The sequence below is a fragment of the Lentzea xinjiangensis genome, from assembly GCF_900110955.1.
In the GTDB taxonomy this organism is placed as follows: domain Bacteria; phylum Actinomycetota; class Actinomycetes; order Mycobacteriales; family Pseudonocardiaceae; genus Lentzea; species Lentzea xinjiangensis.
This window is the reverse complement of record NZ_FOFR01000010.1, coordinates 224,561-281,420: the sequence shown is the minus strand read 5'-3', so window position 1 is coordinate 281,420 and position 56,860 is coordinate 224,561. Positions and strand designations below refer to the sequence as shown.

Genomic DNA, 56,860 nt, shown 5'->3' with positions numbered 1-56,860 from the left:
CATCAACAGCGTGACCAGCAGCGCGGCGGGCTTGCGCGCGATCCGCCGCGGGCGGTCCTCACCCGGTACTCGCATCTCCAACGGTCCCAGCACGCGGAACAGCACCTTCGCACCTCCGGCTACCCCTGCCATCACGACCGGAACTGTCACAGGGCGACCATGAGGATTTGATGACAGAGCCCGTCAGGCCTTGCAGGTGGCCCCGCGGATCGGCTTGGGCGGGGTTTCCAGCACGCGCGCCCCGTCGGTGGCCTGGACGAGGAAGCAGTACCTGCCCGTGCTCTCCACAGGAACGCGCATCGAGCGGTTGTGGGCCATGAGCACCCGCGGCTGCTGCTTCTCGGCCGCCACGACGACGGCGAACGTGAACCCGTCCGGCGCCTGCCAGGCGAGGTCGACGTGGGCCCCGCCGTCGACCGGGTCGGCCAGCGTGAGCGCGACCGGCGTGGTGACCGGGCTCGGCGCGGTCGTGGACGGTCGCGCGGACGCCGCCGAGGGTGGACCGGTCAGCTGGTTGTGGACGAGAACCGGCAAGGCGACGAGCGCGGCGGCGGCAGCGGCGACCCCGGCCACGGTCCGGACGCGGAACCGTCCGCGCTTCGCGGGCTCAGCGGCCGCGGTGCCGCGGTCTTCGGCATCGGGCTCGGGCTCGGCCGGTTCGGGTTCGGGTTCGGGTGCGGTCTGCGGCTCCAGCAGTGCGGCCAGTTGCCGGACCACGACGTCGACCGTCGACGGGCGGTCCGCGGGGTCCTCGGCGAGCAGGCGGTTCACCAGCTTGACCAGTTCCGCGGGGCCGTCCTGCCACTGCGCTCCCCCGCCGGGCGGGAAGCCCGTCAGGGCGAGGTGCAGCACGGTGCCGACCCCGTACAGGTCGGACCGCTCGTCCATCGTGCCGTCGCGCCTGGTCTCCGGCGCGGTGTACTCGGTAGCGGCCGGCGGGAAGGCGCGGCGCAGTGCCACGCCGAAGTCCGCCACCACCGGCGCGCCGGACGGGTGGAACAGCACGTTGTGCGGCGTCAGGCCACCGTGGACGACACCGAGGCGGTGTGCCGCGGCGATGGCCGTGGCGACTGCGTGGCCCACCGCCACCGCGTCGGGTTGCAGGAGCTTCCCGGTGTCCGCCACCAGTCCCGCCAGCGACGCCGAGCACAGCTCCATCTGCAGCGCGGGCTGGCCGTCCCCGAGCCGCACCACCTCGTCGACGGGCAGGATCGGCGCCTCCGCGCACAGCGGGGCCAGTGCCGTCCGTTCGCGTTCGAACGCGTCGAGCACATGCTCGGCCACCGGCGGGTACGCCTTCAGCGCCAGGTAGAGGCCGCCGTAGACGGTGGCCACGGGACCCGTGCCGATCAGGTCGAAGTCGTCTCCGCCGGTCATCGCGCGTCCCAGGAGGGCGTGCCGGCCACGCGGGCCGCCTTGCGGGACGCGGCCGCGGCCTCGATCGGCCGGCCGGCGTGGGTCAGCACCTCGACCAGGCGCAGCCAGGTGCGTTCCCGTTTCGGGTCTTCCGCGGTGAGCGCCTGGAGCAGCGTCACAGAGCCGGCGGTGTGGTCCATCGCCACCAGGGCGTCCACGAGGTGGTCCAGCGCCGCCCAGCGCAACCGCGTCAGCCGCTCGGTCTCGGCCCGGCTGTGGTAGGTGTTCAGCGACGCGAACGGCGTGCCCCGCCACAGGTCGGCCGCGGCGCGGAAGCAGCGTGCCGCCGTCTGCGGGTCGGTGGCCAGCACGGCCCGTCCGTCGTGGACCAGCCGTTCGAACACGATGCTGTCCAGCTCGCCCTCGCCGATGTTGAGCCGGTGCCTGCCGCACATGCTCTCGATGCGCGCCGACGTCTCGCCGAACAGCGGTGTGCGCCTGCACAGGTCGTGCACGTACGGCCACAGCTCCTTGGCAGGAGACGGTGAGGTCCGGTCGGGCCACACGGCTTCGGCGAGGCTGTCCGCGCTCACCCACGTGTTGGGGCGCAACAACAACGCGCTCAGGACGTGCTCCGCGGCCCCGGCCGGGATGTCGGCCCTGCGGCCGTCCACGTGGACGACTTCGAGCGGTCCCAGTACGCGGAACAGCATGTCCGCCACCTCCTTCACCTCTCGATCGGCGACCGTAGGACGGGGGTGTCCAGGAGCGGTTCAGCCAGGCCGCCCACCGGTGCACTCGTTCTGCACCGCTCGGTGTGACCGTCCTCGCCAGGTGTCAACCGAAGCGAGGAGCCATGGAAGAGTCGGGCAACGGCAGCAACCTGAAGCGAGCGGCGCTGTACGGCGTCGCGGGACTGATGACGGCGGCGATCGGCGCGTCGACGGTCAACGTGCTGGCGGCGGACGACCCCAAACCGGAGCAGCGGCAGGCGGCTCAGCCGGCGTCGTCCGCCACCCCCAAGCCGGCGGCGCCCACCCCGCCCCAGGCACCGAAGCCGGTGCCCGTTCCGCAGGCGGAGACCGCACCGGCCGCACCGGAACCGCCGACCACACCGGAACCGCCGGCCGCACCGGTCAGCGCACGTCCGGTCGCACAGCCCTCCGCGCCGCGCGTGGTGCAGCCCGTTGTGCAGAAACCGGTGCAGGAACCGGTGCTGAAGCGACAGGCCGTAGCCGCCGTCCAGGCCGAGGAGCCGCCCGCACCGCCGGTGGCCCACGCCCAGGTGCAGGCGAGCGGGGGAGGCAAGGCGGAGGTCTCCCTGCACGTGCCGTCCCCGAAGCCGGTCAAGAAGCCCTCGCCGACGGACGAGGCCCTGAAGAAGGCGAAGTCCGAGGCGACTGAGGCGAAGAAGAAGGTCAAGCACGCCGAGAAGCAGCTGACCGAGGCGAAGAAGGACTACGACAAGAAGAAGGACGAGATCAAGAAGGTCCAGAAGCAGAAGCACGAGGAGAAGAAGGCGAAGAAGCCCAAGCCGCCGGTGGAGCCCGTGCTGACGGTGAAGACCTCACCGGACATGGAGAAGCGGCTGAAGGTGCACAGCAGCAAGCACAAGTCCGGCAAGAAGGTGACCATCACCGTGTCGTCGTCAGCGCACAGCGGGTGAGCGGCATGCCCACCAAGCGACTGTCATTCGACGAGTACGGAACCTCCACGGCGGAGGACGAGTTCACCGAGGACACCACCCCGTCGTACGACTCCTACTACGTCGTTGTGCCGGGAGACGTGTGGCAGTCCGAAATGGACTCGGCTCCGGACGACATCGACGACGACGAGGAGGACGAGGACTGGGACGTGGACCTCGACGAGGACCACGACTACCAGCCGCCTCGGCGTGAGCCGATGAGCAGTGCCAAAGCGGGCAACATCGGCGGGATCTCCGCGGCCCTGGTGGCGGGGGCGATCCCGGCTGCGTTCGTCGACCTGCTGCCGGCTGCCCTGGCAGGTGGCCTCGCGGCCGGCCTCTTCGGCGGGCTCATGGGTCGTTCCCTCGGAATCGAGCTGCACCAGCGCAGGAAGCGCCGGCTGGTGTGACGGTTCCACCGGATAGCAGTCTCGAAGGAGGTTGTCGGCCGTGTCGTCAAACGGGGGCAGGTTGGGCAAAGCGGCGCTCTACGCGGCGTCGGGTGGTTTTCTGACGCTGGCGTTCGGCGCACTCGGTGGTGGTCATGAGGCAGAGGCCGCGCCGAAGCCGCCCAGCGCGAAGAGCACGCGCGCCGCTCCGCCGAAAGCCGCGCCCAAGCCGAAGTCCGCACCGAAGAAGGCCGCGCCCAAACCGAAGGCAGCGCTCAAAAAGGCGACACCCAAGCCCAAAGCAGCGCTCAAGAAGGCCGCGCCCAAGCCCAAGGCAACGCCCAGGAAAGCCGCGCCCGAACCGAAAGCCGTCCCGAAGAAGGCGGCACCGCAGAAGGCGGCACCGCAGAAGGTGGCGCCGAAGCCCAAGGCCGAGCTGGAGCCCAAGGCAACGCCCAGAACCACCGCCGCGCCGAAGCCGGTCGCGAAGCCGACGCCGGAACCGGTCGCGAAGTTGAAGGCGCAGAAGCCGAAGCCGGTGGTGAAGGCCGCGCCCAAACCGAGGGCCGTGCCGAAGCCGGCACCACCGCGCGCCTCGAAGCAATCACCCGCGAAGCCGGCGAAGGCGATGTCCACCGGCCAGGGTGTGAGGTCGTCGGCTGCGAAGCCGCGTGAGGTCAGGCCGGACAAGCCTGCGCCGCGCAAGCCGGCGGCCGGTGTCCCGTTGGCTCAACGGCTGCCCGGGTCCGCTCGACAGCCCGGCGCCAAGCCCGCGCCCGCGACGGCCGGCGAGCGTCGTGCGGCGCAGGAACGCGAGCAGGCCCGGTCGCGGTTGCTGCGGGCGAATCCGGACGCCGCCCCCCGTCCGGGTCCGCGGCAGTCCGCGGCCGCGCCTGCGACCATCGCCGAACGGCTGGCGAGTCAGAAGGGGGCCGTGCGGAACAAGGCGCGGCAGACCAGGGCGCGGCAGACCAGGGCGTTGGCGAACCAGCCGACCTCGATTTCACCGCGGGCGTGGGAGACCCGGCAGCAGCGGGCGGCCGAGGCCCAGCAGTTGGCGCGGCAGCGACAGGCGACCTCCCTCCCGAAGAAGGGACGAGGAACCGCGGCCACGCCCGCGGCCAACGCCCAGCGGGCGGCCGACGCCACCTTGCAGGCGCTGCGACGGCAGAACCCCGCGCCGCAGGCCAAGCAGAACCCGCACATCGGCCTGCGAGCCTTGGAGGTGCGGCAGGAGATCGAGCGGGCGGCGGCCCCGGCCAGGGCCGAGGCCGATCGGCTGGCGAAGCTGCGCGACGCCGGTGCCACCGGTTCGCCGCGGGCGTGGGAGACGACGCGGCGCCGCGCGCAGGAAGCGGAGACGGAGGCCAGGCGCTTGGAACGCCTCCGCGACCTCGCTGCCAAGACCGCGCCGCGCCCGGCACCCGCTCCTCCTCCCCCACCACCCCCGCCGTCGTCCCTGGCCCAGTGGGAGGACGCGATCGAGGCAGGGGTGGCAGAACACCTGGCCGGCGCCAGGCAGTGGGCCGAGGACGAGGTCAACCGGGAGAAGAACGACCCGAACAAGGCCGCCGACCCGGCGACTCTCGCGCGGCGGGGTGCGGCCGGCGCCCTCAGGGCGGCGCACGACGGGGCGCAGGCCCTCCTCGGCGCCTGGGACACGCTCGACCGGTCGGCCGAGGGTGACCTGCAGGCCCAGCGGGAGCTGGAGCAGGGCGCCGCCGACGTGGCCAACGGCGTCGCGGGAACCGTCAACGACGTCGTCACCGATCCCCAGGGGTCGGCGGACAGAGCCGTCGAGGGCGTGCAGCAGGCGGTGGAGGACTTCAAGGAGGCTCCGGCAGCCAGCACGGGCGCCGCCATCGCCGAACTCCTGAACCCGGGCAAGGTCACCAAGCCGTTCCGCGCGGCCGGCGGCGATGCCGACGCGCCGAGCCCCTCGCGGAGCGGTGGGAACTCTTCCAGGTCCGGCACCGGCCAAGCCGGCGGCACACCTGGTGGCGGCACACCGAACACCGGCCGGCCGCGCGAGGACGCGGCACGACCACGAGGCAGTGGCAACAACACCGCTCCACCCACCACCCCACGCGCCGCCGACCGCAACGCTCCCCCTGCCTCCCGTCCCACCGACCGGCCGTCGCGAGATGCGGACGACGACGTCACCGCACCCAGGTCCCGGCCCGGCGCGGTCGGCGACCCCGCGAAACCCCGGACACAACCGGAACGACGTACTACAGAACCGGAACGACGTACTACGCAACCGGACCGGCGAGCTTCCGAACCAGACCGCCGGACTCCCAAGCCGGAGCGCCGGGCTCCCGAACCAGACAGCCGGACTCCCAAGCCGGAGCGCCGGGCTCCCGAACCAGACCGCCGGGCTCCCGAACCGGAGCGCAGGTCCCCCGACCGCGAAAGGCCCGAAACACCGCGGACGTCGCCGGACCGGGACAAGCCGGACGCCCCCGACACCACCCCGCGCGAACCGGACACCACCGGAACGAAGGCGCCGGGCAAGCCGGAAGCCCCACGACGACCGGGCGGACCGCCCGACCGCGAAGCACCCAGCACCCAGGAAGGCGAGCCGCGGTTCGAGGACCCGGCCAACCCGGACAGCCTGCCCGACCCCGAAGCACCGGACCTCCCGCGCAAGGCGCCCGGCGGCGACAACCCGATCACCCCGGAGAAACCGGCACGGCAGGAGGCCACGCCCAAGCAGTCCGACGAATCCGGCCGCGCACCAGAGCGCCAAAGCCCGGAGATGCAGACCGGCCGCGCCGACGACCGCGCGTCCGAACGCGACGGTGAGACCGAGGCGGCACCTGACAGGCAGCGCGTCGACCTGCCCGGCGCCCCCGAGTACCGCCGCGCCTGGACGTCGATCGACAACTTCCGCAGCTACATGCTCAACGTGGCCGATCCCGAAGTCCGGGCGCGCTTCGAGTCGGAGTTCGCCGACCGCATCCGCGAGCTCCAGTCCGGCCAGGCCGAGAAGTACAAGAAGCTGTGGAAGGAACTCTTCCCGCACAAGGCGGACGAGCGCACACCCCCGCAGGCCGGAAACCGGGCCGAGGAGGTGATCCGGGGGTTCACAGCGGACGCCGACGAGCTCATGAACGACCTCTCGGACTTCGCGGCCAGAACCGGCCGTCCGGCGCTGGCCGACGGCAACCTGGCGCGCACCCTCGATCGGGAAGGCGCAGCGGCCTGGGAGAAGTCGTTCCGGGAGACCCAGGCCAAGATCGACGAAGTCCTCTCCGGGTTCACCTACCACGGCCGGGAGATCGGGTACATCGGCAGCATGCGGACCGGATTGCGCGGTCCCCACAAGGGAAAGACCCGCTTCGACCCGTACGACTTCGACGTCGACCTCTACGTCGTGGTCGACAAGAAAACCTTCGAGAAAGTCCGCGCCGAGCACCCGCACCTGGACAGCGACGACAGCAAGATCATGCCCGACGACACGGAACCGGAAGACCTCGTCCGCCTCGGCAAGCAGATAGGCAGGGCACTCAAGGAGAAGTTCCCGCACGTCCGCGGGATCGAGGACTCCACGATCGCCCTCCGCGCCGAGGAGCCCTGGTAACATCGCCCTGATTTCCGTGCGACCAAGGCACTTCACTCTTTGACGACCATCACGGGAAGAGTTCGATGAAGCGACAGAAGATATCCTTCAACGCCCGAGTGGACACCGACGAGGCCTTGGACCAGGTCGCCACCCGCGTCGGACAGGCGTTGAACTGCACGTTCGCCGAAGGAGAATTCCAACGGTGGTACGCGGAGGTCGCACACGTCTTCGGCCTCAAGATCTCGATCTCCGGCGTTGTCGGAATCGGAGGCAAGAAGGTGGCCAAAATCGTCGGTGGAGTCGCCGAGGAGGGCTTCCTCTACGCACCGGACGGCAGCGACGACGTCGAGTACGACCGGGTGGACATCAGTGCCTACGTGGTCGATCTGCTCACGATCCGCACCGGGCTCGAGTGGTACCGGCCCTCCCCTGAGGACCTGGCCGCAGAACGCGAAGCAGCCCGCGGGTTCGACGACATGCTCGGCGGGGTCAGCTCCTCGAGGTCGAACACCGGCGAAGAGAAGAAGCTGGACGACCGGTAGCGAAATCAGGCCGAGGCCAGGCGGTACCGGTCCCGTCCGGCAGCTCACGGACGCGGTCGGTCGCCTCCGGAGCGATGCCACCGTGGCCGAAGTTCCCGGCCGCTTTCCGTCCGTGCAGCACTACTTCCTCGCCCTGCGAACCTTGCCGAGCAACGCCCGACGCGCCACCGGTCCGAGGTCCTCGACCACCTCGAGCAGCACCGCCAGGCTGTCCAGGGTGTCAAGGGCCAGGTTCGCGCCGGCGGGGTCGATGCCGTCGAACAGTTCGAGGCCGACGAATCCCGCGCACACGGCGCGTGCGAGTCCGGCGGTGTCCACGAGCTCGGCCAGTGGAGAGCCGGCGAGCAGCCGGTCCAGTGCCTGCTCGACCGGTGTGATCCACAGGCTCAGCGCTGCCGCGGTCGTCCGGGCGAGGCGGGGATCGGCCTGGGCGCCCGCCAGCATCTGGGCGAGCACCTTGACGTTGCCCGCCGAGCGTTCCTCGGTGTGCACGTTCCTGCCCGCCTCCAGCAGCTGGCGCAGAGTGGTGATCTCGCTCAGCTGCTCGAGGAACGGCGCCACCCTCGCCTCGGTGGCGGCCAGGCACGCCGCTTCGAGCAGCTCGTGCACGCTGCCGAAGTGGTAGAAGACGAGAGCCTGGTTGACGCCCGCGGTGGCCGCGATCGTCCGCGCCGAGGTGCCGGCGATGCCGTGCTGCCGGATCGTCTCGATAGCGCCGTCTATCAGCCGTTGCCGGGTGTCAGCCATGGTCGTCACCGTAGGCGCGCGCACAGGTGCGGGCGCGCGAGGGTCAACGCGGTCGCGGTGAGCACGACGCCCGCGAACACCGGTGCCAGGTGGAGGAAGTCGGTGTAGTGGATGACGCCGTGCACGAGAACGGCGGGCAGGAAGCCGAACACCGCGGCCGCCGCGAGTGACCACCACACCCACGACTCGCCGCGACGCCACCCCCAGGCGCTCAGCAGGACGATCGCGACCGCTGCTGCCATCAGCGCACCACCGAAACCCGCGCGGTCGTGTGCGATGAACGAGACCAGGCGAGGGCTCAGCGCGTCCGCTTCGACGTTCAAGAAGACCAGGTCACTGGGTACGAACACGTCGGTCAGGCCGACGACCGACACCACCGCGCCGCCGATGAACAGGCTGGCTCCGGTGCACAGCATCATCAGCTGACCGACCAGGGCCTTGCGCCGCTCGCCTTCCGGCCCGTCCGGCATGACCGTCCACTGTGGTCGATTCGGGGCGCGCCAGGTGGCGAGCAGGAACATCGGGAACAGCATGACCGTCACGGCGGTGTGGAGTGGCTCGAGGAATCCGAAGCCGAGGAAGTAGAGCAGCGACGGAAACCCGATCCAGCCCGACGCGAGGTATGCCTCCCGTGCCCACCCCCATCCTCGGCGGATGCCGCCCACCGCGAGGCCCGCGTAGAGCACGCCGATGGCGATCATCGTGCCGGCCATGGCGATCCGGTCGTGCCGCAGGAAGGGCACCAAGTGGTGGTTGAGGGCGTGCAGCTCGTCAAGCCCCATGCCGAGGAAGTCGCGGTCGTACCACAGCAACACCGGTCCGAGCGTGATCGCGGCGGCCCCCAGCCCGGCGACGATCATGCCGAGGCTGACCAGCAGCCCCCACCACCACGCGGGCCACCTGCGGGGGTCCAGGCCCACGTGACGGGGTGGCGATGAAGTGGGGGTGGCGGCCTCGAACACCCTCGTGAACCAGCCTGGTCCCGCTTCGACCAGCACCGAGGGGGTGGCCAGCACCACGGCGGACGGGTCGGTCAGCGCTTCAACGGCCGCACTGACCGATGACGATGTCACGCAGACGACGTCGGGTGAGCCGACCGTGCCGATAGCGTCGACGTCCGCGGCCAGTGCGGCAGCCACCTCCGGGGCGTCGGACCCCACGACCAGCGGAACCCGCCTGCCCACGGCAGCTTCGCGGATCGCGGGGACGTCGGCGAGGCTGACCGGTGTCACCCAGATCGATCCCGCGCCCACGAGCGGCAACGCGCGCATCGCGTCCCGTGCCACGGACGGCGGCACGACCGCGCCAAGCCGGCTGCGCACCGGGATGCCGCGGACATCACCGGCCAGGTGGGCAGGTGGATGCCGGTGGCCGAGCATCCGCGCGATCAAGCGGCCGCCACCGGGAAGCGAACCGACCGCACCGATGAAGCGGAGGGCGGTGCGCTGGGATCGGCGGGTGCCGAGCAGGGTGGCGGCGAAACCGCGCAACGGGTGGTACGTCCAGTCAGGCATCCGGCGCCGATCTCGTCAGGCCTCGATGAAGTGTGACCACTGCACCGGCGGTGACGACACGTCTGGTCATGCCTCTCCCCCTGTTTGAGCGAGTGCTCAAACAGGAGAATACGCAGTTTTGAGCACTCGCTCAAACAGGGGCACTCGGGTTGACCTCGCCCGCCCCGCGGGAACGAGGCCGCGTCACGGATCGCGTCGTGGTTCGCGACGCGACCGGCTCCGTCGTGGAAGACCCGCCGTACCAGCAGGAGAGCTGACCCGTTCCGACCGTCCGGCAGTTCTGCCTGAACACCGGGCAGCCACTGGTCCGCGTCGACGACCGGCGGCGTGTCCGCCGCCGCGAGGACCTCGGCCAGCCGCCGGCGTTGCAGCGCGTGCCCGCCGGCGATCGCAGCCGGTCGGTCGACCACGCCCTCCGCTCGTCCGGGCAGGGTGTCCCGATGCAGCAACACGCCCTTGCTGGCGTCGTCGAGCCGCATCAGCAGGCCGGTCTCGTCGATCGTGAAAGCGTTGGGAACGATGAAGGTCAGGTCCGCCACCACGGCGCTCTCCCGCGCCGCCCGATCGGTCGGGCGTTCCAGCCGCACTCGGCCCGCCGTGTTCGGCGACCAGCTCGAGTGCCGGGGGAAGTCCGGAGCGCACCGCCCGGTGCAGTTCACGGGCGCGCTCGCGCAGCTGTTCGACACCGGGCCGGTTCGGCAGAGGGATGACGGGCACCACAACCTCCTGGTTCGGGCCTGTGGTCCGCAATGCAGGCCGCGCGAGGAGGTGATGAGCACTCGCCGGAGTACACGCTCCTGAAATCGGTGGGCTCAGCCCTTTCCGCGGCCCCGGAGGCGTCCCGAACGCCTGCCGCCACCCTATCTGGCGAGCAACAGCCTCACGGGCCGTGCGATTCCGGGTAGCGTTCGAGCACGCGTCCGGGCCGATGGCGCTACGCGTTGTCGATCGCCTTGGCGAGCAACGCGTGCAGCTGCTCCTGTTCCTCGAGCGTCAGACCGGCGAGAGGCGAATGCCTCATCACGGTGGTGAGCAGCCGTTCGCGAACTTCTTCACCCGCCTCGGTCAGGACCAACGTCCGAGTGCGTCCGTCGCGAGGATGCGGACGCCGCTCCGCCAGACCCCGCTGCTCGAGCTTGGCGCTCAGCAGCGTGACGTTCGACGGGTCGCAGTGCAGCAGGCCCGCGATGGCGCGCAGCGACAGCGGATCGGCGTCCGGTTGCAGGAGCCAGAGGACGTTGGCGAGCGGACCGGTCAGGTCGAGCCGGTCCAGCGCCTCCTGCATCCGGCCCGAGATCTGCCCTGCCAGCCACATGGTCTGGTTGAGCAGCGACGCTGCCAGTTCCTGCGACATCCGACCGCCTTGCCTTGACTTTCTCCAGGAGAAACTCAGCCTATACCCGTGGCGGACGCGAAGAAGTCCCAGATCGCCGTCGGTGCGTCGAGGTCGTGGCTGGTCGGCCCCATGATCCTGGCGTAGCGGTGATGCTCAGTCGGGATGACATGACCACCGCCCTCGATCGTGTACTGGACGACAGGGGCCTTGCCGGGCTCGCGGTAGACGGCCTCCCGCACGACGGTGCCAGTCGCCCCGTCACGGTGGGCGAGCGCGCGGGCGACGGGTGCGCCGGTCATCCCGTTGACTCGCACGAAGGTCCGCGCGGTGTCGTCGGCGGACATCACGCGGCCGCGCGGCGAGAAGCCGAAGATGGTGACCTCACCGCCCCGGAACGGTGAGATCGGATCGGCGGTACCCGCCATCGTGAGCACCGGCACCGAGGTGGTCATCGGCGCGCACGAGCTGTCCTCGGCGACGGGGAGGTTGGCCGAGACCGCGGCGATGCCCGCGAGGCGGTCCGGCATCTCGGACGCCAGCCGGAACACCATCTGGCCGCCGTTGGAATACCCGGCCGCGAAGAATCTCGTGTCGTCGACGCCGTGGCGTCCGTGCAGATCCGCCACCAGTGCGCGGACGAATCCGGCGTCGTCCACGTTCTCGCGCCGCGCGGGGGTCGCAGCCACCCGGCGGCAGTCGTTCCAGCCCTGCTCGTACCCGTCGGGATAGGCGACGGCGAACCCGTGGCGATCGGCGAGGACGTCGAAGCCGTACCCGGTGTTGCGGCGGATGGCCGCACCGTCCTCGAAGGACCCGTGCAGGACGACCAGCAGCGGCGCTCCCGGAGCGAGCCGCGCCGGAACGTACGCGGTGTAGGACCGCTCCCGGTCGCCCACGGCCAGGCTCGTCGAGAACACCTGCCCGGACAGGACCGGAACCGCGGGCGCGGGTGTCCACACCAGATAGCCGTAGAGGCCGAGCGCGGTGGTAGCCAGCGTGGCGATGACCACGACGACGGCCAGGGCCGCACGCCGACCGCCGGAAATGACGTTCTTGCCAGACATGCCGTTCCCCCGGTGCTAAGCGGACGCGACGCGCAACAGCAGCGTGACGACCGCGAGCACGGCCAGGACAGCGGCAGGTGCCCACCGGCCGGCGGCGTCGCCCGCCCGGAGGTGGAAGACCACGGCACCGCACATCAGCAGGACGACTCCGGCGGCGGCAACGACCCCCAGCGCGGCCCAGGCCAGCCCGATCAGCAGCCCCGCGGCAGCAGCGGCTTCGACGACACCGATCAGGCGGTACCCCCGCAGCGGGACACCGAGGTGCGCGGCTTCGCCGGCGACCGCCTGCCCGCCCGCGACCTTGCGCGCTCCGCTGAACAACAACACCGCCGCCAGCAGACAGCCGAGTACCAGCACGGCAACGAACACGGCCACCTCACCACGGTCCGGTCATCGATCCGACACCCGACATACTTGAGCATACCCTTGATAAAATCAAGCAGCGGGGTGGCCGGATCTCCGACCCCGGCAGTGGTCGCGTCCGGGTCTACCTGACCCGTGCGGAAACTTCGTCCAGCACGGCCGTCTCGTCCGCGGTGAGCTCGAACTCCGCCGAAGCCAGCAGGGCAGGGAGCTGGTCGGCGGTCCGTGCGCTCGCGATCGGAGCGACGACACCAGGACGCCCGCGCAGCCAGGCGATCGCGACCGTCGACATCTCGACTCCCCTTGCGGACGCGATGTCCTCGACCGCCTTGACCACAGCGAGTCCCGCCTCGGTGAAGTACCGGCCGGCGAGAACACGACGGACGATCTGCCCGAACTCCTGCCTGTTCCTGCGGTTCTTGCCGGTGAGGAACGCGCCGATCAGCTCGAAGTACGGCACCGCCTTGCGATACGGGCCGATCCGGCGGTACTTGCCGGTGAGGAAACCGCTCGCCAGGGCGAAGTACGGCACTGCCACGATCCCCTCCTCGGCCAGCACGGGAGCGATCTCACGCTCGTAGCGGTGACGCGTCACGAGGTTGTAGTCCGGCTGCACGACCGTCGGCGGCTCATACCCCTCACGGCGGGCGATGCCGACCCACTCCCTGATCCTCGGAGCGGTGTAGTTCGACAAGGCCACCACACGGATCTTGCCCGCCTTGTGCAGCGCGTCGAACGCTCCGGCGGTTTCGGCGAGCGGGGTCTTGGGGTCGTCGAAGTGGGCGTAGTAGACGTCGACGTGATCGGTTCCCAACCGGACCAGCGAGGCCTCCAGGGCCGCCGTGACGTTGCCGGCGGCCAGACCCTTGAACGCGGGGTGCCGGCTCACCTTGGTACCGATGACCAGGCTGTCGCGGTTCCCGCGGGCGGCCAGCCAGGAACCGATGATCGTCTCCGACTCACCACCGGAATTGCCCGGCACGTCCGCGGTGTAGCTGTCCGCGGTGTCGATGAAGTCCCCCCCGCCCGCGACGAACGCGTCCAGCACCCGGTGCGAAGCCTTCTCGTCACTGGTCCAGCCGAACGTGTTCCCGCCGAGCACCAGCGGGAACACTTCGATGCCGGAGCGACCGAGTCGTGCCATCGGAGATCCTCCCGTGGGGAACGAGGGAATCCGATGTCCCTCCGCCGGACGCAGGTTATCGGCCCCCGCAAGGGGTCCGCGCCGCATGGCGTTCCGATCGACCGGGGACTTCCGCATCGACGGTGGCTCTTCCCAGACAGTGCGAACCGGCTCAGCCGACCTCGTCGCGGACGGCGGTGTCGAGGTCGGTGGCGCTCAGGCCGAACGTCTCGGCCGTCTTCGTCGCGTCCAGGTGGAAGGGCGCGTACCACTGGTAGTCCATCTCGGCCACCTCCCGGGCCGCCGGCACGACCAGCCCCGCCGCGCGCATCACGAAGCGGGGCATCTGCACCAGCTTGAGCGGCGATTTGCCCGCGGCGACGGCATAACGCCGCGCGAGGTCGCGGATGGTGACGGCCGGCGGTGACGGCACGTGCCAGGCCCGGCCCCACGCACGATCGTCTGCGGCCAGCGCGACAAGGGCTCGAGCCATGTCGCCGTTGACGGTGAAGGAGTGCGGCACGTCGAGGTGGCCGGCGATCCACGCCGGCCTTCCCTTCTCCAGGGCCGGCTTGATGAACAACGGGTAGATGCCGTTGGCGCCCTTGCCGATGAAGTCGGAGCCGCGGACCTCGACCGTGCGGATGCCGGCGGCGAGCGCCTGTTCCCACATGCGCCTGCGCAGCCGGCCTTTGCGCCCGGCAGCGGTCATGGGGGTGTGCTCGTCCATCCGGCCACCGGGCTGCGGGCCGTAGGCGTAGAGGCCGCCGGTCAACGCCAGGATGGCGTCGTTGGCGCGCGCGGCGGCGATGGCCGCCGTCTGCAGAGGCGGCAGCAGTCGTTCCCACGTCGTGTACGACGGCGGGTTGACGCAGTGGTAGATCACCTCCGCGCCGCGGGCCAGCTCGGTCAGGCGGGACGGGTCGGACGCGTCCGCGGCGACCCGGTCGACCAGCGGGTGTTCGGGACCGGAGCCGCTGCGGGTGACGATCCGGACGCTCTCGCCACGCCCGGCGAGCAGGCGGGCGACGTTGGTCCCGATGGAACCCGCGCCGAGAACGACGTGCTTGGCCACGACAGACCCCTCTTCCTCGATCCGGCCGAGCCGGACCTAACACTGTTAGACTTTCTAACGTCGTTAACTCTGCTGCACGCGGACGGATCGGTCAAGGGCGACGACCAGTGTTCGAGGACACCACCGGAAGCGGAATGGCGGAGCATGCCGGCCAGCACGAGACGAGCCCGCGAACGCGCGAACACCCACCAGCGGATCATCGAGGCCGCGCTGCACGTCCTGGAGGACGAAGGCGTCGCGGCCCTCACCATCCGGCGCATCGCCACCGACGTCGAGTACTCCGCTCCCATCGTCTACCGGCACTTCGCCAACAAGGACGCGCTGCTGCTGGAGCTGGTCGCGCACGGCCACCGCCTGCTGCTGGCCGAGTTGCGCCACGCCGCGCAGGAACGCGACGTGGACCGGCGCATGAAGCGCGTCGCGGCGGAGTACGTCCGGTTCGCCGGCGAACACCCGCACCTCCACCAGGTCATGAACGCCCCCGTGGCCGACGAGGACGAACGCCGGCGCGCCGTCGAACCGGCCATCGCCGCTCTCCGCGACCTGCTGACCGCCTGGTCGGCCGCGCACGGCGTGGACCTGGCCGATCCGGACCAGGCGTGCGAGATCATCTGGGGCACGCTGTACGGCATCGCCTCGCTCGGCCACACCGGCACCGACCGCGCCTGCCACCTCGCGGAAGAGGCACTCCGCGCGATTCTGCTCGGCTGGCGGACCGAGGCGCCGCGCGACTCGGGCTGACGTGGCGTGCGGGAGGCGGACACGATCGCGGATCACGGCCATCGGGAATTCCCGGATCGGTTGATGTGAGCGGCGGTGGACCACGCCGCGCGCACCGCCCGGCCCCGAACGCTCTACTGTGGACCAGCATGGAAGCGCTCTTCCCCGCTCACTGGTGGTGGTTGCTGCTCGACCTCGCGATCGCCGCCTTCATCGGCGCGTTCGCGCTGCAGTACCTGAGCGACCCGGTCACGGCGCTGATCGGTCTGGTCATGGCCGCGGTGGTGCTGCTGCGCCGCCGACGCCCCGTCCTCACGATGGCGGTGGTGTCGGCCCTGGCCGTGGTCCAGCTATTGGTGGTGCGAGACCTCACTCCTTACGACATCGCCGTGCTCGTCGCGATGGCCGCGGTGATCACCCACAGCTCGTTGCGCGACGCCTATGTCGCCGGCGCGGTGATGGCGGCGGGTCTGGTGCTGGCGTGGTTCACCGTCGAGACCAAGGTGGACGACCCGGTGGTGCTCGGTCTGGTGGTGGCGTTGTGCGCGGTGGTGTGGCTGGTCAGCCTGGTGCTGCGGCAGCGGAAGGACACGGCCTCGGCCTACGCGGACCGGGCGGCCACGGCCGAGCGCGAGCGTGATCACCTGGTGCGGCTCGCCGCGGCGACGGAGCGGGCCGCGATCGCGCGGGAGTTGCACGACGTCGTGGCGCACAGCCTGGCGGTGATGATCGTCCAGGCCGATGGTGCGACATTCGTGGTGGACAGCGACTCCGCCAAGGCCAAGGAGGCGCTGCGGACGATCGGGGACATCGGGCGGGACGCGCTGGAGGACATGCACCGGATCGTCGCCGTGCTGCGGACCGGCGACGAGGACCCCACCCGGCGGACCGGGCTGGACCAGCTCGAGGTGCTCGCCGAACGGGCGCGGTCGGCCGGTGTCGGCGTGCGGCTGCGGGTCGCCGTGGACGGGATCGGTGCGGCCGAGGAGCTGACGGTCGTCCGGTTGGTGCAGGAAGGCCTCACGAACGTGCTGCGGCATGCCGGGCCGGGCGCGTCGGCGGAGATCGACGTGCGGGCGGACGAGACCGGGGTCGAGTTGTCGATCACCGATGACGGCGCCGGTACCGCCGTCGGCTCGACCAGTGGCGGCAACGGGTTGGTGGGCATGCGGGAGCGCGTGCTGTTGCACAGCGGACAGTTCTCCGCGGGTCCGGTGGCCGGTTCCGGCTGGCGGGTGCACGCGGTGGTGCCGAGGAGGGCCAAGCAGGTATGACGATCCGAATCGTGCTGGTGGACGATCAGGAGCTGGTCCGCGCCGGGTTCGCCATGATGGTGTCCGCGCAGCCGGACATGGAGGTGGTCGGGCAGGCCGGGGACGGGCGGCGGGCGCTGGAGGTGCTGGCGTCGGTCGAAGCCGACGTCGTGGTCATGGACCTGCGGATGCCGGTCATGGACGGGGTGGAGGCCACCAGGGCCCTGCAGGAGCGCGACCAGCCGCCGAAGGTGCTGGCGCTGACCACGTTCGACACCGACGAGGACGCGTTCGCGGCTTTGCAGGCCGGGGCGAGCGCCTTCCTGCTGAAGAACTCACCGCCCGGCGAGCTGTTGTCCGCGATCCGGATCGTCGCGGCCGGGGAGTCCGTGGTGGCGCCGCGCGTCACGCGCCGGCTGCTGGACCGGTTCGCGGGCAACCTCGCGCCGGACAACCGCGGCGAGAAGCGCTACGAGGTGCTCACCGAGCGGGAGCTCGAGGTGTTGCGGCTGGTCGCGGAGGGGTTGTCCAACAAGGAGATCGCCGAACGGCTGTTCGTGTCGGAGTCGACGGTGAAGAGCCACTTCGGGCGGGTGCTGATGAAGCTGGGACTGCGTGACCGCGTGCACGCCGTGGTGTTCGCCTACGAGACCGGGCTGGTGCGTCCGCCGAACTGACGAACCGGAACGCCCTGGACCAGTACCACGGTACTAGACGGGTGTGGTCTGGATCTTGGACCTGGAGCCGATGTGGCGCGGGGTCCGCGGCAGAAGAATTGTCCTCGTTGAACACACTGCACGGAGGAAATTCGATGAGCTCGGACACCCGGAAGAAGACACTGCGGATCGCCGCTTTCGCCGTCGTCGCGATCGTGATCGTGGCCGGCGTGGGGTTCGGCGTGCACTACGCCTGGCAGGTCTCCCGCGGGCCGACCCAGGCGTCCAAAGAGGACTGCGAGCTGGCCCAGCAGCTCTACGACCGCGCCAAGCAGGTACCGTCCGACCCCGCGCAGGCCCAGGCCCTGGAGGTCGAGCTGCGCAAGATCCGGTACGAGCAGTTCGAGAACGACGGCATCAGCACCGAGGTCGGCCGGTTCATCATGTGGCAGGTCAACGAGGTCACCGGCGGCGCGCCGAACCCCAGCCGCGCGGACTACGACGACATGGTCTCGAACGCCCAAGGCCATTGCCGCGGCGAACTCGTGCTGAACATCCCCCGCTACGACTACTGAAACCGGGAAGCGACATGGTTTTCGCGGTAGAAGCGCGCGCCCTCGTGAAGGTCTACGGCAAGGGTGACGCGGGCGTGCGGGCGCTGGACGGGGTGAGCGTGGGGTTCGAACGCGGTGGTTTCACCGCGATCATGGGCCCGTCCGGCTCCGGCAAGTCGTCGCTGCTGCACTGCCTGGCCGGTCTCGACGCGGTCACGTCAGGGCAAGTGCTGGTGGGGGGCGTGGACATCACGGCGTTGTCCGACCGCGAGCTGACCGGGGTTCGGCGTGATCGGATCGGGTTCGTGTTCCAGGCGTTCAACCTGCTCCCCCAGCTCACCGCCGCCCGCAACATCACCCTGCCGCTCGACCTGGCCGGTCGCCGGGCCGACCGGGAGCTGATGGCGGGCGTGGTCGAGGTGCTGGGGCTCGCCGACCGCCTGGACCACCGGCCGGCCGAGCTGTCGGGCGGTCAGCAGCAACGGGTCGCGCTGGCGCGGGCGCTGGTCGCACGGCCGGAGGTGGTGTTCGCCGACGAACCGACCGGCAACCTCGACTCCCGCTCCGGCCTGGAGGTGCTGCGGTTCCTGCGCACCTCCGTGCGCTCCTTCGGGCAGACCGTCGTCATGGTCACCCACGACCCGGAGGCCGCCGCGTGCGCGGACCGGGCGGTGCTGGTGGCGGACGGGCGGATCGTCGCGGACCTGCCGAACCCGTCGGCGGACCAGCTTCGTTCGTTGCGGCCTCCGGCGGGCGCGCGATGAGCGCGGCGGTGATCCGGACGCAGCTCAGCGGCATCGGGCGGCGGCCGGGACGGTTGGTGCTGACCGGGTTGTCGGTGCTGGTGGCGTGCTTCCTGGTGTTCGGTGCGTTCTTGGCACGTGACATCGCGGTGCGGGCGACGGCGGACGCGTTGAGCACGACCCCGATGGCGACCGACGTCGTGCTGTCGGTTCGCGGTGGCACGCTGTTCAGCGCCGAGCAGTTGGCGCGGGTGCGGGCGACGCCAGGAGTGGCGGAGGCAGTCGGCCGTGTGGAGTCGACCGTGCGGTTGCGCGGGGTGCAGCGCAGCCACCTGACCGTGGTGTCCGATCCCGGATCCGGGCCGTTGTCGCGGATCCGGCTGGTCAGCGGAGCGTATCCGGCCGGGCACGGCGAGGTGGCGGTCGACAGCAGGACCGCGGGCCGGTTGTCGGTGAGCGCGGGCTCGCGGATCGCGCTGGAGTCCGGCGAGGTGCGGGTGACCGGGGTGGTCGACGCACCCGCCGATCCGGGTGAGCGGGCGTACACGCCGGACTTCGTGGCGGCGGCGCTGGGCGGCACGGAGTACCCGCGCATCGACATCCGGGCCGCCTCCCCCGTGGCGGCCCGGCAACTGACGTCCGGGCTGTCGCAGGTCGTCGATCCTGGCCAGACGGTGCCGATGAGCATCCGGTCCGGTGCGGCGGCGCGGGCGGCCGAGGTGAAGGACGCGGCACGGCAGATGGACCGGGTCTTCGAGCTGATCGCGATGTTCGTCGTGGTGTCGGTGGGGGCGGCGGCACTGGTGGCGACGGCGACGTTCCGGATCGTGTTCGCGCAACGGATGCGGCAACTCGCGTTGCTGCGCGCGGTTGGGGCGCAACCAGGTCAGCTGGTGCGGGCGTTGCTCGTCGAGGGCGCGGTTGTCGGGCTGGTCGCGGGGGTCGCCGGGGTGGTGGCAGCTCAGGGAGCCGGCTACCTCGCCGTGGTGGTCGCGCGCTCCGCGGGGACGGCGTTGCCGATGCCGGACGTTCCGGTGGGTGCGGGCATCGGCGTGGTGATCGGTGCGGTCCTGTTGACGGTGGCGGCGGTGACAGCGCCTGCGTTCGGTGCCGCGAAGGCAGCGCCCTTGCAGGCGTTCCGGACGTCCAGCACGTTGTCGGCGGAGAGCCGGATCGGCGCCTACCGGCTGGTGCTCGGCCTGGTGCTGGGCGTTGCCGCGGTCGGGTCGGTGGCGGTTCTCGTGGGTTCGTGGCCGTCCACCGAACCGGACGGGGACAGCGGGCTGGCACTGCTGGCGCTCGCGGCGATGGCGACGTTCGGTGCGTTGATCGCGCTCGGTCCGGTCGTGGTGCGGCCGGTGCTGGCCGCGGTGAGCTGGCCGCTGCGCCGGTTCAGCACGGTCGGTTCGCTCGCGACCGGAGGCGTGGGCGCCGCGCCGCGCCGGGCGGCAGGTGTGTCGGTCGTGGTCGCCCTGGGCGTGGCGTTGATCGTGGCGACGATCGTCGGGACCAGCGGCATGACCGCCTACCTCGACGCCAAGCTCGCGATGCGGGCACCCGCGGACCTGATCGCGTCCGGTTCGGACGCCGGAGTGGACGCAGCTCAGGTCGCGGCGCTGCGGGGTGATCCGGCGCTGGTGGACGTGACGGCGTTCCGCACCGCCGAGGTGCCGATCGGCTCGATGAGCGGCCTCGCGGTGGACCTCGACCCGGCCGCGCTGCCGGTGTTGCGGTCGCTGCTCGAGGCACCGCGGCCGGGCGAGGTGGTGCTGGCGCAGTGGGCGGCGGACTCGCTCGGCGTCGGTGTCGGCTCGCGGGCGTCGCTGGGCCCGCTGTCGTTGACCGTGCGGGCGGTGCTGACCGCGGACGGCCCGTTCGCCAGCGCGGCCCTGCTCTCCCCCACCGACCTGGACCGCCTCGGCGCGTCCGCTCCGGTGGTGCTCGCCAACGCCCGTGGTTCCGGCGAAACCGGCCTCATCACGGCGCGCGACGCCGTGCGACGGCTCGTTCCCGGCACCGACGTGAGTCTGCTGGCCGACGCCCGCACCCAGGCGACGGGTCAGGTCGCCGGCCTTCTGGCCGTGGCGCTCGGACTGCTCGGGCTGACGGTGCTGATCGCGGTGGTGGGTGTGGGGACGACGACCGCGCTCTCCGTGCACGAACGCACCGGCGAGATCGGTCTGCTCCGCGCGCTCGGCCTGAGCAGGGGTGGCGTGCGGACGATGATCGCGAGCGAAGCCGGGCTCTACGGAGCGATCGGAGCGGCCCTCGGGCTGGTGCTGGGCGTGCCGTTCGCGTGGCTCGCGGTGTCGGCGCTCGACCTCGGGGTGCCGCTGACGTTACCGCTCGGACAGTTGCTGGTCGTCGTGGCCGCGCTGGTGGTGATCGCGGCTGCGGCGGGGTTGCTGCCGGCGTGGCGGGCGGCACGGGTGAGCCCGGTGGCCGCTCTGGCGACCGAGTGACATCGCGCTGCCCCGCGGAGGCTTCCTCCGCGGGGCAGCGCGGACAGCCGGTTGCGCGGTCAGCCGCGCGGCAGCTTCGGACGGGTGGCGAGTGCTTCCAGTTGTCCGGCTGGCGAGCCGGCGGACTTGCCGGAACGTGCCGGTTGTCCGTCGGCCGGCACGTCCGGTCGTGGTGCGCCCGCACAGGTGGATTCCTTGGGCGGGAGGGTGCCGTGGATGAGGTACTCGTCAACCCGTGCAGTCACGCAGGCGTTGGAGATGTAGACGCCGTGGCTGCCATCGTCCACCACGGTGATCAAGTGGTTGCGGAGCTTCTTCGCCATCGCCGGGCCGCCCTCGTACTTCGTCGCGGGGTCGAACTCGGCCTGCAGCACCAGGCCGGGCGGGTTGCCCCGGCGCTGGATGTCCACGGGTCGCTCCGGCGGGGTGAAGCTGCGGAACGTGCACGGGGTGGGCGCGGCGGACATCGCTCCTTCGCCGTAGGGGTACTTCTCGCGGAAGATCTTCATCTGCCGGTAGTAGTGGTTGAGATCCGTGGGCCAGTCCCGTTCGCAGGTCACCGCTTCGTACACGCCGATGGCGGTCGCCGGCTCCGCGGCCTGCGTCATGATCTTGAGCGCAGCGGCGGCGTCCGGTGAGAGCTCGCCGTTCTTCAGCGCTTCCTGGAACTGGATGAGCAGTTTGCCGAGGACGTCCCAGCTTGGCCTGCTCGAGCCGTGCATGCCGAGGATCCACTGGTCCAGCACGTCACCGTCGACCGAGGTGACCTCCGGTGGGCCGCCGTCCCAGGGAACCGGCGTGCGCTCGAGCTGGTCGCGCAGCTCCTCCACCGTTGCCCGGACTTCGTCCGCCGTCCTGCCGAGCCCGTAGGTGCCATGGCGTTGCGCGGCCCAGGCCATCCACTCGTGCACGCTGGCGGTGATGGACATCGCCTGGGTCTTGCTGGCTTCGTAGTAGGACCAGTCGGGGTGCATGGAGGAGTCGAGCACGCTGCGGTTGAGCTTGCCGGGGAACAGACTCCCGTAGACGGCGCCGAGGTAGGTGCCGTACGACATGCCGAAGTAGTTGATCTTCCGCTCGCCCATCGCGGCACGGATGACGTCCATGTCCCGTGCGGTGTTGGCGGTGCTGACGTGCTTGCGCAGCTCACCACCCGCGCGCTGGCACATCTGCTCCCGCTGACGCGCCTGTTCGGCGATCACCGCCAGCTGCGCGTCGGTCGGCCGGGTCGGCCGCTCAGGAGCCTGGTCGGGAACCTCGCACCGCAGCTCGTCCTTGCTGAACCGCGTGCCCCTGGGGTTGAACCCGATGATGTCGAAGCTCTCCACCACGGCGGAGAGCTTGGCGAACCCCTTGGGGAAGAACGCGCCGGAGACACCGGGTCCCCCGGGATTCGTCAGCAGGGCACCCTGTCGTTTCGCGGGGTTCCTGGCCTTGATCCTGGTCGCGGTGATCTCGAGCATGCGACCGCCTGGATCGCGGTAGTCCATGGGCACGAGGACCGTGCCGCAGTCCATTCCGGACCACTGCTCCTTCCAGAAGTCGGCGGGGACGCCGGGTGGCACCGGTGGGTCGCACGGGGCCCACGCGATCCGCTGGTCGTAGAACCGGTCCAGGCCGGCGCCCGCCTCCTCGGCCCCCGCCACAGGCGTGATGAGGCCGAGCAGTGCCCCTGTGGCCATCACCGTGCTCAGCACCCTGATGGATCGATGTCGCTTCCGCACAGCTGCGCCTCTCCGTCGTGGTTGATCTTGTACGAACGAGGCGAAGCTATCGACGGTGAGATATCGGCCAGATAAGCGTCTGTGTGAACGTGAACAGAGAGCGCCCGGCCAACGAATCCGTGCACACCGCAGCTTCCACCTCGGCGCCAAGACGTCGTACGACCGAGCCGCCACACGTCCACGAGGGGCCGGGCAGCGTGTCGTGGATCCGGTTGAACTCCCAGATCGAGCAGGACGCGAGACCGAGCGCACTCTCCGGCAAGATCAACGCCGCCTTCCGGCAGCCACGACGCCGAAGGCCCGTTCAGTCCAGTTCGGACTGAACGGGCCTCGTCGCGCCGGCGACCACATCCGGTCACCGGACTTCGGTCGTCCAGCAATGCGCAGCGCCGGAAACCAATGATCTCCACTCCCACCGCAAGCGTCCCGCACAGGTCGGCTTCCCACCGCCGGGCGGTGAACCGAATGCCCCTTGGTGCCCGTATTCGTGCACCGCGGTGCACGCATCAGAACGCCGCTCCACCGCGGACAAGTCGTCAGAAGTGCTGAGAGGCAACAGAAAAGCGAGCCGCGGAGCTGGGACGCTGACGGCAGCACCGCTCCGACCTTCGGGCACATGAGTCCTCGGCGGCGAGGTAGCGTCGAAGCGTGCTGATCGGCCGGGAGTGTGAACTGCGCGTGGTGACGCATGCGCTGGACCGGGCATCAGCGGGGCACGGAGACGTCATCGTGCTCACCGGTCCGCACGGCGCGGGGACGACGTCCCTGGCCGATGCGGCGGTCGACCTCGCTCTCGCACGCGGCTTTCCCGTGCTGCGCGCGAGCGGACCGCTCATGTGGGCGCAGCTGGCGAGGGATCGAGGAGTACCGGACGACGTCGTGGTCCCGCTGTTCACCTCGCCGACACCGTTGGAGCTCGACGACGTGGCTCGGCGGCTGGTGTGCAGGGATCCTCTGCTGATCGTCGTCGACGACGTCGACAGGGCGGGTGGCGTCGAGCTCCTGTCGGTCGTGGCCGGTCGGGTCGGCGCGGCCAGGACGGTGGTGGTCGCCACCGCTCGCACGTCACTGGGCATCGGCAGGGAGGTCGCCCTTCGCGGTCTGACCCCGGAGGAGCTCGATCAGGTCCTGCCGTCCTCGCTCGCGTTGTGGACCGCCTCGCGTGGTCTTCCCGGAGTGGCGATGGAGCTGTCGGCACTCGGCGGGTCCCTTGTGGACATGGCGTTGCGCGCCCCGTCGGCGAACGAGTTCCTCGAGGTCGACGGTGATCTCGTCCGGTTGCTGGAACAGGCGGTCTCCCGGACGGCGGGGCCGGTGCGCGGCCGCCTGCTCGCCAGGCTCGCCCGCCTGCTGGCGAACGACGCGTCCTCCCACGACCGCAGAAGGGAGCTCGTCGCGGAGGCGGTGCGGCTGGATCCGCGGAGCCCGGACGTCCTCGATGCCCGGCTGCACGCGCTCTGGGACCCGGCCGGAGCGCAGGACCGCATCGACACCGGCCAGCGGATCGCCGAACTGGCGACCTCCGGCGCGGTGGCTCGCAAGGGTTTGTTCTGGCAGTTCATCGGTCTCATGGAGCTCGGCCGCGTCACCGCCGCCGAGTCCGTGCTCAGCCGGTTCCACGCCGCCGCGTCGGCGGCGGCCGACGGCCCGGACGTCGTGATGGCGCTGAGCCGCCAGGCCGTGCTCGCCGCGCTGCGCGGCCGTTTCGACACGGCCGCCGACCTGGTGGACGAGTTCGTCGCCGTCGGCGTCCGCACGGGCGTCCCCGACACCCACCGGCTCGCCGGCTCCGTGCTCGGGGGCATGATCGGTGTCGCGGCCGACGACCGGACTCGTCTCGCCGAAGGCGTCACCGACTTCGCCACCCTCGCCAGGAGGTTTCCCGGCCACTACTACGAAGCGAGCACCGCCGGCCTGCTGGTGCTGCTCGACAGGGTGGACGAAGCCGCGGCGGAGCTCCGCCGCGTTCTTCCCGCCGTGTTGTCGGGTACCGGTCCCCGCTGGCTCTCCGCGATGGCAGACCTCGCCTCGGTCGCCGTGGCCACTGGTCAGGAGAACGTCGCGGAGGTGCTCTACCGGCGTCTGCTGCCCTTCTCCGGCCGGCTCGTCGTCTGGGCGGGGGCCGCCAGCGTGCGCGAGCCCGTGTCCTACTGGCTGGGGCGGCTCGCGGTCGTGCTCGGCCGCACCGAAGACGCCGTCGCCCACCTGCGGTCAGCGGCGGTCCAGGCGAGCGAGGCAGGCGCGTTGCCGGTGCTGGAGCGCGTCGAAGCGGCCCTCGCCGAACTGTCCCCTCCCCCGGATGACCCGTCGCCCGGCAACTGGCGCCTGGTGCGGGATGGTGAGGACTGGCTGCTGACCACCCACGCCGAGCACGCCCGTCTGCGCGACCGTCGTGGCCTGCACTACCTCCGTGCGCTGCTTTCCGCACCGGGAAGGGAGATCCAGGCCCTCGACCTCGCCGCGGGTGGCTCGGGGCTCACCTCTGCCACCACCACCCCGCTCCTGGACGAGACCGCACTCCGCGCCTACCGGACGCGGCTCGCGCAGCTGTCCGACGACGACCCGGAGCACGCCTTCATCGTCGGCGAACTGCGTCGCGCCACGGGTCTCGGCGGCAGGTCCAGAGCCGCGTCCTCCGAAGCCGAGCGGGCCAGGGTCAACGTCACCCGCACCCTGCTCTCCGCGCTGGACCGGATGGCGGTTCAGGCGCCGCTGGCCGCCGCACACCTGCGTGCGTCGATCCGCACCGGCCTGGCGTGCCGCTACGACCCCGCTCCTGGCGGCCCGCCGCGCTGGCGGTTGTGAACGAATCGTTCCGCCGCTGTTTACGCCTTCCGGTCGTGAGCGAATTCGACGACCTCAACGCACAGCTCTGGACGCTCGGAGCGATCGGCCGGCTCGCCGACCAAGGACTCCTCCACCGGGCGGCCGACCCGGACGACGAGCTGTCCGCCCTGAGCCAGCAACTGCTGGTCGACACCGGCTGGCTGCTGACCGATCCCCTCCGCCCCAGCGCCCGCCTGCTCGCCGCCCCACCACCCGGCGTCCCGGTCAGCGCTCTGAGCGGCTACGTCCGCGAACAGCTCGCCAGGATCAGCCGCTTCGCCGAAGGTGCCCCCGCGGGCTGGAACGAGCTCGACCGCGACCGCATCCGGTGGCGGGGACGGGCCAGCGGTGTGATCGCCCACGGCATCATCGAACGCTGCTGCCCCGACGTCCTCCAGCGGGCCACCGACTTCCTCGACGTCGGCACGGGCTCCGGCGGGATCGCCATGCGGCTCTGCCGGACGATGCCCGAGCTCCGCGTCGTCGGCCTGGAGATCAGCCCGGCTGCCCTCGACGTCGCCCGCATCGACGTCGCGGCAGCGGGCCTGGACGACCGCATCGAGATCCGTGACCAGTCCGTCTCGGCCCTCACCGACGTCGAGGCCTACGATCTCGCCTGGCTTCCGCAGCAGTTCATCCCGCGAAGCGAGCTGCTGGAGGCGCTTCCCCGCGTCTTCCGCTCGCTGCGACCGGACGGCGCCCTGGTCATGGCACTGGCGTCCGAGAGCGACCTGTCCAACCTCGTCGCCGGCGGCGGCACGCTCTCGACCGACGAAGCCGTGAAGTTGCTGGAACAAGCCGGTTTCCGCGGCGTCGAGACCTACGACCAGGTCGTCACCGGACGTCGTTGACGAGACGCGGGCGCTGTCGGTGACCTGGCCGCCACCACCGCGGCTGAGTCGGCGGCAGCGCCCCAGGCATCGCATCCGGCGGTCGCGGGTGACCCGCGCGACTTGGAGATCATGTGCTCCGATGCCGGGCAGAAGTCGTTCGAGGAGGTTCGCGTGGAGGGCGGCAGCGTCGTCCTGCCGCCCCACCACCGCGCTCTACTCGTCCAGCTCGCCGGATCGGCCCGGACTCAGCGGACGTCGAGCGCGATGAACTGCGTGATCTGCGTCGAGGAGAAGTTGTTGTCGGAGACCAGCCACAGCGTGCCGTCAGGTCCCCATGCCATTCCCTCGACGTTGTCCACCTTGGACAGCGGGAGGTCGGCGAGGTCGGCGAGCAGGCGCTTGCGCAGGGACGAGCCGTCCGGCCGGGCCTCGAACAACCGCACCTTGTTCCCCACGCCCTGGGCGAACGACCGTTCGAGCACCAGGTAGACGCCGTTGCTCTTCTCGAGGATCGCGACGACGCCGGTGTCCGCGCCCGGCGCGAAGAGAGGCTCCTGCTGGTAGCGGTACTGCTCGAGGACACGGCCCTGCCGCGACTGGACGACCACCCTGGAGACGGCACCGCGCTGCTGGTCCGCCGGCGGCCCGTCCTGGAGCAGAGGACCTTCGACCGCGGACACCACACGAGTGCCGCCCGCGGCGAACGTCAGCCCTTCGAGCGATGCGTTGCCACGCGGGCCGGACTCGGGCCGCATCTTCAGGTCCTCCGGCAACGGCAACGTCCGGCGGAAAGCGCCGTCACGCTTGTTGAACTGGACGAACGGGTCCGACAGGACGTCCGCTGTCCGGTTGCCCTCCTGACTCCAGACGACATCACCGGTCCACCGGTCGACACGCACGTCCTCGGGATCGACGACACTCGGGGCATAGGGGCCGTCGGCGGCGTTGAGCGTGCGAACCCCGGTGAACCTCACGCCCTCCCGCGACAGGTCGGCCTCGAAGAACCGAGGCGCCACCCGGTCGTCGCTGATGATGATCCACTTGCGGGTGCGGTGGTCGTAGTCGAGACCGGACAGGCCACCGACGGCACTGCCATCGACTTCGAGCCCCATCGGGAGCACGTGTTCGCCGAGGAAGCGCACGGGTGCTTCCGCCGCGGCGGGTGCCGCGGTCGAGGTGAGCAATGCGGAAACGAGCAGAACACTCTTGAACATGGGCTGGATCTCACCACGGGACAAGACCGGGAGGTGCCGATCGGCCTGTCCGGGCACGATGTTCTTCCCCTGGCATTCCGCCGCCTCGGCGAACTGACGGTTGTGCGTGACAAGGCATCGCGGACTGACACCGACATCGCGACCCGGCAGTGCCCATTCTTGTGCCCTTGAGAGGAGGGCGCAGGTCATCGCGTTCGAAGCAACCCGTCCATCTCGTTCGGCAAGACCGGGCTCGATGCTTGGAGCACCATTGCGGCGTGATGACGCCGACATCGGAGCCCGGTCCTATAAGGACGGAGCCGACCCTCGCCGAGCTGCCGCAGGCGAGCAGCGACCTGACGGGTCTGCTCACCGAAATTCGCAAGCGCGGCCCGTACGCGCGAGTCGTCGTGGACTACGGCGGGCCACGCGCTGTGCGAGTCGGCACCCCGTTCCTGCACGGGTTCGACGCGCTGGCACCGGGCCAAGAGGGGCCGGAGGTCGTGTTCCACCCGGACGAGACCCCCGGCAGCAAAGCCGGGCGCGCGTCGACACCTCACCGAGCAGTCCTCAGTGGATTGACCAACGAGTGCGAATCGGCCGTCTGACGGACAACTCAAGCGGCATGTCCGCCTTCAGGCACCCCGCCCCCTGACCGAGCATGCTGCCGAACCTTCGGCACAGCGCCCCCTTCGCCGTCCCGCGACTTCATGTCACCTCCCGCCACCGCCGATCACTCCATCCGGCGGACCAGGCGTGGCCCCAGCCCCTGCGCCTTGTCATGCCATCTCCCCGCCTGCCGAGTGATCGGTGGGCAGAGGTGACGCGCGCGGCCATCCACTCGGAGTCGCCTGCGCCTCACGAACGCGTGCGACCTGATCCCCATCCGAGGTCAGCCCCCTCGTCCTCGACGCCGACGGCACAACTCCAACCCGCCCGACGTTCGGCCGGTCGGGTGGAGTTCTCGACGGCGCACCGGTGAACTGCCTGTGCGAGCGGACTTTCATCGAATTCGCACTGACGGCGACCACCGTCTCCCCGGCATGATGGAACACGGTCCGCATGCCCTATCCGACAGGTGGTCTTCGTGTTCACACCGGAAGAACTCCGGATCCCGGTGCGCGGCGCCGCCCGCCGACGCGCGGACATCGATCTGTTGCACCGCTTCGCGACTTCGGTCCAAGAGCGTTCGCGGCGCATGGCCGGTTTTCCGGTCAACCTGGAATTCGACTACGGCCCGTTGGCCCCGTTCCTGTCGATGCACCTGAACAACGCGGGCAGTCCGGGACAGGCGAGCGAGTACGGGCTCGACACCAAACCGTTCGAACAGGCGGTCACGGCGTTCTTCATCGAACTCGCCGGCGGACTGCCGGGCGAGGTGTTCGGCCACTTGGCGCACGGCGGCACGGAGGCGAACCTCTTCGCGGCCTTCGTGGCACGTGAGCGGTACCCGGACGGCGTGCTGTTCGCCTCGCAGGAGGCGCACTACTCCATACCGAAGATCGCGAGGCTCCTGCGCGTGCCTCATGTGGCTGTGGACGTCGACGAACGCGGCGCGATGGACCTCACCGCGCTCGGGCACGAGATCGGCAGCAGGGGCGTGCCGGCGATCGTGGTCGCCACCATCGGCACCACCAGTCGCAGCGCTGTCGACGACATCCCGGGGATCCGGCGTGCCGCCTCCGCCGCGGGGGTGGACGACGTGTTCGTCCACTCCGACGCGGCGTTCGGCGGGCCGCTCGCCGAGTACGGGCAGCCGCGCCGCCCCTGGTCGTTCCCCGACGGCGCGGACAGCGTGTCGATCAGCGGCCACAAGATCATCGGCTCGCCCCTGCCCAGCAGCGCGATCCTCGTGCGGGAGGTGGACGCGGACGCGATCCGCAGGCCGGGGGTGGCGGTGGGCAGCGACGACGACACGATCGGAGGCTCCCGGGACGCGCTGTCCCCGCTGTTGCTGTGGTACGCGCTGCGTGAGCTGGGGCGCGACGGGCTCGCCGGACGGGTCCGGCACTGCCTGGAGGTCACCGAGCACGCGGTCCGGCGCCTGGCGGAAGCGGGGCTCAACCCGACCCGCTTCCCCGGTGGCAACGTCGTGCTGTTCGACCGCCCCGACGAGGAGGTCATGAGCGCCTGGCACCTGCTCGACGTGGACGGGCGGGCACACCTGTCCGTCATGCCGCACGTCACCACCGACCTCGTCGACCAGCTCTGCGCCGACCTGACCGGTGGGCGCGCCTGAGGCGGCCGGTTCACCGCGTGCGGTCGGCGTACCCGTCGGGCAGTTCCTCGGGTGCGCGATCGATGACGGTGTCGTCGTCGGTGTCGCGCTGTTCGACGAAGGTGATCTCCGCGGTCTCGTCGACCACTTCGACGGGGTAGGTGGGTCCGGTGTCGCGGAGGGCGGTCATCCGGTCGAGGTGGTCGTTCTGGAAGCACGCGGTCGCGCCGGGGTCGTCCTGCACCCAGCGGGGGAAGAAGATCACGCCGTGGAGCCGGCGGTGCTCCAGGTCGACGACCAGGGAGACCGACGTGCCGGTGGGTTCGGTCCAGGACAGGTGTGCGCCCAGGAGTCGAGGCGGGCGGTGTGCACGGGCTGGTCCTTGACCCACCGCCCACCGACGGGCCCGCTGTGGATGCGGTAGTCGATGCTGGTGGCGTTCTTGACGTACAACTCGTACCGCCACCCGGCGTCGTAGGTGTAGATCAGGTGCTTCCCGAGCAGGGCGTCGTTCACGTCACTCGCCTCCTGAGCGGTGTCACCGATCCGGCCGATGGCGGTGTCCCGCCTTCTTCCGCGCCCCTGACGAGTACGTCGAGCGCACCCGGCACACCGTGCCGGGCGGCGGCGATGCGCTGCCGCATGGCTCCGTTGCCGCTGGTGAGCAGCGCTTGGAGCAGCGTGCGGACCTCGCCGAGGTCGCCGGTCGCGGTCAGGGCGTCCTCGGTGTGCCGGTACAGGCGGGACGCCATCGTGTGCGGTGAGGTGCGCATGCCGCTCCACGGGTCGACGGCCGGGCCGTCGAGGCCGTGCCGGGCGGCCGCCCACAACGCGTCGCCGAGCACGGTGTCACCGCAACGGCGGGCTTCCCGACCGGCGTCCAGCTCGTCCAGCGCGGCACGCACGAGACCGCGGACCAAGGCGGCGTAGAGCACCACCTCGTCGATCGTGGCCGTGGTGTCGGCGACCCGGACCTCGACGGTGGGCAGGTGGTCGGACAGGCGGGCCAGGCGCAGGCCGCCGTGGCCGGGGGGCAGCAGCCCGCACTCCCGCAGGCGGACCAGGTCGGCGTCGTACTCGGCGGCCGAGCCGAACCACGGCGGGATGCCGGAGGACGGCAGGCGGGTCAGCACCATCATCCGCCAGCTGTGGAACCCGGTGTCCCGCCCTCGGCGGAAGGGTGAGTTGGCGGTGAGCGCCAGCAGGGTCGGCAACCACGGCGCCAGGTGGTTGAGCACGGCGACGCCGAGCTCCCGGTCGCCGAGCCCGACGTGGACGTGGCAGCCGCAGATCTCCTGGTCGGCCAGGGCCCCGGCGTAGGTGTCGCTCATCCACCCGTAGTGGCCGTCGCGCCGGGGTGGTGCGGTCTCCGCGCCGAGCAGCGGGTGTCCCGCGGGGACCAGCTCCACTCCCCTGGCCCGGGCCGAACGCCGCAGGGCGGCGCGGTTGCGGGTGAGCTGATCCCGCACCTGCGCCAGGTCGGAGCAGATCCCGGTGCTCGCCTCGACCTCGGTGTCCCACAGCTCGCACACCGCGCGGCTCTCTCCGGCCAGGTCCGCAGGACCCACCCCGGCCACCACCGCCGCGGCGTCGCCGACGGGCAGGTGGGAGCCGCGGCTCACCAGGAGGAACTCCTCCTCCACCCCCATCGTCACGCCGGCGCCCTCGGACAGGGCGGCCGATGCCTTGGAAGCCGTGTCGCCGGCGTTCACCGGTCACCGGTCCGCGCGACGGCTCCGGTGCGCAGCGCCGCACCGCCGTCAACCCGTTCCGCCGCGCGGTCGGACATCCGCAGCTCACCGCGGAACTCGCGGGAGGCGACCGCGGCCGCCGTTCGCGGGTCGAGTGAATCCTCGCCCAAGATCAATAGCTGGTCCCCGGCCGTCGCGCCACCCATCCGTCGCCCTCCCCGGTCCTCATGCGAATTCGGTTTCACGCGGAATTCAATCGCGCAGATCCCTTATTCATGGATGCCCGCGCAGGAAACCGCTAATCCGCCACGATGCACATTTGCATTGGTAGGATCGGCAAGTAAGCCGAATCGACGCCCGAACAAGCGCAGGAGCCCACTGTCAGCAGTAATTCGTCCACCGAGCCTGCGCTTTTCGGGTGCGCAATCCCGCAAAAGAGTGGCCGTCCAGCCCGTCGGCCTGTGGCCGGCGAACGGGAAAGGCAACGGATGTCAATCGCGACGAACCCTCTGATCGTGGTGGCCGACCGGTTCTGGGACGGGATCGCCGACCGGCCTTCCGGACGAACCTCGGTGCTCGTCAGGGGACGCCACATCGAGGACGTCGCCCCGACGCGGACACGGGGAGCGAAGGTGATCGACCTGGGTGATCGCACCCTGGTTCCCGGGTTCATCGACTGCCACGTCCACGTCGTGCCCGACCTGCCACCCGACACCTCTGTCAGCGCACAGACCCTGGCGGCGCTGACGGCGTTGCGGACCTTGCTGGACAACGGCTTCACCACGGTGCGTGACCTCGGGTGCGCGCCCCCGTCCATCACCGTCGACCTGAAGCAAGCGCAGCGGGAAGGGGTCGTCGAAGGTCCGCGCATGCTGGTGGCACCACGCATCATCTCCGGCAGAGGCGGACACGGCGACAAGTCCGCCGGACTGGCCGAACGCTTCGGCGTCGAAGTGGGCGCCCTCGCCGACGGCGTCGACGAGGTCATCCGCGCCGTCCGCGCCGAAGCACGACTGGGCGCGGACTGGATCAAGTTCGCCGGCACCGGCGGGTTCGGTTCCGAACACGACGACCCCGAGCTGGTCACCTACTCCCAGGCCGAAGTCGACGCCCTCGTCACCACCGCGCGCGACCTCGGCAAACCCACCGCGGTCCACGCGTTCAACGACGAAGGCGTCCTGCGCGCCGCCCACGCCGGCGTCCGCTCCGTCGAACACGCCTCACTCGCCACCCCCTCGGCGCTCACCACGCTCGCGGACAAGGGCATCTGGCTCGTCCCCACCCAGGTCGTCACCGTCGAGTGCCTGCGACACCTCGACGACGACGAATTCTGGACGGACAAGGCAGACCACCTCAGGGACCTCTTCCGCACGCACGCCGACCGCATGCACCAGCGCGCCGCCCACCCCGCTCGCTCGGCGGTCCGGATCGCGTTCGGCTCCGACGCCAGCGTCCTGCCCCACCGCGACAACTGGCGCGAGTTCCCCGCCATGGTCTCCACCGGCATCAGCCCGCTGCGCGCACTCCGCGCCGCCACCTCCGAAGCCGCCGCGCTGCTCGCCACCCCCGATCGCGGCACCATCCGCCCCGGCGCGCTCGCCGACCTCATCGCCATGCCCGGCAACCCCTTCGACGACATCGACTGCACCGGGAACGTCGACTTCGTCATGCAGAGCGGTCAGGTCAAGCGGCACGCCCATCCGTGACGCCCTGGTCGGCGAACGTCCGACCGGGACAGCGGTGCAAGCCCGCGGTGACCCGCCGAGTCCACCCGCGCTCGGCGGGAAACATCCCCGCGCCGCGAACGCGGTCAGGGTTCGACAAGCCCGCGTACTGCCGCAGTACGCTCAGCTCTGCTTCTGGTAGACGGCTTTCGCGCGTTCGCGGTACGCCTCCGGATAAGAGTTCGCGAAGGAGCTCTCCACGGGGCGGCCTTCACCTGCCGCCGCCAGCAACCCGTCGCGAACCACCACCGGGCCGGAACCCCGCTGCCGCTCCTCGTTCGAGTAGGACGCCAGCAACGGCAGGATCGGGCCGTGCCACTCCTCCCGTCTGCCGCTGGGGTGGAACCGGGTACCCAGCGCCCACATCACGTCCCGGTCGTTCGCGGGATCGATGTCATCGTCCACAACGAACACCTCGGCCGCGATGCGTCCGGACGGGGTGGTGGTGAGCACTTCGCCGATCCGGTGGCAAAGCTCCGCGGAGGTGACCCCCGGCATGCGGTCGCGCCAGTTCTCGTCGACCGTGACGAACATCCAGTGCGACGCCGTCCGGGGAACCAGCCACGCCATGGTGACCGGAAGCCCGGCGGCGGTGAGGTTGGCCGTCACCTGGGCCGAGTGGCCGACACCGGAGACCAGGTGGGTCTCGTCGACCGGACGCCCTTCCGGCACGATGGGCCAGATCGGGGCGTCGCGGTGGGTGATGACGTCGACGGAGAACACCGGCTGGGCCGAACGCGCCGCCGACATGAACCCGGCGTACTCGCCGAAGGGTCCCTCCTGCTCCGTGCGTTCCAGCGACACCGTGCCCTCGATGACGACCTCTGCGGTGGCGGGCACCTCCAGGTCCACGGACTCGGCGGCGACCAGGTCCACGGGTTCGCCGAGCAGCGCGCCGAGGTAGCCGGACTCGTCCACCCCTCGCGGGATGGGCAGGCCGCCCACGTAGGGAACGCCGGGATGTCCGCCCTGCACCAGTGCGTACGGCATGGGCTGCCCGATGTCGGCCCACATCCGGTGGATCTGCCCGAGTTGCTGGGACGGGAGCACCAGCCCCACCATCCTGCGGTCGTCGAGCAGCATGACGCGGGTGATGGCCCAGTTGGTCCAGCTACCGTCCGGGGTCTTGGTGATCACCACACCCCACGAGTTCACGTACCGCCCACCGTCGTGCAGATGCAGCCGGGGAATCGGGAACGACGCGAAAGACGCGTCAGCACCGGACAGCACGTTCTCCTTGCACGGCGCATCTTCCCGTGCGACGAGCCTGGGCCTGACCGGGGCCAGCGTTCGCGCTTTCACCAGGTGCTCGACGATCTGCGCGGCGGTGGCGTCCAGAGGAAGTCCCAACGCGAGGCTGACGCGGGCGAACCGCTGCCGTGCCGACGACGAGTGGGAAGCCGGAGCGCCGAACACGCGGAAGCCCGCGGCGACACCGGCCAGGTTCTCGAACAGCGGCGCGGGGAGTTCGTTCTCGGTGGAGTACCGGGTGATCGCGGCGGCCTCGAGGTCGGGATCCACCGGATCCGCGATCCTCCTGAGATCGCCGAGGTCTTCGAGCGCGTGGAGGTAGTCGCGCAGATCCTTGATGGGCATGGTCAAACTTTCTCCGTGGTGATCGCGTTCAACGATCCGTTGCGATGCGTCGTCTCGACGAACCCGGGTTGCCGCCGGCCAGGTGAGGCCTGCCGCCCGCCGGTCACGTCGCCGTCCCACGCGGGCGCGGCGAGCTCGCGCAGCCCCACCCTGGCCAACGCTCGCCGTGCGGTGTGGTCGACCAGGTCGGCAAGGCTCTCGGGCCGCTGGTAGAAGGCGGGAACGGGAGGCGCGATGATGGCGCCCGCTTCCGCCGCGGCCGTCATCGACCGCAGGTGACCGAGGTGCAGTGGCGTTTCCCTGACCATCAGCAGAAGCGGGCGTCCCTCCTTGAGGCACACGTCCGCGGCCCGCGCGACGAGGTCGTCGGTGTAGCCCGTCGCGATGGCGGACAGGGTCTTGATCGAGCACGGTGCGACCAGCATGGCCTCGACCGGGAACGACCCGGACGCGATCGTCGCGCCGATCTCCCCCGAGCGGTGCACGACGTCGGCGAGCCGCTTCACCTCGTCCACCGCGAGATCGCATTCCTGGCGCAGGGTGAGCATCCCCGCCTTGGACACCACCAGGTGGGTCGTGACGTCGGGCAGGCCCCGCAACAGCTCCAGCACCCGCACTCCGAAGACCGCGCCGCTCGCGCCGGTGATCGCCACGACGACGTTCCGCCGCGGCGCTTCGCTGCCCCTCATTTCGACGTTCCCTCCTGGTGGTGCCGACGGCGGCCGAAGATCAGCTCGCCGGCGGGTCGTACTCCATCTCGATGACCCGCCAGCTCCGCACCAGCGGTCCGGGGATCTGCTCGTCGGCGCCCTTGACCAAGCGCAGGCCGGGCAAGCGGCGGTACAGCGCGGCGACAGCGGTGCCGACCTCCTGGCGCGCCAGGTTCATCCCCACGCAGAGGTGGATTCCCGCGCCGAACGTGAGGTGCTGAGCCGCGTCCTCGCGGTCGATGCGGAACTCCTCCGGGTCGGCGAACACTTCGGGGTCGTGGTTCGCGGCCGCGACGACGACCAGCGTCTTGTCCATCGCCCGCACCTCGGTGCCCTGGACCTCGGCGGACGCCAGGCAACGGCGCCACAACCCCATCACCGGACCGTCGTAGCGCAGGCCTTCGTCCACCACCGCCTCGGTCAACCCGTCGATGTCCGCGAGGTAGGCGTCCCGCTGGCCGGGGTGCCTCTCCAGGGCGACGACGAGGTTGCCGATGGCCTGCTGGGTGGTGCTGATGCCCGCGGCGGCCAGGAGCTGGATCAGTGCCGCGATCTCGTTCTCGTCGAACTGGTCCCCGTCCACCTCGGCGAGGCAGAGCTGGGTGATCAAGTCGTCGCCGGTCCCGCCGGACGCGCGGCGACGCCGTACGAGATCGGCGATCCGGGCGATGATCCCGTCCAGCTCCGCCGAGAACCCGTGCGACTCGCGTTCCTCGACACTGAGCTCCATGAGCTTCGCCATGTGGGAGAACGACTCGCGGTCCTCGTCGGGGATGCCGAGCAGTTCCGCGACGTGGCTCTCGCTGACCCTGCGCGCGTAGGAGTTGATCAGGTCGAAGCGAGTGCCCGCGGCGATGATGTCGTCCACGAGCTGATCAGCCAGCTTCTCGCTGAACGGCCGCATGGCTGCCACCTTCGACGCGGACATGGCTCGTACCAGCAGCTTGCGCTGGCGGGTGTGCCTCGGTGGATCGGCTGCGCCCAGGACCTGCTTGTACTCCGGCAGCGGCGCGTCGAGCGGCCACAGGTTGCTGTAGGTGCTGCTGAAGGAGCCGTGGTCGCGCAGCACCTCCTTCACCCCGGCGTACGAGGTGACCTGGACGGCGCCGAGTTCCGGGTTGTGCGCCACCGGGCAGCGGTTTCGGTCCGCCGCCAGGTCGGCCCACGGCTGCGCGGGTTTGGCGGTGTAAGGCCGGAACCTGACGTCGCTCACTGGTTCTCCTCGTTGTCGGTGCTGTCCGAAACGCTGATCGCGAACCACGGGCAGCCGTCCGCGGCCCGGTGCGCCAGCTCGGTGTCCTCGGCCTGCTCGGTGGTCCTCTCCTCCGGCCAGGCCCGCCGGTCGCTCATCGAGAACAACTTCGGTGCGATCTCCGCGCAGTGACCGGTGCCGCTGCACAGGTCGTGGTCGACTTTCACCACGTTGGCCATCGTCAGTCGCCTTTCGTCCCGGTCGCGAGCACGTCCCTGTCGTAGCGCATGCGCACACCGATCCAGCCGCGCACGACCGGGCCGGGCGCCTGGACCGGTGTGCTCTCCTCGTCCAGGCGCAGGCCGGGCAATCTGCGGTACAGGGTGGACAGTGCGACCTCGCATTCGAGGAACGCGAGGTTCATGCCGATGCAGTGGTGGATGCCGTGTCCGAACGACAGGTGGCCGGGCAGGTTCCGCCAGTCGCGGTCGACCACGAACTCGTCCGCGCGGTCGTAGACCGCCGGGTCGTGGTTCGCCGCGGCGGTGACGGTGAAGACGCGCTGTCCGGCGGGCAAGGGATGCCCGGCGACGGACGTGTCGCGGCTGCAACGCCGCCACAGCCCGAGCACCGGGCCGTCGTAGCGCAGTCCTTCCTGCACCAGCGACGTCGTGAGACCGTCGATGTCACCGATGTAGCGCGCCTTCTGCTCCGGGTGGGACTCCAGCGCGTGCACGGTGTTGATGATGGTCGCGGCGGTGGTCGTGTTGCCCGCGCGGATCATCGCCCGGATCAGCGCCGCGACCTCGAGCTCGGTGAGCCGGTCACCGTCCTCCTCGGCGAAGCACAGCTTGGTGATGAGGTCGTCGTCGACCTCGCCCGCGGCACGGCGCTCGGCGACCACGTCGGCGAGCTGCCGATGCCACTCGTCCATCTGCGCGATGAGCTCGTCGTCGCCGGTCCCCGCCGTGCTGCGCTCGAAAAGGCCGGACAGGTAGGCGAACCGCTCCCGGTCGGCCTCCGGGATGTCCAGCAGCTCGGCGACGTGTCCCGCCGTGACCTTCATCGCGAAGTCCGGGCCGAGCGCGAAGGTGTCCCCTGCCTCGATGATGTCGTCGACGAGCTGGTTCACCAGTTTCTCGCTGAACGGCCTCATCGTGGCGATGCGGGACGCGGACAACGCACGGACGAACAGCTTGCGCTGACGGGTGTGCCGGGGCTGGTCGGCTGAGGAGAACACCTGCTCGTCGACCGGCAGCGGCTCGGTGCGCGGCCACAACGTGCTGTAGGTACCTGTGTAGTCCTGGTGCTGGGCCAGGAACTCCTTGACCCCCTGGTAGGACGATATCTGAACCGCGTCGAGGTGTGGCGAGTACGCGACGGGGCAGCCTTGCCGGTCGGCGGCGAGCTGCTCCCACGGCTCGTCGAGCTTCGCGTTGTAGGGGTCGAACAGCGGGGTGGTCACTTCAGTTCACATTCCGTTCTCGGCCCAGCCAGTACGGTTCGCGGAGTTCACGCCGAAGCACCTTGCCGATGCTGTTGCGCGGCACGCCATCGGTGAGCACGAACCTGGTGGGGATCTTGAAGTCGGCAAGCCGGTCGGTGAGGAACCGGCGCAGTTCGCGGGAGGTCGGCCGGTGACCGTCGGCCGCGACCACGAACGCGAGCACCGCCTCACCCCAGCGGTCGTCGGGGATTCCGATCACCGCGGCGTCGGCGACGGCCGGCGACTCGTGCAGCGCTCGTTCGATCTCGGCGGGGTAGATGTTCTCGCCCGCTCGGATGATCGTGTCGTTGAGCCGGTCGCTGAGGTGGATGTACCCGTGCTCGTCGACGTGTCCGACGTCACCGGTGTGGATCCAGCCGTCCCGCAACGTCTTCGCGGTGGCCTCGGGACGGCGCCAGTACTCGATCATCCGGGCGGGGGTGCGGACGCACAGCTCGCCGGTGGCTCCGCCGGGCACCTCGCGGCCTTCGGCGTCCACGACCTTGACGGCGAAGCCGGGGTAAGGGCGACCTGCCGCACCGGGCACGAGACTGCCGGGGCGGTGCGCGGAAGGCGGCAGGCAGGCGACGGTGTTGCCGGTCTCGGTGAGGCCGTAGATCTGCGCGAACTCGCAGCCCATCTCGTCGAGGCAGCGCAGCAGCAACGACTCCGCGATCGGCGCCGCGCCGTAGACGACCTTGCGCAGGCTGGAGAAGGCGCCCTGGATGCCCTCCGCGTGATCCAGCAGCATGCTGAGCAACGCGGGCGGTGCGCACGTGTAGGTGACCCGATGCCGCCGGATGAGCCCCAGCATGTCCGCGGCGGAGATGGCCGGCATCAGCACGAGCGTCGCACCGGCGTTGAGCGTCTGCGTCACCCACCACACGCCGCCGACGTGCCAGCACGGCACGCCCGGCAACGTGGTGTCCTCGGGCCGGAACCCGACCCAGTCCTCGCCCGCCGCCTCCAGCGCGTCAGCGACGGCGAAGAAGCTGCGGTGCGCGAGGACGACTCCTTTGGGTGAGCCGGTGGTGCCGCTGGTGTAGAGCTGGACGACGGGGGTGTCCGGCTCGGCGGCCACCGGCGGCAGCTCCACGCCGACGTCCACCGAGTCGAACTCACCGGCGGGCAGCACCGTCGCGGCCGTCGTGAGCCGATTCGCCAGGTCCGCGCTTTCCTCCTGCACCACGAGCAGGTCAGCGGTCGAGTCGTCCAGGACGTGTTCGACCTCCGGCACGGTGAAGCGCGCGCTGACCGGTACGAGCACCGCACCGATGTGCGCGCAGGCGTACAGCAGTTCCACCAGCAGAGGGCTGTCTCGGCCGAGGAGCCCCACTCGCGTGCCCGACGTGACGCCGTGCCGGCTGAGCACCGCGGCGATGCCGAGGCTGCGGTCGCTCAGCACTCCGTACGTTCGGCGGTCGTCGCCGCAGATCACGGCGACGTGATCGGGGCGTTCGGCGGCGACCGCGGCGAGCCGCGCGGTCAGTGTTCCCGCCGATGGAGTTGTCGCTGTGCTCATCGGTCGTTCTCCGTTGGGTGTGCCGAGCCGGAAGGCCAGAAGCGGGCTCGCCGGTACCGAGGCCGGGCCACGCTGCTGCGACGCCCTGCGACGTCCGGTGCGGGTTCTTCGAGAACCACATGGGTGTTCGTGCCGCTGATGCCGAACGACGAGACCGCTGCCCGCCTCGGCCTGCCTTCGGCAGGCCACCTGATCGAGCGGTCCACCAGCCGGATGTTCGCCCTGTCCCAGTCGATGTGCCGTGACGGGTTGTCCGCGTGCAACGACTGCGGGATGACGCCGTGCCGCATCGCCATCGCCATCTTGAGCAGTCCCCCCAGGCCACCCGCGGCCTGGGTGTGGCCGAGGTTGGACTTGAGGGAGCCGAGCCACAGCGGCCGGTCGGCAGGACGGTGCGCACCGTAAGCCCTGGACAGCGCGGTGACCTCGACGGCGTCACCGAGTGGCGTACCGGTGCCGTGCCCCTCGACCACGTCGACGTCCTCGGCGGTGAGGCCGGCGTCCGCGAGCGCCGCCTCGATCACCTGGACCTGGGGCGCGGTGGCGGGCAGGGCGAGGCCGGGACCGCCACCCACGTGGTTGACCGCGACGCCGCGAATCACCGCGAGGGCGGGTAGCTCACCGCGTTCGTGGTCGGACTGGCGTTGCAGCACAACGGTGGCGGCACCTTCGGACAACGCCCACCCGTCGGCACCGTCCGCGAAAGATCGGCACTTGGCGCTGGGCGACAGCATGTCCATGCTGTGCGAGAAGTCGAACATCGCCGGCGACGCCGCGATCGACACACCGGCGACCAGCGCGAGGTCGCACTCGTTGCGGCGCAACGCCGACACCGCTTGGTGCAGCGCGACCACCCCGGAGGAGCAGGCGGTGTCGACCGCGACCGAGGCGCTGTGGAACCCGAAGGTGTAGGACAGCCGTCCGGCCGTCATGCTGGTCGAGCTCCCGAGCACCAGGTGAGCACCCTGCTCCTGCGGCAGGCGGTCACGCCAGTGGTAGTAGAAGTCGTTGTACATCGAGCCGACGAACACCCCGGTGCGGCTGCCGCGCAACGCCGAGGGGTCCAAGCCCGACTCGGTGATCGCCTCCCACGAGGTCTCCAGCAGCAGCCGCTGCTGAGGATCGAGCACCACCGCCTGGTCCGCGGTGAGACCGAAGAACGCGGGATCGAACTCGGTCAGCGCGTCCAGGTAGCCGCCGGCGTGAGCGTCGGACGGCCAGCCGCGCTCGGCGGGCGGCGGCGAGATCGCGTCCCGTCCGTCGCTCACGAGCTGCCACAGGTCCTCCACCGACGTGACTCCGCCGGGGTACCGGCAGCTTGCGCCGAGCACCACGATCGGCTCGTGCCGGCTCCGCAACGCCGCGCGGGTCTCGCGGAGCTCGGCGACAGCCCGCTGGAGGTAGCCCCGCAGCTCGTCCACGTCAGCCATCGGCTCGCCCGACGGTCGTGTCGTCGACGAACGCGAAGAGCTCCTCATCCGTCAACAGCGGTGCTGCGCGAACGGTCTCCGGCCTGTCCGGCGCCGTCGGTCCGCCGTCCAGCGCGAGGAGCACACCGTCGGCCAGCGCGGCGGGCGTCGGGTGGTCGAACACGAGGGTGACCGGAAGGTGCAGGCCTGTCGCGGCGTTGAGGCGGTTGCGCAGCTCCACGCCGGACAGCGAGTCGACACCCAGTTCCCGCAGTCCCTTGTCCTCCGGCACGTCGTCGATCGCCGGATAGCCGCAGATCTGCGCGATCGACGCGCGAACCAGTTCCAACACGACCGTCCGGCGCTGCTGCGGTGGTACCGAAGCCAACGGCACCGGGGGCTTGGTGGCCGTGGCGGCTCGACGCAGCGCCGTCCGGGGCAGGAGACCGCGCAGCAACGGTGGAACGGTCTCCTTGTCCGCACCCGCGAGGTCGAAGCGGGCGGTCACCGTCAGCGCGCTGGACCGGCCGATGGCCGCGTCGAGCAGGTCCAAGCCGTACGAGGTCGTCATCGGCACCACGCCGAGCCTGCGCAGCCGTCGAAGTGCCGCCTCGTCGAGGTGGCCCGTCATGCCGCTCGCCTCGTCCCAGAGCCCCCACGCGAGCGATTGCCCGTGTTGCCCGAGCGCACGGCGATGAGCAGCCAGTGCGTCGAGGAATGTGTTCGCCGCGGCGTAGTTCGCCTGCCCGGGAGATCCGAGCACGCCCGACGCCGACGAGAAGCTCACGAACAACGGCACCTCGGCGGTGAGCTCGTGCAGGTTCCACGCGCCACGCACCTTCGGCGCCATGACCCGGTGAAGCCGCTCCGCGTCGAGGTCGGCGAGCATGCCGTCGTCGATCACGCCCGCGGTGTGCACCACGCCGGACAACGGCGGCTGCACGGTGTCGAGCAGAGCGGCCACTGCCTCGCGATCAGCGACATCGCACGTCGCGACGCGCACCTCCGCCCCCAGCTCCGCGAGTTCATCGACGATCAGCGTCGCGTCATCGGGCATTCGGCGGCCTACGAGCAGGAGGTGGCGGATCCCGTGCTGCCGCACGAGATGGGCCGCGACACGGGTGCCCAGCGTGCCCAACCCGCCGGTGATGAGCACGGTGCCGTCGAGGTCGAGCGGCTCCTGCCGAGGCGCGCTCGCCCGGATCAGCTTCGGTGCCAGCAGATCGCCGCCGCGCACCGCCAGCTGCGGTGCTCCGGCGGCGACGACCTCCTGCACGACGTCGTCGAGCGGGGTCACGCCGTCGAGGTCGAGCAGGACGATCGTGCGGTCCGGATGCTCGGTCTGGGCGCTGCGGACCAGTCCCCACACGGGAGCGTGGGCGAGCCCGGCCACGACATCTCCGCCCGTGTCGACGGCGTTCTCGGTCGCCACCACGAGCGACGTGCCGGCGAACCGGTCCTCGGCGAGCCAGTTCCGGACCGCCCGCAACACGTCCGCGGTGATCCGTTCCACCTCGTCGGCGACCGGGCCCGCGGCCGGCGGGCAGGTGAGCACGAGGACCGAGCCGGCCTCGACGTCCTGATGAGGCAGCGCTTTCTCATCTGTGCTCACGTTCAGCACCGGTGCTGCCTGAGCGGGAAGCGGACCCACCACCGGTTCCCAGCCCAGCTCGAACAGCCCGCCCGGCACGCGGGACAACGCGTCCGCCGCCACCGGGCGGACCAGGAGGCGGTCGACGGACAGCACGAGGTGCCCGTCCGGGTCGGTGGCGACCAGAGTGAGCTCGCCGTCGGCGACCTGCCGCAACTGGACGTGCAACGAGGTGGCGGCGGACGCGAGGAGCTGGACACCGTCCCACAAGAACGGCAGGACCGTTTCCGCCGTCGTGGCCACCATCGGGTGCATGCAGGCATCGAGCAGTGCGGGGTGCAACGCGTGGTATTGCGCTTCTCCGGCCTGGCTTGGATCAAGCGCGACGTTCGCGTACGTCGTCCCGCCGTCTCGCCAGGCCCCGGTCAGACGCTGGAACGCCGGCCCGTAGTGGTACCCGTGCTGTTCCGCCTCGCCGTAGAGGCTCTGCAGGTCAACGGTTTCCGCACCTGTCGGCCGCATCCCGGCGGACTCGGTGCTCCTCACGGCTTCGATCAGGACGCCCGCGGCATGACGGACCCACGGCTGGTCCACCTCGCCCTCGGCGCGTGCGCAGATCTCGACGGTGTCCCCGGCCTCGGCGCCGACGATCACCTGGAGCTCGTGACGGGTGTCCTCGCCCAGCACCAGAGGTGCCGCGATGGTGAACTCCCCCACCCCGCTGAGGCCCACCGACTGTGCCGCCTGCAACGCCAGGTCGACGAACCCCGCGCCGGGGAACACGACCACATCGCGCACCGCGTGGTCCGCGAGCCACGGATGTGTGGACAGCCCGATGACGCCGGAGAGAATCGTCTGCCCGGTCAACGCGTTCGTCACCACAGGGGTGACCATCCGCCGCCGCACGGGAGCGGACGGCCAGTACTCCGCGCGTTCGAACGGGTAGGTGGGCAGGTCGACGAAGGAGGCCGGCGACGGCGGCAACAACGTGGCCCAGTCGACGTCGATCCCGTTGGCGTGGGCCACGCCGACCTGCATGGCGAAATCGGCCGGCGTGGTCCGTTCCCGGTGCTGGGAGTGCATCACGAACGCCGTGTCGTCGATCTGGTTCAGCGCGGTGCTCAGCACGGGGTGCGGGCTGATCTCGACGAACTTGCGGTGCCCCGACGCGCGCAGGAACTCGATCGCCTCCTCGAACCGCACAGCAGAGCGCAGGTTGCGGTACCAGTAACCGGCGTCCAGCCCCTCGGTGTCGACGGCCCCGGCGGTGACGGTCGAGACGAAGGTGATCTTCGAGCTCTGCGGCCGGATCGGCGCCAGGACCGCACGGACCTCGGCCTCGATGGCATCCACGGCGGCGGAATGCGACGCGTAGTCCACGTCGATGCGCCTGCTCCACACACCGTCGGCTGTCAGCTCGGCGAGCAGCTTCTCCAGCGCCTCGACCTCACCGGAGACGACCATCGCCGCCGGACCGTTCACCGCGGCCAGCGCCAGTGCGTCGCCGTACGGGCTCAGCCGATGTTCCACCTCGGCCCGGCCGAGCATCACGGCCGCCATGCCACCCAGCCCGGTCAGGGCGACGATCTCCCTGCTCCGCAACGTGACCACCCTGGCCGCGTCGTCGAGCGTGAGCGCTCCCGCGACGTAGGCCGCCGCGATCTCCCCCTGCGAGTGCCCGACCACCGCGCTCGGCAGCACACCGTGGTGCTCCCAAAGCCGAGCCAGTCCGACCAGCACCGCGAACAGCGCGGGCTGGACGACATCGACGCGACTGAGATCGACACCATCACGCAACGCGGCGGTCAGCGACCAGTCCACGTACGGGGCGAAAGCCCGCTCGCACTCGCTGATCCACCGTGCGAACACCGGCGCGGACGCCAGCAGGTCACGGGCCATCTCCGGCCACTGCGCCCCCTGGCCGGGAAAGACGAACACGGGTCCCGGGCCTGTGCGGACGCGACCGACGACCACACGCGAGTCAGCCACGCCGCCGGCCACCGAGGCCAAGCCACGCACCAGTTCGGCTCGGTCGGCGGCGAAGACCACCGCGCGGTGCGCGAACGCGCTCCGGCTCTCCACCAGCGCCCGGCCCGCCGCAGCCGGATCGTCCACCTTCTCGGCGAAGTGGCGCAGTTTGCCCGCGTAAGCCCTCAACGCGGACGGGGACTTCGCAGCGAACGTCCACACGGCAGGACCGTCGGCCGCGGCGTCAGCGGATCGCGCGGCCTGCGGTGCCTGTTCGAGGATGACGTGCGCATTGGTGCCGCTGACACCGAACCCGGAAACCGCCGCCCGCCGTGCACGGCCGCGGTCCGGCCACGCCACGGTCCGATCGGCCAGCGTCACCGCTCCCGCGGACCAGTCCACCATGGAAGAGGGCGTGTCCGAGTGCAGGGAGCGCGGCACCACGCCGTGTTGCATCGCCAGCACAGCCTTGATCACACCGACCACACCGGCCGCAGCCTGCGTGTGGCCGACGTTGGACTTGGCGGATCCCACCAGCGCGGGCTGATCGGCCGGCCGCCGACCGTAGGTGGCGAGCAGTGCGCCTGCCTCGATCGGGTCGCCGAGCGGGGTGCCCGTCCCGTGCGCCTCGATGATGTCGACATCGGCCGGGCCGAGGCTCGCGTTGCGCAGCGCTTTGCGGATCACGCGTTGTTGTGCGGCGCCGTTGGGTGCGGACAGACCGTTGGAAGCGCCGTCCTGGTTCACCGCCGAGCCGCGCACGACGGCCAGCACCTTGCGGTTCTGCCGCACGGCGTCCGACATCCGTTGCAGCACCAGCATTCCCGCACCTTCGGACGGCCCGAACCCGTCCGCTCCCTCAGCGAACGGCCGGCACCGACCGTCGACCGACAACGCGCGTTCGCGGCAGAACTCGATGTGCATGGTGAGATCGGCCAGCACGGTCACGCCGCCGGCGAGCGCGACATCGCACTCCCCGGCGTGCAGCGCCTGGGCGGCCAGGTGCAGCGTGACCAGCGACGAGGAGCACGCCGTGTCGACGGACATGGCCGGCCCTTGCAGCCCCAGGGCGTAGGCGACCCTGCCCGCCGCGACCCCCGTCAGGGTGCCCATGCTGAGGTAGCCCTCGACCTCGTCGAACACCGGCGCCAGCACCGACGCGTAGCCAGAGCTGAACAACCCGGCGTACACACCGGTCTCGGTGCCCCGCAACGACACCGGGTCGATGCCCGCGCGTTCCAGGGCCTCCCACGAAACCTCCAGCAGCAGCCGCTGCTGGGGATCCATGCCGATCGCCTCACGAGGTGAGATGCCGAAGAAGCCCGCGTCGAAGTCCTGCACTCGCTGGAGGAAGCCACCGCCGCGGACGTAGATCGAGCCGGGGGTGTCCGGGTCGGGGTCGTAAGTGCCTTCGACGTCCCAGCCCCGGTCGTCCGGCAGAGGACCGATCACCTCGTCCTCGTCGAGCAGGAGCTGCCAGAAGCCCTCGACGGTGTCGATCCCTCCCGGCAGACGGCAGGCCATGCCGACGATGACCACCGGATCGTCGGCGGCAGGAGCCACCTCCACGACCACGTCGTCATCACTGCCGGCCTCGCTCAGCACCCGGTCGAGGTACTCCGCGGCCAACGCCGGTGTAGGCGCCTCGAACACGATGGTCGGCGGCAGCGCGACGCCCAGCTCAGCGGCGATGCGCTCGCGGATGTCCAATGCCAGCAACGAGTCCACGCCCTGTTCCCCGAACGGGACGTCCACCTCGACCTCGTCCGCCGAGTCGTAGCCGAGCACCTCGGCAACCGTGCGGCGGACGAGCTCGACCAACCGGCTCCGCGGCGAGCCGGCCCATGCTGTTGACACTGTTCCTCATTTCGTCCACGGGAATGCGAGAGGTGGCGGCCATCGACCTGGCTGGTCAGCCAGGAAGGCGGGTGAAGGCGAGGGTGACCTCGCCCGCGGCGGCACCGCCGTTGTCATCCCAGAACGAGCACGCGGTGTCGATGATCATGACCGGCGGCCTGCCCGGTTTCCGGCGCACCACAGGCTTCGCGAACGTGACCTCACCCGTGAACGAACCGGGGTCGATCATCCGGGAGAACTTGCTGGCGAAGCGGTAGATCAGGACGTCGGAAAGCTGACGCTCCCAGAAGTCGTCCATGCTCCACGCGGCGAACTCGTCGAGCAGCTCTCGCTGGACGCAGCTGGCGATGAGGAAGTACCCGAGCTGGTTGTAGCAGATGTTGAACTCGACCGCGTTGAAATGGCCGGTGGAGTCGATGTAGCAGGACTCCGCGATGGAGAACCTGCCCCGCGCGGTGACCTCCTGAGCGCCTTCGACGACGTACGCCTCCTGGAGGTAGCGACAGTCGTCGCGGTAGGGACGCAGCACCTGTGACAGGAGTTCGACGTCGTTCCGATCGACCACCTTCATCACGCGTTTCCGTCTTCGACGCCGAAGAACGGTTCGTCATCGTGCACGGTGACGCGGTACGACTGGGCGGGCTCCGGCGCCGGGTTGTGCAACGCCCGGTGCACCAGCACGCGGTTGTCCCAGATCAACAGGTCACCCTTGACGAACGTCTGAAGGTGGATGCGCGGGTCACGGCACTCCGGATCCAGCTGACCGGTGCGCTCCAGCACCTCCTGCAGGATTTCGCCGGGCAGCCTGACACCGTTCCGGTCGACGAAACCGAACGACGCGGCCTCGCTGACGTAGAGGACCTCAACGCCCGTGACCGGGTGGCGGAACACCGTGGGGTGGTAAACCGCGGGCGTGGTCCGCTCGATGTCCGCGAGCACCTCGTGCATCGGCTTGTAGACGTCCGAGGGCCGGATCTTCACGTAACGCCGGGCGCTGTGTTCGACCTTGGTGCCGCGCAGGGTGTTCCGCAGCGACTCCGGCAGATCCGCGAAGGCCTTCGCCATGTCGAGGTAGTAGGTGCCCCGGCGCGTCGTCGGCACGATCTGCGGATACGTCATGGTGATGCCGAACGGGTTCGGCATGAACGAGTAGTCCGCGTGCCAGAACTTGCCGGTCTGCGGCACACCCTTGAAGTTCTCACCCGGCTTGCTGCCGGAGACGAAGATCTCCGGGTGCTCCGGGTGGTGGTACATCGGCTCGTAGTACGTCTCGATCGTACCGAGCGCCTTGCCGAGCGCGATGAAGCCGGCCGGGTCGAGGTGCTGCTCCTTGAGCAACAGCAACTGGTGCTCGTAGATCCCCGCGCGCAGCGTCTTCAGGTCGTCGGCGGAGGCGTTCTCCAACTCGAACCCGGTGACCTCGGCCCCGAGAGCCTGTCCAGGTGCAGGCCGCAACCGCATTGCATTCATCTCCAATTGCATTTCCGCCAACGCTCAGCGTTTCACCGAATTCCAGAAGCACTCTGGATCCACACCCGACTACCGGCGTCCTCACAACCAAGGGAAAAAGCGTGATCCCGAGCACGGCACAGGCCGGGTGTCGACCGAGGAAAACAGATCCACGTCCGCCGATCCAGAGAAAACCTGATCCGGTGACCCTAAGGACATGACCGTCGACACCTTGAGACCACGCGGATTCCACGACCAATCAAGACGGCGTGCGCCGTTTGGCCAGTTCGGGCGTCATCAGGCGGAGGCCGACCTGCGAAGGGTCGGTCAGGACGGCCGTCATTCGAACAGCAAGACGCCAAGCGCACGCTCGCGAGCAGAAGATGGCAGGAACACGGCGTTGTATTCGCGTCGCCGGCGGGCAAGGAGCTGGACTCCCACAACGTCCGCCGCGCGTTCCGCAGGGTCACCAAGGCGGCCGGGATGTGGTCCGGCTCCCCGATACCGTGATGGCGTCAGCGAGAGACCACCCCTACGCCTTCTGACCTGGTTGTGAGCGCAGATGTCGCCGACCGGGACCGAACGGGTGAACAGGAGCGGGTATGACCGACGACGTGGCCAGCCAAGTGATCGAGGCTGAGCAGGAGCGGATCCGATGTCTCCTCGACGTGGACCGCGCCACCTACGACCGCTTGCACGCCGCGGAGTACCGGTTGTGCAACCCGACCGGCACCGTGTGGACGAAGGCCGAGTACCTCGATCTCCTCACCACCGGGCGGGTCGTCTACCGGGAATTGGGGCCGACCGGCGACGTGGACGCGATCGTCGGCTCCGACGTCGTCGTCCTCCGCTACCGGTGCGTCATCGAACTCACCGTCGACGGCGCGGACATCCCGCGGCACGAGGCCTGGCACACCGACGTCTACACCACCGCCAGCGGCACGTGGCGCTGTGTCTGGTCGCAAGCCACCGGCATCATGGACCTTCCGTTGGCCGCACCCTGACCCGGCAACGAGGAAGGTGCGGCCCCGCCGGACTCGACGTCGTGGCAGATGGCAGGGGTCCGGTTCGTCACGGAGCGGCGCGAACCAGGTCGCTGCGACCGGCTGCGGAACACCGTCCGCGGCCAGCTCCGTCACGAGCGAGCAGAGCTTTTCCCGGCAGGTTCGCCTGCGACCGGTGCGCAGTCGCGCGGCGCAGGACCTCGTTCTGCTGCTCCAAGCAACTTGATCCGCTCGCGGACCCCGTGCAGCTCGGCCGAGTCGTTGTGACTCACACCCACACCGCCCGCCGGACGGTCACAGCTTCTTGAGCCGCCGCCGATTGACCGTCAGCACCTCGTCCGACAGGTCGGGGGCGGCGTCGGCGACCGCGCGGGAGAGGATCAGCGCGCCGACCATCTGGCTGAACATCGCCACCGCGCGCTCGCGGGCTTCGGCGGGCGCGAGTTCGGCGCCGGCCTGGCGTGCGTGGTCGAGCAGCATGTCGGTGATGGCGGCGAAGTAGCCGTCGAGCCCGCGCCGGTATTCGGCCTGGGCGGCGGCGCCGTGGCGGCTGGCGTCGGTGGCGAAGGCGGCCGAGGCGCAGCCGATCTCGGGTCGGTCGCGGTGCTCGGCGTTGACGTACTCGTCAACCATGTCGTGCAGGGCCGCGCGCGCCGAGCGCGGATGCGCCTCGCGGATGGCGTCGAGCGCCGCGAGCGAGTCGGTGAAGCCCTGGCGGAGGACTTCGAGCGCGAGGTCGTCCTTCGAGGCGAAGTGGTTGTAGAACCCGCCGTGCGTCATGCCGGCCGACTTCATCAGCTCCTCGATGCCGATGCCGTCGATGCCGCGCAGCCGGAACCCCGCGCCGGCCGCGTTGACGATCTTCTCGTGGTTGAGCCGCTTCTGCTCCTGCGTGATGCGGGGCACGTCCACCACCTTCCTGACGAGATCCCTTCCGATGATACCCATCATCAAAGCGAGTGTCCACGGAGGAGCCCGGCTTGACAGCTAATGATGATGCCTACAATCATTGCTTATGATGACGGACGTCATCGAAGGCTGGAGGGACGGTCATGAACTTCGGAACCATCGGCGCCGGGACGGTCGCACAGGCGATCGCCGCCCACCTCGTGACGGCCGGCCACGAGGTGACGCTCAGCAACAGCCGCGGCCCGGACACCCTGCTCGACGTCGTGACCCGGCTGGGGCCGCTCGCGAGCGCGGGAACAGCCGCCGAAGCGGCTGCCGCCGACATGGTCTTCCTCGCCGTGAGGTGGCCACAGGTCGGTGACGCGCTGGCCGGGCTGCCCGAGTGGGACGGCCGCATCCTGGTCGACACGACCAACAACCTGGCGTCGATGCGGCCGACCGTCGCCGACCTCGGGGTGGAGACGGCGAGCGAGTTCGTGGCCGATCGCGCGCCGGGTGCGCGCGTGGTCAAGGCCTTCAACACCCTTTACGCCCAGTACATCGCCGCCGATCCCCGGCACGCGGAAGGGCGGCAGCTGCTGTTCTACGCCGTTGACGACGAGGCCGCCAAGGCGGATTTCCACACCGTCGCCGACACCATCGGATTCGCGCCGGTCGACGCCGGGACGCTGCGCGACGGCGGCCGGCTCATGCAGGTCGGCGGCCCGCTCTCGGCGCTGCACGCCCTGAGGCAGGACTGAAGCCGTGAAAGCACTCGCCTACGAAGAAGCGCACGCGCTCGACGCGTTCGCCATCACCCTGACCGAGGTCGCCGAACCTCGGCTGCGCGACGGTGACCTGCTGGTCGAGGTCCGTGCGATCGGCATCAACCCGGGCGAAGCCTCGATCCGGCGGACGCGCAGCGCCGAGCCCGGCGGGCGGCTCGTACTCGGCTGGGAGTTCGCCGGGGTCGTCGCCGCGACCGGGCCCGCGGCCACCGGGTTCGCGGTCGGGGACCGGGTGATGGGCACCGGCGACTTCACCCGCGACGGCAGCTGGGCCGAGCGCGTCGCGGTCGACCACCGGGTCGTGGCCAAGATCCCGGACCGGCTCGCGTTCACCGACGCCGCGTCGCTGCCCATCGGTGTCCTCACGGCCTGGGAGTCGCTGTTCCGCGACCAGGACGTGCTGCTGCCCGGTGTCAGCCGCGTGCTCGTCGTCGGCGGAGCCGGCGGCGTCGGGTCGATGGCCACGCAACTGCTCAAGGCCATGACACCGGCCTTCGTGATCAGCACGGCCTCGCGGCCCGAGTCGCGGGAGTGGGCGACGGCGATGGGCGCCGACCTGGTCGTCGACCACCGCGGCGACTTGGCCGGGCAGCTCCGCGCGGCGGGGATCGATCACGTCGACCTGGTGTTCTCGACCTCGGGCACCACCGGCCACCTGGGAGCGATCGTCGAGGTGCTGCGCCCCTTCGGCCACCTGGCCTCCATCGACCTCGCAGGCCCCCTCGACCTCGGAGCCGTCACGGGCAAGTCGCTGTCGCTGCACAGCGAGATGGTGTTCAGCAGGATCGCGGCCGGCAGCGACGTCGGCAGCCAGGGCCGGATCCTCGCCAGGGCGGCGGACGACGTCGCGGCGGGCCGGCTGCGCCCCATCGTCACCACCACGCTGGACGGCCTGACCGCCGAGACGATGAAGACGGCACACACCCTCGCCGAGAGCGGCCGAACCATCGGCAAGACCGTGATCAGGGTAGACCGGTGAACCACGGCGGCGCGAAAACCTCCCTCGATGAAAGGAAGTTCTCTGAGATGACGAAGGATCTGCTCGACGGCGAGTACGTCCCCAGCACCGACGCGATGACCCGCGAACAGGTTGAGCTGTACGAGCGCACCGACGGCCGCGAAGGCGCGACGATGGGAGGCGGCCCGGTAGTCGTGGTGACCATGCGCGGCGCCCGTTCGGGCAAGCTGCGCAAGGTCGCCCTGATGCGCATCGAGCGCGACGGCGTCTACGCCATCGGCGCGGCCGCCGGCGGCCAGGCCCGCAATCCGAGCTGGTTCCACAACCTCGTGGCGCACCCGACGGTGCAACTGCAGGACGGTCCCGTTCGCCGGCTGATGACCGCCAGGGTGGCCGAAGGCGCGGAGCGGGCGGACTGGCTGGCCTACACCGACGAGCTCTACCCGTTCTTCGCCGACTTCCGCGCCCGTGCCGCCGAGGCCGGCAACCGCGACGTGCCGCTGATCCTGCTGGAACCCACCGAGAGCTGACCGAACTCGCCACGGCGCCTGGACTCACCCCCAGGCGCCACCACCCGGCCGACGCCGAACGACCATCCGGCAACTCGACGACATCGCGCTGCGCCGTGGCCGCCGCCGAGCCGACGAGGCACGGCGGCGGCACACGTCACCAGGAGCGAGCCAGTTGGTGATCACACCACCGGTCCCCCTCGCGGCCGGCCGCAGCATTCCGGCCTCAGTGCGGCGAGCGCGATGGGGGACGCGGCACCACGCCGAGCAGCGTTCCCGTCACCGCGCTTCCCCGCTCATGCCGCGTATCCGGGCTGGGTGAAGGCGAGGACGGCGTTGTGACCGCCGAAAGCGAACGAGTTGCTCAACGCGGCACGCACCTCGGTCTCCCTGGGGGTACCGATCACGACGTCGACGTCCAGCTCCGGATCGACCGGGGCGGCCCCGAGGGCGGGTGGGACCACGTTGTGGACGATCGCCTGGACAGCTGCGATGGCCTCCAGCACTCCGGCCGCGCCCAGGGCGTGACCGGTCAGGGACTTGGTGCCCACGACGGCGGGACGCGACCCGCGGTTCCCGAACACCTTGCCGAGGGCGAGGGCCTCGTGCGCGTCATTGCCCTGGGTCCCCGTGCCGTGCGCATTGACGTGATCGACGTCCTCCGGGCGCAGTCCTGCCGAGCGCAGCGCCCTGGTGATCGCCCGCTCCGCACCTGCGGCCTCCGGGTGCAGGCGGAGCATGTGGTGGGCATCGCTGGACCGTCCGAAGCCCGCGAAAGTCGCCAGGGGCCGCGCGCGCCGCGCGGTGGCGTGGGCGGCGGACTCGAGCACGAGGAACCCGGCTCCCTCGCTCAACACGGTTCCGGTGCGTTCGCTGCTGAACGGCCGGCACGCGTCCTGGGGTGTGTCGTTGGCACGCGACAGAATGCCGAGCCGGTCGAAGCCGGCCAGCAGGTGCGGGGTGAGCGGCGCTTCGGCCCCGCCGGCCATGACCAGGTCGGCTTCGCCGGACGTGATCATGTGGTGGGCGGTGATCAGCGCGTCCGCGCTGGAGCAGCAGGCGCTGGTGGTCACCGCGCAGGGGCCGCCGAACCCGTGGCGGATGGCGATCCAGGCGGGCGTGTTGTTGTTCATCGCCATCGGCGTGAACCGGGCCTGCACGCCAGCCGGTCCGTACTCCAGCAGGTCGCGGTGGCTCGCCTCCAGGGACTGGATGCAGCCCCACCCGGTTCCCGAGACGATGCCGGCCGCGGAGAGGTCCGCCGCTCCAGACGAGCTCCAGCCCGAATTGCCATGATCGCTCGCCCTTTCGGGCCACACAGCACAGGTAGATCACCGTCAACGCTGTAATCAGGTCTGGAGACGGCCGACGTGATCCCGGGAGATTCGATGACCACCACTGTGCCCACCGGCCTGGCCGAGATGACGGAAGTCGGTGCCTATGCGGCGTGGAGCGGCAGCTCGTCGCCTGATCACCGCGAGGCCATGGGAATCTCGTCCCTGCGGCGCGGGGCCGCCCTGGGCACGACCCTCGCCGGCTTCCCCTCGTTCATGGTCAACAGGGTCGGTACCGGCGAACCTCTCGGCACGGACGACATCACCGCCTTCATCGGCTTCTTCCGCGAACAGGGCGTGCCGCAGGCGGCTTTCATGGTGGCGCCGCCCCTCCGGCCCGATGACTGGCAGACGATCTGCAAGGAGCACGACCTCACCGCTGGACCCACCTTCGTCAAGCTGGGCGCAGAGGTGAAGTCCGCACTCGATGCCGCCGATGGCCTCGCAGGGCTGGACAACGGCCTGCACGTCGGCAGAGTCGGGCCGGAGCACGCCCGCGAGTACGCCGAGGTCATGATCAACACGTTCGGGTTGGCGAAACCCGGAATGCTCGAAGTCGCCGAGGCCTGCGTGGGCGCACCCGGCTGGGAGCAGTACGCGGTGTGGCAGTCCGACCGGATCATCGCGGTCGGAAGTGTGTGGTTCAACGGCGACTGCGCCGACATGTTCGGTGGGGCGACGCTGCCGGATCACCGCCAGCGGGGCGCGCAGTCAGCGTTGATCACCGCACGTCTGCGCGCCGCCCGAGCCGCCGGCTGCCGGTGGGCTGTGGCGGAGACGGGCGCAGAGGCTCCCGGAGAACACAACCCCTCGCTGCACAACTTGCAGCGTCAGGGCTTCCAGACCATGTACGAGCGCACCACGTGGCTGTGGGAGCCCGAGAGGTGAACGACCGCGAAGAGCGAGCGCTCCAAGAACTCGAGGGCTTTCTGGAGCACACCGATCCCGAGTTCGTGCAGAAGATCCGCGGCACTGAGGACACGAACACCCGTCGCCTCAAGAGGATCGCCACAGTGAGCATGATCGGCGGCAGCTTCCTGGCCCTCACCGGTCTCCACCTGGGCTCCGCGTTCGGCGGCATCGGCATTTTGATCGCACTCGCCGCATGGGGCTTGAAGGTGGCCGCGCCGCAACTCACCACGCGTCGGCCCGTCAGACGTCGATGAACGAGTTCAGCAGCCTTCCTCGGCGTTGCCTCGCATCGGTTTCTCAGATCTTCATCCTGGCAACGTCGGCGCCGCCTCCGTTTCGGCAGGCACCTCGCGGGTCGTGAAGGGCTCAGCCGCTGGTCCTGCCGGGGTTCCTCCCAGGGGCGGCGCAGATCGATGGCGAGGTCGCGGGCGAGACGGAGCTGGGTGCAGGCGGTCAGCAGCAGCCAGGTCCAGCGGTCGGCCGCGTCGGGTGAGCGTCGAAACAGCGCAGGAACGCCTGCCAGGGCGGTGAGTCGGGCGTGGGTGTGACACAGGATCCGCCGCGCACAGGTATGCGCTTCGGGCCGCAGCCGGTAGAAGTTCTACCTGGCAGGGGTCCTCAGGCGACGGCGCTCCAGGAACGCTGCCAGCAGGTAGGCACCGCCGCCCAGCACGGTCAGCACACCGAAGAAGCCGGGCCCCGAGACGAACAGCGCGCCCGCGGCGACCAGCGCGAGCCAGGTGCCCAGGTTGTAGTGCAGGACGTTGCCGCGGATGGCGCCCTCTGCGATGTAGATCAGGCCCACGACGATGGCTGAACCGGCGGGCCAGAGCACGGTTTGCAGGTCCGGGTTGTCGAACACCGTGCTCAAGCCGGTGATCACCAAGGCCAGCGCGGTGAAACCGGTCACCCAGGCCATGCCAACGAGCTTCTCGGCTCGTCGGCGCGTTTCGGAGGCGAACCGCTGGGCGCGCAGCGACGCGGTCATCGCGAAGGTCACTCCGGTGAGGATGCCCGTCGCCAACAACGCGATCGGCAACCACGACGGCATGGTGACGAGGTCCGCCTTGGACAGCAACGCGGCGCCGTGGCCGAAGACGTAGGCGAATGCGAAGCCCAGGTAGGCGGCCCGGTTGTCGACTTCGCCGGTTCGGGCGCCGGCTGTGGCGCGAGCGGCAACGACGTTGATCATGGGGATCTCCTGGAAGTCAGATGAGCGAATCGAGCACACTTGTCACAAGGCTGCGCGGGCCCGTCCGGGGCCCCTGGCGGCGTGGTCCGTTCACGGTTCCGCGACGATGACGACCTTGCCCAGCACGGTTCGCGACTCCGCCAGCGCCAGCGCAGCAGAGGCCTCCGGCAACGGGAAGCGCGCGGCGATGCGCGGCGTCAGCACACCGGCCTCGACCAGGCGCAGCACCTGCGTGAGGTCCTCGGCGAGGCGGGCGCGGAACCCGGCCGGGCGGAATCGCCTGCCGGCCCAGAAGTTGTAGAAGCTCGCGCGCCTGCCGTTGGGCAGGGCGTTCCAGACCATCAGGCGGCCGAACACCTTGAGCACCGGCAGCGACGCGTTTCCCGGCTCGTTCTTCGTCGCGGCCGAGCCGTAGCTGATCAGCGCACCACCGCGGCGCAGCAGTCGCCAGGAGTCCTGCACCGTGGGGCCACCTACGTGGTCGAACACCGCATCTACGCCGTCGGGCGCGAGTTCGTGGATCTTGTCGTACATGGCCGGGTCGCGGTAGTCGACGGGAATGGCGCCGAGCTCCCGGACGGCGTCGTGGTGGCGGGCCGAGGCCGTGCCGATCACCCTGATGCCGGCGTGACGGGCCAGTTGCACCAACGTCGACCCGACGCCGCCGTTCGCACCCAGCACGACGATGGTGTCGCCGCGCTTCACCTTCGCGGCCCGGTACATCATCTGCCACGCCGTGACGCCGTTGAGGACCACGGCCACGGCCACGGCGGCGTCGAGGCCTTCCGGCACCGGCACCAGGTCCGCGGCCTCGACGATCAGCCGGCTCGACCACCCACCGACCTTGGTGACCACGGCGAACCGCTTCCCGTGCAGCTCGCGGTCGACGCCCGGCCCTGTTCCCACGACCGTGCCGACCACGTCGTAGCCGGGCACGAAGGGAAATGCGGGCTGGTCGTAGTACTTGCCCACCCGCATCTGCTGCTCGGCGAACGAGACGCCCGTGGCGTCCATGCGCAGGACGACCTGGCCCTCTTCCGGTGCGGGCAGGTCGCGGACCCGGACCCGCAGGCCGGCAGGCTCGACGACACCCGGCAGGACGATCTCGGTGGTGGAGGTGACGCTCATCGTGACTCCTTG

At 70.4% G+C, this 56,860-nt stretch carries 52 protein-coding genes (1 of these 52 only partly in view); 21 read left to right on the top strand and 31 right to left on the bottom strand.

The window, feature by feature from the left end; all coding sequences use genetic code 11:
- The 3 genes in view from BMW88_RS22715 to BMW88_RS22705 are tightly spaced (at most 51 nt apart) and all read right to left on the bottom strand, a layout consistent with a single transcriptional unit that may run on beyond the window.
- Positions 1-132, bottom strand: the 5' portion of a protein-coding gene (locus BMW88_RS22715; RefSeq protein ID WP_089953643.1) for an AfsR/SARP family transcriptional regulator. It extends 1,575 nt beyond the left edge of the window; only the first 132 of its 1,707 coding nucleotides appear in the window; the start codon lies at positions 130-132; its stop codon lies beyond the left edge, outside the window.
- A 51-nt stretch (positions 133-183) separates the two neighbouring features.
- Positions 184-1,377, bottom strand: a complete 1,194-nt coding sequence (locus BMW88_RS22710; protein ID WP_089953641.1) for a protein kinase domain-containing protein — start codon at positions 1,375-1,377, stop codon at positions 184-186.
- Positions 1,374-2,069, bottom strand: coding sequence for an AfsR/SARP family transcriptional regulator (locus BMW88_RS22705; RefSeq protein ID WP_143116198.1), 696 nt, complete (start codon positions 2,067-2,069; stop codon positions 1,374-1,376). Before BMW88_RS22705 ends, BMW88_RS22710 begins: the two co-directional genes overlap by 4 nt.
- Before the next feature lie 143 nt (positions 2,070-2,212).
- On the opposite strand from BMW88_RS22705, the gene BMW88_RS42025 reads away from it, so the two are divergent.
- Complete coding sequence (locus BMW88_RS42025) at positions 2,213-3,022, top strand: hypothetical protein (protein ID WP_089953639.1); 810 nt, start codon at positions 2,213-2,215, stop codon at positions 3,020-3,022.
- Between the two features lie 5 nt (positions 3,023-3,027).
- Complete coding sequence (locus BMW88_RS22695) at positions 3,028-3,450, top strand: hypothetical protein (protein ID WP_143116197.1); 423 nt, start codon at positions 3,028-3,030, stop codon at positions 3,448-3,450.
- 132 nt (positions 3,451-3,582) lie between these two features.
- Here the strand turns inward: BMW88_RS22695 and BMW88_RS22690 are convergent, their stop codons facing one another.
- Positions 3,583-4,065, bottom strand: a complete 483-nt coding sequence (locus tag BMW88_RS22690; protein ID WP_089953635.1) for a hypothetical protein — start codon at positions 4,063-4,065, stop codon at positions 3,583-3,585.
- A 10-nt stretch (positions 4,066-4,075) separates the two neighbouring features.
- Between BMW88_RS22690 and BMW88_RS22685 the strand changes: the two genes are divergently transcribed.
- A complete protein-coding gene (locus tag BMW88_RS22685; RefSeq protein WP_143116196.1) occupies positions 4,076-7,012 on the top strand; it encodes a hypothetical protein in 2,937 nt (978 codons plus the stop codon).
- A 65-nt stretch (positions 7,013-7,077) separates the two neighbouring features.
- Complete coding sequence (locus BMW88_RS22680; RefSeq protein ID WP_143116195.1) at positions 7,078-7,536, top strand: hypothetical protein; 459 nt, start codon at positions 7,078-7,080, stop codon at positions 7,534-7,536.
- A 120-nt stretch (positions 7,537-7,656) separates the two neighbouring features.
- Here BMW88_RS22680 and BMW88_RS22675 read toward each other — a convergent pair whose 3' ends face one another.
- From BMW88_RS22675 to BMW88_RS22640, 7 genes are all read right to left on the bottom strand, one after another.
- Positions 7,657-8,283 carry a TetR/AcrR family transcriptional regulator gene (locus BMW88_RS22675; protein ID WP_089953680.1) on the bottom strand — a complete coding sequence of 209 codons (627 nt, stop codon included), beginning with the start codon at positions 8,281-8,283 and terminating at the stop codon, positions 7,657-7,659.
- A 5-nt stretch (positions 8,284-8,288) separates the two neighbouring features.
- Complete coding sequence (locus BMW88_RS22670) at positions 8,289-9,797, bottom strand: hypothetical protein (protein WP_089953632.1); 1,509 nt, start codon at positions 9,795-9,797, stop codon at positions 8,289-8,291.
- A 934-nt stretch (positions 9,798-10,731) separates the two neighbouring features.
- Positions 10,732-11,151, bottom strand: a complete 420-nt coding sequence (locus BMW88_RS22660; RefSeq protein WP_089953628.1) for a MarR family winged helix-turn-helix transcriptional regulator — start codon at positions 11,149-11,151, stop codon at positions 10,732-10,734.
- Positions 11,152-11,186: 35 nt separating this feature from the next.
- A complete protein-coding gene (locus tag BMW88_RS22655; RefSeq protein WP_089953627.1) occupies positions 11,187-12,197 on the bottom strand; it encodes a CE1 family esterase in 1,011 nt (336 codons plus the stop codon).
- Between the two features lie 15 nt (positions 12,198-12,212).
- Positions 12,213-12,572 (bottom strand): DoxX family protein, encoded by a 360-nt coding sequence (locus tag BMW88_RS22650; protein WP_218148172.1) that lies wholly within the window; start codon positions 12,570-12,572, stop codon positions 12,213-12,215.
- 112 nt (positions 12,573-12,684) lie between these two features.
- On the bottom strand, positions 12,685-13,704 hold the full coding sequence (locus BMW88_RS22645) for an aldo/keto reductase (protein WP_089953625.1): 1,020 nt from the start codon (positions 13,702-13,704) through the stop codon (positions 12,685-12,687).
- Between the two features lie 151 nt (positions 13,705-13,855).
- Complete coding sequence (locus BMW88_RS22640; protein WP_089953624.1) at positions 13,856-14,758, bottom strand: NAD-dependent epimerase/dehydratase family protein; 903 nt, start codon at positions 14,756-14,758, stop codon at positions 13,856-13,858.
- Between the two features lie 144 nt (positions 14,759-14,902).
- Between BMW88_RS22640 and BMW88_RS22635 the strand changes: the two genes are divergently transcribed.
- The 6 genes from BMW88_RS22635 (at position 14,903) to BMW88_RS22610 (ending at position 21,146) form a co-directional block, all read left to right on the top strand.
- Positions 14,903-15,499 carry a TetR/AcrR family transcriptional regulator gene (locus BMW88_RS22635; protein ID WP_089953622.1) on the top strand — a complete coding sequence of 199 codons (597 nt, stop codon included), beginning with the start codon at positions 14,903-14,905 and terminating at the stop codon, positions 15,497-15,499.
- A 128-nt stretch (positions 15,500-15,627) separates the two neighbouring features.
- Positions 15,628-16,752: a sensor histidine kinase gene (locus tag BMW88_RS22630; RefSeq protein WP_089953621.1), complete on the top strand. Its 1,125-nt coding sequence runs from the start codon at positions 15,628-15,630 to the stop codon at positions 16,750-16,752.
- Positions 16,749-17,408, top strand: coding sequence for a response regulator (locus BMW88_RS22625; protein WP_089953619.1), 660 nt, complete (start codon positions 16,749-16,751; stop codon positions 17,406-17,408). The genes BMW88_RS22630 and BMW88_RS22625 overlap by 4 nt, the downstream gene beginning before the upstream one ends.
- 134 nt (positions 17,409-17,542) lie before the next feature.
- Positions 17,543-17,962: a hypothetical protein gene (locus BMW88_RS22620; RefSeq protein WP_089953617.1), complete on the top strand. Its 420-nt coding sequence runs from the start codon at positions 17,543-17,545 to the stop codon at positions 17,960-17,962.
- Between the two features lie 14 nt (positions 17,963-17,976).
- On the top strand, positions 17,977-18,705 hold the full coding sequence (locus BMW88_RS22615; protein WP_089953616.1) for an ABC transporter ATP-binding protein: 729 nt from the start codon (positions 17,977-17,979) through the stop codon (positions 18,703-18,705).
- Positions 18,706-18,713: 8 nt separating this feature from the next.
- Positions 18,714-21,146 (top strand): FtsX-like permease family protein, encoded by a 2,433-nt coding sequence (locus BMW88_RS22610; protein WP_177221243.1) that lies wholly within the window; start codon positions 18,714-18,716, stop codon positions 21,144-21,146.
- A gap of 59 nt (positions 21,147-21,205) precedes the next feature.
- On the opposite strand, the gene BMW88_RS22605 is transcribed toward BMW88_RS22610, so the two are convergent.
- The gene (locus BMW88_RS22605; RefSeq protein WP_143116194.1) at positions 21,206-22,828 is read right to left on the bottom strand and encodes an alpha/beta hydrolase; all 1,623 of its coding nucleotides are present in this window, start codon (positions 22,826-22,828) and stop codon (positions 21,206-21,208) included.
- A 690-nt stretch (positions 22,829-23,518) separates the two neighbouring features.
- On the opposite strand from BMW88_RS22605, the gene BMW88_RS42020 reads away from it, so the two are divergent.
- On the top strand, positions 23,519-25,675 hold the full coding sequence (locus BMW88_RS42020) for an ATP-binding protein (RefSeq protein WP_177221242.1): 2,157 nt from the start codon (positions 23,519-23,521) through the stop codon (positions 25,673-25,675).
- Between the two features lie 35 nt (positions 25,676-25,710).
- A complete protein-coding gene (locus tag BMW88_RS42015) occupies positions 25,711-26,547 on the top strand; it encodes an SAM-dependent methyltransferase (protein ID WP_177221241.1) in 837 nt (278 codons plus the stop codon).
- A 227-nt stretch (positions 26,548-26,774) separates the two neighbouring features.
- On the opposite strand, the gene BMW88_RS22595 is transcribed toward BMW88_RS42015, so the two are convergent.
- Complete coding sequence (locus BMW88_RS22595; RefSeq protein ID WP_089953610.1) at positions 26,775-27,743, bottom strand: esterase-like activity of phytase family protein; 969 nt, start codon at positions 27,741-27,743, stop codon at positions 26,775-26,777.
- A 257-nt stretch (positions 27,744-28,000) separates the two neighbouring features.
- Here BMW88_RS22595 and BMW88_RS22590 point away from each other — a divergent pair, with 257 nt between their 5' ends.
- Together BMW88_RS22590 and BMW88_RS22585 are read left to right on the top strand one after the other, a co-directional pair.
- Entirely contained in the window at positions 28,001-28,330 is a 330-nt protein-coding gene (locus BMW88_RS22590) for a hypothetical protein (protein ID WP_089953608.1), read from the top strand.
- Between the two features lie 479 nt (positions 28,331-28,809).
- Positions 28,810-29,961, top strand: a complete 1,152-nt coding sequence (locus tag BMW88_RS22585) for a histidine decarboxylase (RefSeq protein ID WP_177221240.1) — start codon at positions 28,810-28,812, stop codon at positions 29,959-29,961.
- Between the two features lie 10 nt (positions 29,962-29,971).
- Here the strand turns inward: BMW88_RS22585 and BMW88_RS44045 are convergent, their stop codons facing one another.
- The 4 genes from BMW88_RS44045 to BMW88_RS22570 are packed head-to-tail and all read right to left on the bottom strand — an operon-like array spanning position 29,972 to position 31,837.
- Positions 29,972-30,229, bottom strand: coding sequence for a phenolic acid decarboxylase (locus BMW88_RS44045; RefSeq protein ID WP_281249435.1), 258 nt, complete (start codon positions 30,227-30,229; stop codon positions 29,972-29,974).
- Entirely contained in the window at positions 30,202-30,456 is a 255-nt protein-coding gene (locus BMW88_RS44040; protein ID WP_281249433.1) for a phenolic acid decarboxylase, read from the bottom strand. Before BMW88_RS44040 ends, BMW88_RS44045 begins: the two co-directional genes overlap by 28 nt.
- Positions 30,453-31,652, bottom strand: coding sequence for a carboxylate-amine ligase (locus tag BMW88_RS22575; RefSeq protein WP_089953606.1), 1,200 nt, complete (start codon positions 31,650-31,652; stop codon positions 30,453-30,455). The genes BMW88_RS44040 and BMW88_RS22575 overlap by 4 nt, the downstream gene beginning before the upstream one ends.
- Positions 31,649-31,837: a hypothetical protein gene (locus BMW88_RS22570; RefSeq protein ID WP_089953604.1), complete on the bottom strand. Its 189-nt coding sequence runs from the start codon at positions 31,835-31,837 to the stop codon at positions 31,649-31,651. The genes BMW88_RS22575 and BMW88_RS22570 overlap by 4 nt, the downstream gene beginning before the upstream one ends.
- Before the next feature lie 282 nt (positions 31,838-32,119).
- Here BMW88_RS22570 and BMW88_RS22565 point away from each other — a divergent pair, with 282 nt between their 5' ends.
- A complete protein-coding gene (locus BMW88_RS22565) occupies positions 32,120-33,337 on the top strand; it encodes a metal-dependent hydrolase family protein (RefSeq protein ID WP_218148171.1) in 1,218 nt (405 codons plus the stop codon).
- 141 nt (positions 33,338-33,478) lie between these two features.
- Here BMW88_RS22565 and BMW88_RS22560 read toward each other — a convergent pair whose 3' ends face one another.
- The 10 genes from BMW88_RS22560 to scoE form a co-directional block, all read right to left on the bottom strand.
- On the bottom strand, positions 33,479-34,951 hold the full coding sequence (locus BMW88_RS22560) for a UbiD family decarboxylase (protein ID WP_089953603.1): 1,473 nt from the start codon (positions 34,949-34,951) through the stop codon (positions 33,479-33,481).
- 2 nt (positions 34,952-34,953) lie between these two features.
- Positions 34,954-35,640, bottom strand: a complete 687-nt coding sequence (locus tag BMW88_RS22555; protein WP_089953601.1) for a UbiX family flavin prenyltransferase — start codon at positions 35,638-35,640, stop codon at positions 34,954-34,956.
- Positions 35,641-35,680: 40 nt separating this feature from the next.
- A complete protein-coding gene (locus BMW88_RS22550) occupies positions 35,681-36,874 on the bottom strand; it encodes a cytochrome P450 (RefSeq protein ID WP_089953600.1) in 1,194 nt (397 codons plus the stop codon).
- A complete protein-coding gene (locus BMW88_RS22545; protein WP_218148170.1) occupies positions 36,871-37,083 on the bottom strand; it encodes a ferredoxin in 213 nt (70 codons plus the stop codon). Before BMW88_RS22545 ends, BMW88_RS22550 begins: the two co-directional genes overlap by 4 nt.
- Positions 37,084-37,094: 11 nt before the next feature.
- A complete protein-coding gene (locus BMW88_RS22540) occupies positions 37,095-38,318 on the bottom strand; it encodes a cytochrome P450 (RefSeq protein ID WP_089953597.1) in 1,224 nt (407 codons plus the stop codon).
- A gap of 1 nt (position 38,319) precedes the next feature.
- Positions 38,320-39,861 (bottom strand): AMP-binding protein, encoded by a 1,542-nt coding sequence (locus BMW88_RS22535; protein WP_089953595.1) that lies wholly within the window; start codon positions 39,859-39,861, stop codon positions 38,320-38,322.
- The gene (locus BMW88_RS22530) at positions 39,858-41,291 is read right to left on the bottom strand and encodes a beta-ketoacyl [acyl carrier protein] synthase domain-containing protein (protein ID WP_089953593.1); all 1,434 of its coding nucleotides are present in this window, start codon (positions 41,289-41,291) and stop codon (positions 39,858-39,860) included. The genes BMW88_RS22535 and BMW88_RS22530 overlap by 4 nt, the downstream gene beginning before the upstream one ends.
- Positions 41,284-46,650, bottom strand: coding sequence for a type I polyketide synthase (locus BMW88_RS22525; protein WP_177221239.1), 5,367 nt, complete (start codon positions 46,648-46,650; stop codon positions 41,284-41,286). Before BMW88_RS22525 ends, BMW88_RS22530 begins: the two co-directional genes overlap by 8 nt.
- Before the next feature lie 91 nt (positions 46,651-46,741).
- Complete coding sequence (locus BMW88_RS22520) at positions 46,742-47,257, bottom strand: FcoT family thioesterase (protein WP_089953590.1); 516 nt, start codon at positions 47,255-47,257, stop codon at positions 46,742-46,744.
- Positions 47,257-48,147, bottom strand: coding sequence for a (3R)-3-[(carboxymethyl)amino]fatty acid oxygenase/decarboxylase (gene scoE, locus BMW88_RS22515; RefSeq protein ID WP_089953588.1), 891 nt, complete (start codon positions 48,145-48,147; stop codon positions 47,257-47,259). Before scoE ends, BMW88_RS22520 begins: the two co-directional genes overlap by 1 nt.
- A gap of 590 nt (positions 48,148-48,737) precedes the next feature.
- On the opposite strand from scoE, the gene BMW88_RS22505 reads away from it, so the two are divergent.
- The gene (locus tag BMW88_RS22505) at positions 48,738-49,139 is read left to right on the top strand and encodes a nuclear transport factor 2 family protein (protein ID WP_089953587.1); all 402 of its coding nucleotides are present in this window, start codon (positions 48,738-48,740) and stop codon (positions 49,137-49,139) included.
- 294 nt (positions 49,140-49,433) lie between these two features.
- On the opposite strand, the gene BMW88_RS22500 is transcribed toward BMW88_RS22505, so the two are convergent.
- Complete coding sequence (locus tag BMW88_RS22500; protein ID WP_245777977.1) at positions 49,434-50,045, bottom strand: TetR/AcrR family transcriptional regulator; 612 nt, start codon at positions 50,043-50,045, stop codon at positions 49,434-49,436.
- A 146-nt stretch (positions 50,046-50,191) separates the two neighbouring features.
- Between BMW88_RS22500 and BMW88_RS22495 the strand changes: the two genes are divergently transcribed.
- The 3 genes from BMW88_RS22495 to BMW88_RS22485 are packed head-to-tail and all read left to right on the top strand — an operon-like array spanning position 50,192 to position 52,303.
- Positions 50,192-50,788, top strand: coding sequence for an NADPH-dependent F420 reductase (locus BMW88_RS22495; RefSeq protein WP_089953583.1), 597 nt, complete (start codon positions 50,192-50,194; stop codon positions 50,786-50,788).
- Positions 50,789-50,792: 4 nt separating this feature from the next.
- On the top strand, positions 50,793-51,794 hold the full coding sequence (locus tag BMW88_RS22490; protein WP_089953582.1) for a zinc-binding alcohol dehydrogenase family protein: 1,002 nt from the start codon (positions 50,793-50,795) through the stop codon (positions 51,792-51,794).
- Positions 51,795-51,841: 47 nt separating this feature from the next.
- On the top strand, positions 51,842-52,303 hold the full coding sequence (locus tag BMW88_RS22485) for a nitroreductase/quinone reductase family protein (RefSeq protein ID WP_089953580.1): 462 nt from the start codon (positions 51,842-51,844) through the stop codon (positions 52,301-52,303).
- A 275-nt stretch (positions 52,304-52,578) separates the two neighbouring features.
- Here BMW88_RS22485 and BMW88_RS22480 read toward each other — a convergent pair whose 3' ends face one another.
- Complete coding sequence (locus BMW88_RS22480; RefSeq protein ID WP_089953578.1) at positions 52,579-53,601, bottom strand: beta-ketoacyl-[acyl-carrier-protein] synthase family protein; 1,023 nt, start codon at positions 53,599-53,601, stop codon at positions 52,579-52,581.
- 81 nt (positions 53,602-53,682) lie between these two features.
- Here BMW88_RS22480 and BMW88_RS22475 point away from each other — a divergent pair, with 81 nt between their 5' ends.
- Entirely contained in the window at positions 53,683-54,504 is an 822-nt protein-coding gene (locus tag BMW88_RS22475) for a GNAT family N-acetyltransferase (protein ID WP_218148169.1), read from the top strand.
- Entirely contained in the window at positions 54,501-54,782 is a 282-nt protein-coding gene (locus BMW88_RS42010; RefSeq protein WP_177221238.1) for a DUF3040 domain-containing protein, read from the top strand. Before BMW88_RS22475 ends, BMW88_RS42010 begins: the two co-directional genes overlap by 4 nt.
- A 347-nt stretch (positions 54,783-55,129) precedes the next feature.
- Here the strand turns inward: BMW88_RS42010 and BMW88_RS22465 are convergent, their stop codons facing one another.
- Both BMW88_RS22465 and BMW88_RS22460 read right to left on the bottom strand, forming a co-directional pair.
- Positions 55,130-55,720, bottom strand: coding sequence for an ABC transporter permease (locus BMW88_RS22465; protein ID WP_089953574.1), 591 nt, complete (start codon positions 55,718-55,720; stop codon positions 55,130-55,132).
- A gap of 90 nt (positions 55,721-55,810) precedes the next feature.
- Complete coding sequence (locus tag BMW88_RS22460; RefSeq protein WP_089953572.1) at positions 55,811-56,848, bottom strand: medium chain dehydrogenase/reductase family protein; 1,038 nt, start codon at positions 56,846-56,848, stop codon at positions 55,811-55,813.
- Between the last annotated feature and the right edge of the window lie 12 nt (positions 56,849-56,860).

What these genes read in the sequence shown, in the direction of transcription:
- BMW88_RS22710 (WP_089953641.1), bottom strand. Translation starts at nt 1,377, where the DNA reads ATGACCGGCGGAGACGACTTCGACCTGATCGGCACGGGTCCCGTGGCC.
- BMW88_RS22705 (WP_143116198.1), bottom strand. Translation starts at nt 2,069, where the DNA reads ATGCTGTTCCGCGTACTGGGACCGCTCGAAGTCGTCCACGTGGACGGC.
- BMW88_RS42025 (WP_089953639.1), top strand. Translation starts at nt 2,213, where the DNA reads ATGGAAGAGTCGGGCAACGGCAGCAACCTGAAGCGAGCGGCGCTGTAC.
- BMW88_RS22695 (WP_143116197.1), top strand. Translation starts at nt 3,028, where the DNA reads ATGCCCACCAAGCGACTGTCATTCGACGAGTACGGAACCTCCACGGCG.
- BMW88_RS22680 (WP_143116195.1), top strand. Translation starts at nt 7,078, where the DNA reads ATGAAGCGACAGAAGATATCCTTCAACGCCCGAGTGGACACCGACGAG.
- BMW88_RS22675 (WP_089953680.1), bottom strand. Translation starts at nt 8,283, where the DNA reads ATGGCTGACACCCGGCAACGGCTGATAGACGGCGCTATCGAGACGATC.
- BMW88_RS22670 (WP_089953632.1), bottom strand. Translation starts at nt 9,797, where the DNA reads ATGCCTGACTGGACGTACCACCCGTTGCGCGGTTTCGCCGCCACCCTG.
- BMW88_RS22660 (WP_089953628.1), bottom strand. Translation starts at nt 11,151, where the DNA reads ATGTCGCAGGAACTGGCAGCGTCGCTGCTCAACCAGACCATGTGGCTG.
- BMW88_RS22655 (WP_089953627.1), bottom strand. Translation starts at nt 12,197, where the DNA reads ATGTCTGGCAAGAACGTCATTTCCGGCGGTCGGCGTGCGGCCCTGGCC.
- BMW88_RS22645 (WP_089953625.1), bottom strand. Translation starts at nt 13,704, where the DNA reads ATGGCACGACTCGGTCGCTCCGGCATCGAAGTGTTCCCGCTGGTGCTC.
- BMW88_RS22635 (WP_089953622.1), top strand. Translation starts at nt 14,903, where the DNA reads ATGCCGGCCAGCACGAGACGAGCCCGCGAACGCGCGAACACCCACCAG.
- BMW88_RS22630 (WP_089953621.1), top strand. Translation starts at nt 15,628, where the DNA reads ATGGAAGCGCTCTTCCCCGCTCACTGGTGGTGGTTGCTGCTCGACCTC.
- BMW88_RS22625 (WP_089953619.1), top strand. Translation starts at nt 16,749, where the DNA reads ATGACGATCCGAATCGTGCTGGTGGACGATCAGGAGCTGGTCCGCGCC.
- BMW88_RS22620 (WP_089953617.1), top strand. Translation starts at nt 17,543, where the DNA reads ATGAGCTCGGACACCCGGAAGAAGACACTGCGGATCGCCGCTTTCGCC.
- BMW88_RS22615 (WP_089953616.1), top strand. Translation starts at nt 17,977, where the DNA reads ATGGTTTTCGCGGTAGAAGCGCGCGCCCTCGTGAAGGTCTACGGCAAG.
- BMW88_RS22605 (WP_143116194.1), bottom strand. Translation starts at nt 22,828, where the DNA reads ATGGCCACAGGGGCACTGCTCGGCCTCATCACGCCTGTGGCGGGGGCC.
- BMW88_RS22595 (WP_089953610.1), bottom strand. Translation starts at nt 27,743, where the DNA reads ATGTTCAAGAGTGTTCTGCTCGTTTCCGCATTGCTCACCTCGACCGCG.
- BMW88_RS22570 (WP_089953604.1), bottom strand. Translation starts at nt 31,837, where the DNA reads ATGGGTGGCGCGACGGCCGGGGACCAGCTATTGATCTTGGGCGAGGAT.
- BMW88_RS22565 (WP_218148171.1), top strand. Translation starts at nt 32,120, where the DNA reads ATGTCAATCGCGACGAACCCTCTGATCGTGGTGGCCGACCGGTTCTGG.
- BMW88_RS22560 (WP_089953603.1), bottom strand. Translation starts at nt 34,951, where the DNA reads ATGCCCATCAAGGATCTGCGCGACTACCTCCACGCGCTCGAAGACCTC.
- BMW88_RS22555 (WP_089953601.1), bottom strand. Translation starts at nt 35,640, where the DNA reads ATGAGGGGCAGCGAAGCGCCGCGGCGGAACGTCGTCGTGGCGATCACC.
- BMW88_RS22535 (WP_089953595.1), bottom strand. Translation starts at nt 39,861, where the DNA reads ATGAGCACAGCGACAACTCCATCGGCGGGAACACTGACCGCGCGGCTC.
- BMW88_RS22530 (WP_089953593.1), bottom strand. Translation starts at nt 41,291, where the DNA reads ATGGCTGACGTGGACGAGCTGCGGGGCTACCTCCAGCGGGCTGTCGCC.
- BMW88_RS22520 (WP_089953590.1), bottom strand. Translation starts at nt 47,257, where the DNA reads ATGAAGGTGGTCGATCGGAACGACGTCGAACTCCTGTCACAGGTGCTG.
- scoE (WP_089953588.1), bottom strand. Translation starts at nt 48,147, where the DNA reads ATGCGGTTGCGGCCTGCACCTGGACAGGCTCTCGGGGCCGAGGTCACC.
- BMW88_RS22505 (WP_089953587.1), top strand. Translation starts at nt 48,738, where the DNA reads ATGACCGACGACGTGGCCAGCCAAGTGATCGAGGCTGAGCAGGAGCGG.
- BMW88_RS22495 (WP_089953583.1), top strand. Translation starts at nt 50,192, where the DNA reads ATGAACTTCGGAACCATCGGCGCCGGGACGGTCGCACAGGCGATCGCC.
- BMW88_RS22485 (WP_089953580.1), top strand. Translation starts at nt 51,842, where the DNA reads ATGACGAAGGATCTGCTCGACGGCGAGTACGTCCCCAGCACCGACGCG.
- BMW88_RS22465 (WP_089953574.1), bottom strand. Translation starts at nt 55,720, where the DNA reads ATGATCAACGTCGTTGCCGCTCGCGCCACAGCCGGCGCCCGAACCGGC.
- BMW88_RS22460 (WP_089953572.1), bottom strand. Translation starts at nt 56,848, where the DNA reads ATGAGCGTCACCTCCACCACCGAGATCGTCCTGCCGGGTGTCGTCGAG.